55 protein-coding genes, 1 tRNA gene and 1 pseudogene (2 of these 57 only partly in view) are annotated in these 56,013 nt (G+C 71.3%); 21 read left to right on the top strand and 36 right to left on the bottom strand.

What is annotated here, in order from left to right:
• From IF04_RS0124690 to IF04_RS0124705, 4 genes are all read right to left on the bottom strand, one after another.
• A protein-coding gene (locus IF04_RS0124690) for an S-methyl-5'-thioadenosine phosphorylase (protein WP_030261903.1) crosses the window boundary here: on the bottom strand, positions 1-571 show its 5' portion. Its footprint begins 263 nt before the window's first position; only the first 571 of its 834 coding nucleotides appear in the window; it begins with the start codon at positions 569-571; the stop codon falls past the left edge of the window.
• Positions 572-668: 97 nt separating this feature from the next.
• Positions 669-998, bottom strand: coding sequence for an FmdB family zinc ribbon protein (locus IF04_RS37740; protein WP_078600746.1), 330 nt, complete (start codon positions 996-998; stop codon positions 669-671).
• A 69-nt stretch (positions 999-1,067) separates the two neighbouring features.
• On the bottom strand, positions 1,068-2,288 hold the full coding sequence (locus IF04_RS0124700; RefSeq protein ID WP_051831557.1) for an MFS transporter: 1,221 nt from the start codon (positions 2,286-2,288) through the stop codon (positions 1,068-1,070).
• Between the two features lie 436 nt (positions 2,289-2,724).
• Entirely contained in the window at positions 2,725-4,230 is a 1,506-nt protein-coding gene (locus IF04_RS0124705; RefSeq protein WP_037960580.1) for a potassium/proton antiporter, read from the bottom strand.
• Positions 4,231-4,423: 193 nt separating this feature from the next.
• Here IF04_RS0124705 and IF04_RS0124710 point away from each other — a divergent pair, with 193 nt between their 5' ends.
• Positions 4,424-7,138, top strand: coding sequence for a penicillin acylase family protein (locus IF04_RS0124710; protein ID WP_030261916.1), 2,715 nt, complete (start codon positions 4,424-4,426; stop codon positions 7,136-7,138).
• A 68-nt stretch (positions 7,139-7,206) separates the two neighbouring features.
• Here IF04_RS0124710 and IF04_RS0124715 read toward each other — a convergent pair whose 3' ends face one another.
• A complete protein-coding gene (locus IF04_RS0124715) occupies positions 7,207-7,839 on the bottom strand; it encodes a 5-formyltetrahydrofolate cyclo-ligase (RefSeq protein ID WP_051831536.1) in 633 nt (210 codons plus the stop codon).
• A 56-nt stretch (positions 7,840-7,895) separates the two neighbouring features.
• Between IF04_RS0124715 and galU the strand changes: the two genes are divergently transcribed.
• The 7 genes from galU (at position 7,896) to IF04_RS0124750 (ending at position 13,370) form a co-directional block, all read left to right on the top strand.
• Positions 7,896-8,798, top strand: a complete 903-nt coding sequence (gene galU / locus IF04_RS0124720) for a UTP--glucose-1-phosphate uridylyltransferase GalU (protein ID WP_030261921.1) — start codon at positions 7,896-7,898, stop codon at positions 8,796-8,798.
• 4 nt (positions 8,799-8,802) lie between these two features.
• Positions 8,803-10,119 carry a molybdotransferase-like divisome protein Glp gene (glp, locus tag IF04_RS0124725; RefSeq protein WP_030261924.1) on the top strand — a complete coding sequence of 439 codons (1,317 nt, stop codon included), beginning with the start codon at positions 8,803-8,805 and terminating at the stop codon, positions 10,117-10,119.
• A gap of 152 nt (positions 10,120-10,271) precedes the next feature.
• Complete coding sequence (gene moaC / locus IF04_RS0124730) at positions 10,272-10,775, top strand: cyclic pyranopterin monophosphate synthase MoaC (protein ID WP_030261927.1); 504 nt, start codon at positions 10,272-10,274, stop codon at positions 10,773-10,775.
• A complete protein-coding gene (locus IF04_RS0124735; protein WP_030261930.1) occupies positions 10,772-11,293 on the top strand; it encodes a MogA/MoaB family molybdenum cofactor biosynthesis protein in 522 nt (173 codons plus the stop codon). Before moaC ends, IF04_RS0124735 begins: the two co-directional genes overlap by 4 nt.
• 14 nt (positions 11,294-11,307) lie before the next feature.
• Positions 11,308-11,922 (top strand): GNAT family N-acetyltransferase, encoded by a 615-nt coding sequence (locus IF04_RS0124740; RefSeq protein WP_037960591.1) that lies wholly within the window; start codon positions 11,308-11,310, stop codon positions 11,920-11,922.
• Positions 11,923-12,073: 151 nt separating this feature from the next.
• On the top strand, positions 12,074-13,222 hold the full coding sequence (gene sepX, locus IF04_RS0124745) for a divisome protein SepX/GlpR (RefSeq protein WP_030261938.1): 1,149 nt from the start codon (positions 12,074-12,076) through the stop codon (positions 13,220-13,222).
• Between the two features lie 75 nt (positions 13,223-13,297).
• Positions 13,298-13,370, top strand: a tRNA-Ala gene (locus IF04_RS0124750).
• Between the two features lie 87 nt (positions 13,371-13,457).
• Here the strand turns inward: IF04_RS0124750 and IF04_RS36750 are convergent.
• From IF04_RS36750 to IF04_RS0124765, 3 genes are all read right to left on the bottom strand, one after another.
• On the bottom strand, positions 13,458-14,186 hold the full coding sequence (locus IF04_RS36750) for a DUF2637 domain-containing protein (RefSeq protein ID WP_078600780.1): 729 nt from the start codon (positions 14,184-14,186) through the stop codon (positions 13,458-13,460).
• Positions 14,187-14,395: 209 nt separating this feature from the next.
• A complete protein-coding gene (locus IF04_RS0124760) occupies positions 14,396-14,596 on the bottom strand; it encodes a hypothetical protein (RefSeq protein WP_030261947.1) in 201 nt (66 codons plus the stop codon).
• A 478-nt stretch (positions 14,597-15,074) separates the two neighbouring features.
• Positions 15,075-15,650, bottom strand: coding sequence for a M23 family metallopeptidase (locus IF04_RS0124765; protein WP_078600750.1), 576 nt, complete (start codon positions 15,648-15,650; stop codon positions 15,075-15,077).
• Positions 15,651-15,848: 198 nt separating this feature from the next.
• Here IF04_RS0124765 and IF04_RS0124770 point away from each other — a divergent pair, with 198 nt between their 5' ends.
• On the top strand, positions 15,849-18,899 hold the full coding sequence (locus IF04_RS0124770) for an alpha-mannosidase (protein WP_030261953.1): 3,051 nt from the start codon (positions 15,849-15,851) through the stop codon (positions 18,897-18,899).
• On the opposite strand, the gene IF04_RS0124775 is transcribed toward IF04_RS0124770, so the two are convergent.
• On the bottom strand, positions 18,896-19,369 hold the full coding sequence (locus IF04_RS0124775; RefSeq protein ID WP_030261956.1) for a hypothetical protein: 474 nt from the start codon (positions 19,367-19,369) through the stop codon (positions 18,896-18,898). The genes IF04_RS0124770 and IF04_RS0124775 overlap by 4 nt on opposite strands.
• A gap of 85 nt (positions 19,370-19,454) precedes the next feature.
• Here IF04_RS0124775 and IF04_RS0124780 point away from each other — a divergent pair, with 85 nt between their 5' ends.
• The gene (locus IF04_RS0124780; protein ID WP_245654500.1) at positions 19,455-20,381 is read left to right on the top strand and encodes a helix-turn-helix transcriptional regulator; all 927 of its coding nucleotides are present in this window, start codon (positions 19,455-19,457) and stop codon (positions 20,379-20,381) included.
• A 19-nt stretch (positions 20,382-20,400) separates the two neighbouring features.
• On the opposite strand, the gene IF04_RS36025 is transcribed toward IF04_RS0124780, so the two are convergent.
• The 8 genes and pseudogenes from IF04_RS36025 to IF04_RS0124815 form a co-directional block, all read right to left on the bottom strand.
• Positions 20,401-20,877 (bottom strand): maleylpyruvate isomerase family mycothiol-dependent enzyme, encoded by a 477-nt coding sequence (locus IF04_RS36025; protein ID WP_245654501.1) that lies wholly within the window; start codon positions 20,875-20,877, stop codon positions 20,401-20,403.
• A pseudogene (locus tag IF04_RS39915) lies at positions 20,844-21,104 on the bottom strand (maleylpyruvate isomerase N-terminal domain-containing protein); the annotation flags it as partial. The gene IF04_RS36025 and the pseudogene IF04_RS39915, both read right to left, overlap by 34 nt.
• Before the next feature lie 11 nt (positions 21,105-21,115).
• Positions 21,116-22,426 carry a glycosyltransferase gene (locus IF04_RS0124790; protein ID WP_030261963.1) on the bottom strand — a complete coding sequence of 437 codons (1,311 nt, stop codon included), beginning with the start codon at positions 22,424-22,426 and terminating at the stop codon, positions 21,116-21,118.
• Complete coding sequence (locus IF04_RS0124795) at positions 22,414-23,214, bottom strand: MerR family transcriptional regulator (RefSeq protein ID WP_030261968.1); 801 nt, start codon at positions 23,212-23,214, stop codon at positions 22,414-22,416. The genes IF04_RS0124790 and IF04_RS0124795 overlap by 13 nt, the downstream gene beginning before the upstream one ends.
• Before the next feature lie 121 nt (positions 23,215-23,335).
• Positions 23,336-23,722 (bottom strand): GntR family transcriptional regulator, encoded by a 387-nt coding sequence (locus IF04_RS0124800; RefSeq protein ID WP_030261971.1) that lies wholly within the window; start codon positions 23,720-23,722, stop codon positions 23,336-23,338.
• Between the two features lie 61 nt (positions 23,723-23,783).
• Positions 23,784-24,749, bottom strand: coding sequence for an ABC transporter permease (locus tag IF04_RS0124805; RefSeq protein WP_037960594.1), 966 nt, complete (start codon positions 24,747-24,749; stop codon positions 23,784-23,786).
• Positions 24,746-25,675, bottom strand: a complete 930-nt coding sequence (locus IF04_RS0124810) for an ABC transporter ATP-binding protein (protein ID WP_030261978.1) — start codon at positions 25,673-25,675, stop codon at positions 24,746-24,748. Before IF04_RS0124810 ends, IF04_RS0124805 begins: the two co-directional genes overlap by 4 nt.
• Positions 25,676-25,818: 143 nt before the next feature.
• Positions 25,819-26,301, bottom strand: coding sequence for a GNAT family N-acetyltransferase (locus IF04_RS0124815; protein ID WP_030261982.1), 483 nt, complete (start codon positions 26,299-26,301; stop codon positions 25,819-25,821).
• A gap of 67 nt (positions 26,302-26,368) precedes the next feature.
• On the opposite strand from IF04_RS0124815, the gene IF04_RS0124820 reads away from it, so the two are divergent.
• On the top strand, positions 26,369-27,166 hold the full coding sequence (locus IF04_RS0124820; protein ID WP_030261986.1) for an exodeoxyribonuclease III: 798 nt from the start codon (positions 26,369-26,371) through the stop codon (positions 27,164-27,166).
• 95 nt (positions 27,167-27,261) lie between these two features.
• Here IF04_RS0124820 and IF04_RS36755 read toward each other — a convergent pair whose 3' ends face one another.
• From IF04_RS36755 to IF04_RS0124835, 3 genes are read right to left on the bottom strand one after another with little or no spacing between them, the layout of a single operon-like run.
• Positions 27,262-27,948 carry a hypothetical protein gene (locus IF04_RS36755; protein ID WP_051831538.1) on the bottom strand — a complete coding sequence of 229 codons (687 nt, stop codon included), beginning with the start codon at positions 27,946-27,948 and terminating at the stop codon, positions 27,262-27,264.
• A complete protein-coding gene (locus tag IF04_RS0124830; RefSeq protein WP_030261993.1) occupies positions 27,908-30,193 on the bottom strand; it encodes a DUF6571 family protein in 2,286 nt (761 codons plus the stop codon). Before IF04_RS0124830 ends, IF04_RS36755 begins: the two co-directional genes overlap by 41 nt.
• Positions 30,193-30,633 (bottom strand): hypothetical protein, encoded by a 441-nt coding sequence (locus IF04_RS0124835; RefSeq protein WP_030261996.1) that lies wholly within the window; start codon positions 30,631-30,633, stop codon positions 30,193-30,195. The genes IF04_RS0124830 and IF04_RS0124835 overlap by 1 nt, the downstream gene beginning before the upstream one ends.
• Before the next feature lie 264 nt (positions 30,634-30,897).
• Between IF04_RS0124835 and IF04_RS0124840 the strand changes: the two genes are divergently transcribed.
• On the top strand, positions 30,898-31,797 hold the full coding sequence (locus tag IF04_RS0124840; RefSeq protein ID WP_030261999.1) for a hypothetical protein: 900 nt from the start codon (positions 30,898-30,900) through the stop codon (positions 31,795-31,797).
• Between the two features lie 55 nt (positions 31,798-31,852).
• Here the strand turns inward: IF04_RS0124840 and IF04_RS0124845 are convergent, their stop codons facing one another.
• On the bottom strand, positions 31,853-32,629 hold the full coding sequence (locus IF04_RS0124845) for a MerR family transcriptional regulator (protein ID WP_051831559.1): 777 nt from the start codon (positions 32,627-32,629) through the stop codon (positions 31,853-31,855).
• A gap of 212 nt (positions 32,630-32,841) precedes the next feature.
• Between IF04_RS0124845 and IF04_RS0124850 the strand changes: the two genes are divergently transcribed.
• The 4 genes from IF04_RS0124850 to IF04_RS38840 all read left to right on the top strand — a co-directional run bounded on the left by IF04_RS0124850 (position 32,842) and on the right by IF04_RS38840 (position 36,480).
• Entirely contained in the window at positions 32,842-34,377 is a 1,536-nt protein-coding gene (locus IF04_RS0124850; RefSeq protein WP_030262006.1) for a flavin-containing monooxygenase, read from the top strand.
• Entirely contained in the window at positions 34,374-35,366 is a 993-nt protein-coding gene (locus tag IF04_RS0124855) for an alpha/beta fold hydrolase (RefSeq protein WP_030262009.1), read from the top strand. The genes IF04_RS0124850 and IF04_RS0124855 overlap by 4 nt, the downstream gene beginning before the upstream one ends.
• Complete coding sequence (locus tag IF04_RS0124860; protein ID WP_030262012.1) at positions 35,363-36,244, top strand: SDR family oxidoreductase; 882 nt, start codon at positions 35,363-35,365, stop codon at positions 36,242-36,244. Before IF04_RS0124855 ends, IF04_RS0124860 begins: the two co-directional genes overlap by 4 nt.
• Before the next feature lie 89 nt (positions 36,245-36,333).
• Positions 36,334-36,480, top strand: coding sequence for a hypothetical protein (locus tag IF04_RS38840; RefSeq protein ID WP_157847700.1), 147 nt, complete (start codon positions 36,334-36,336; stop codon positions 36,478-36,480).
• A gap of 82 nt (positions 36,481-36,562) precedes the next feature.
• Here IF04_RS38840 and IF04_RS0124870 read toward each other — a convergent pair whose 3' ends face one another.
• Positions 36,563-39,832: a S41 family peptidase gene (locus tag IF04_RS0124870; RefSeq protein WP_030262015.1), complete on the bottom strand. Its 3,270-nt coding sequence runs from the start codon at positions 39,830-39,832 to the stop codon at positions 36,563-36,565.
• Positions 39,833-40,155: 323 nt separating this feature from the next.
• Between IF04_RS0124870 and IF04_RS0124875 the strand changes: the two genes are divergently transcribed.
• The 4 genes from IF04_RS0124875 (at position 40,156) to IF04_RS0124890 (ending at position 44,127) form a co-directional block, all read left to right on the top strand.
• Positions 40,156-41,298: an energy-coupling factor ABC transporter permease gene (locus tag IF04_RS0124875; RefSeq protein ID WP_030262017.1), complete on the top strand. Its 1,143-nt coding sequence runs from the start codon at positions 40,156-40,158 to the stop codon at positions 41,296-41,298.
• Between the two features lies 1 nt (position 41,299).
• A complete protein-coding gene (gene cbiQ, locus IF04_RS0124880; RefSeq protein WP_030262020.1) occupies positions 41,300-42,061 on the top strand; it encodes a cobalt ECF transporter T component CbiQ in 762 nt (253 codons plus the stop codon).
• Complete coding sequence (locus tag IF04_RS0124885) at positions 42,049-42,816, top strand: energy-coupling factor ABC transporter ATP-binding protein (RefSeq protein ID WP_030262022.1); 768 nt, start codon at positions 42,049-42,051, stop codon at positions 42,814-42,816. The genes cbiQ and IF04_RS0124885 overlap by 13 nt, the downstream gene beginning before the upstream one ends.
• Before the next feature lie 102 nt (positions 42,817-42,918).
• Positions 42,919-44,127, top strand: a complete 1,209-nt coding sequence (locus tag IF04_RS0124890) for a serine hydrolase domain-containing protein (protein ID WP_030262026.1) — start codon at positions 42,919-42,921, stop codon at positions 44,125-44,127.
• Between the two features lie 24 nt (positions 44,128-44,151).
• On the opposite strand, the gene IF04_RS0124895 is transcribed toward IF04_RS0124890, so the two are convergent.
• The 14 genes from IF04_RS0124895 to IF04_RS0124960 all read right to left on the bottom strand — a co-directional run bounded on the left by IF04_RS0124895 (position 44,152) and on the right by IF04_RS0124960 (position 55,356).
• Entirely contained in the window at positions 44,152-45,003 is an 852-nt protein-coding gene (locus tag IF04_RS0124895; protein WP_030262031.1) for an EamA family transporter, read from the bottom strand.
• Complete coding sequence (locus IF04_RS0124900) at positions 45,000-45,485, bottom strand: YbaK/EbsC family protein (RefSeq protein WP_030262036.1); 486 nt, start codon at positions 45,483-45,485, stop codon at positions 45,000-45,002. Before IF04_RS0124900 ends, IF04_RS0124895 begins: the two co-directional genes overlap by 4 nt.
• Positions 45,486-45,582: 97 nt before the next feature.
• Positions 45,583-47,241, bottom strand: coding sequence for a penicillin-binding transpeptidase domain-containing protein (locus tag IF04_RS0124905; RefSeq protein ID WP_030262040.1), 1,659 nt, complete (start codon positions 47,239-47,241; stop codon positions 45,583-45,585).
• A 343-nt stretch (positions 47,242-47,584) separates the two neighbouring features.
• Entirely contained in the window at positions 47,585-48,850 is a 1,266-nt protein-coding gene (locus tag IF04_RS0124910; protein ID WP_030262043.1) for a tyrosine-type recombinase/integrase, read from the bottom strand.
• A 98-nt stretch (positions 48,851-48,948) separates the two neighbouring features.
• Positions 48,949-49,176, bottom strand: coding sequence for a helix-turn-helix domain-containing protein (locus tag IF04_RS0124915; RefSeq protein WP_030262047.1), 228 nt, complete (start codon positions 49,174-49,176; stop codon positions 48,949-48,951).
• A gap of 220 nt (positions 49,177-49,396) precedes the next feature.
• Positions 49,397-51,193, bottom strand: a complete 1,797-nt coding sequence (locus tag IF04_RS36760; RefSeq protein ID WP_425428447.1) for a DnaB-like helicase N-terminal domain-containing protein — start codon at positions 51,191-51,193, stop codon at positions 49,397-49,399.
• 298 nt (positions 51,194-51,491) lie between these two features.
• Positions 51,492-51,647, bottom strand: coding sequence for a hypothetical protein (locus IF04_RS38845; RefSeq protein WP_157847701.1), 156 nt, complete (start codon positions 51,645-51,647; stop codon positions 51,492-51,494).
• 149 nt (positions 51,648-51,796) lie between these two features.
• Positions 51,797-52,060, bottom strand: a complete 264-nt coding sequence (locus tag IF04_RS36030; RefSeq protein WP_037960597.1) for a hypothetical protein — start codon at positions 52,058-52,060, stop codon at positions 51,797-51,799.
• 161 nt (positions 52,061-52,221) lie between these two features.
• Entirely contained in the window at positions 52,222-52,932 is a 711-nt protein-coding gene (locus IF04_RS0124935; RefSeq protein WP_030262055.1) for a hypothetical protein, read from the bottom strand.
• Complete coding sequence (locus IF04_RS0124940; RefSeq protein ID WP_030262058.1) at positions 52,932-53,375, bottom strand: hypothetical protein; 444 nt, start codon at positions 53,373-53,375, stop codon at positions 52,932-52,934. Before IF04_RS0124940 ends, IF04_RS0124935 begins: the two co-directional genes overlap by 1 nt.
• Before the next feature lie 9 nt (positions 53,376-53,384).
• Complete coding sequence (locus IF04_RS38850) at positions 53,385-54,008, bottom strand: hypothetical protein (protein ID WP_030262061.1); 624 nt, start codon at positions 54,006-54,008, stop codon at positions 53,385-53,387.
• Positions 54,009-54,074: 66 nt separating this feature from the next.
• On the bottom strand, positions 54,075-54,230 hold the full coding sequence (locus IF04_RS38855) for a hypothetical protein (protein WP_157847702.1): 156 nt from the start codon (positions 54,228-54,230) through the stop codon (positions 54,075-54,077).
• On the bottom strand, positions 54,227-55,105 hold the full coding sequence (locus tag IF04_RS36765) for a hypothetical protein (RefSeq protein WP_157847703.1): 879 nt from the start codon (positions 55,103-55,105) through the stop codon (positions 54,227-54,229). Before IF04_RS36765 ends, IF04_RS38855 begins: the two co-directional genes overlap by 4 nt.
• Positions 55,105-55,356: a DUF6284 family protein gene (locus IF04_RS0124960; RefSeq protein ID WP_030262066.1), complete on the bottom strand. Its 252-nt coding sequence runs from the start codon at positions 55,354-55,356 to the stop codon at positions 55,105-55,107. The genes IF04_RS36765 and IF04_RS0124960 overlap by 1 nt, the downstream gene beginning before the upstream one ends.
• Positions 55,357-55,923: 567 nt before the next feature.
• Between IF04_RS0124960 and IF04_RS0124965 the strand changes: the two genes are divergently transcribed.
• Positions 55,924-56,013 carry the 5' end (the start) of a helix-turn-helix domain-containing protein gene (locus tag IF04_RS0124965; protein ID WP_030262068.1) on the top strand. The gene runs 1,050 nt beyond the window's last position, so 90 of the gene's 1,140 nt are visible here — the first part of the coding sequence; the start codon lies at positions 55,924-55,926; its stop codon lies beyond the right edge, outside the window.

The raw sequence follows: 56,013 nt of genomic DNA on the forward strand, positions 1-56,013 counted from the left end.
TGCCGACCACCGACCAGCCCTGCGCGGCATGCCACCGCGACTCGGCGCGCGTGGAGAAGCGCGGGCCCTCGACGACCACGAGCGTGCCGCCGTCGACCGGCTCCCAGCCCCGCCCGCGGGCGGCGTCGACGGCGGTCCGGCGGCCGGCCGGGCAGTACGGGTCGGCGAAGGCCACGTGCACGACGTCCGGGACGCTGCCGTCCGGCAGCGGCACCCCGTCGAAGTACGTCTGGACGCGGGTCTTCGTACGGTCCACGATCTGGTCCGGTACGAGGAGCGTGCCGGGGCCGTACTCCGGGCGCAGGCCGCCGACCGCGCACGGCCCGAGGACCTGGCGGACGCCGGCCGAGCGCAGTGCCCAGAGATTGGCGCGGTAGTTGATGCGGTGCGGCGGGAGGTGGTGGCCGCGGCCGTGCCGGGGCAGGAACGCGACCTGCCGGCCGGCGACCTCCCCGAGGAAGAGCGAGTCGCTGGGCGGCCCGTACGGCGTCTCGACGGTGACCTCGGTCACCTCGTCGAGGAAGGAGTAGAAGCCCGAGCCGCCGATTACGCCGATCTCCGCGTCCGCCATGCGGGTCACCCTATCCACGGCGGCCCGCCCGCGGCGGTGTGCGGCACAACGCCGTGGACCCCGCCGTCGGTGACGGCGGGGTCCACGGGAAGGGCTGTCAGGCGGCGGAGCTGCTGCTCGACGTGGTCGCGGAGGAGCTGCTCCCGGACGTGGTCGAGGAGGAGCTCGACGACTTGCTGTCGGAGCTGCTCGACGTCGAGGAGGACGTGCTCGACGAGGAGGACGACGCGGGGCTGCTGCTCGACGAGGAGCCGCGGCTGTCGTTCCGGTAGAAGCCGGAGCCCTTGAAGACGATGCCGACCGCCGAGAAGACCTTCTTCAGGCGTCCACGGCAGCTCGGGCACTCGGTGAGCGCGTCGTCGGTGAACTTCTGCACGGCCTCAAGGCCCTCGCCGCACTCGGTGCACTGGTACTGGTAGGTCGGCACGTTGTCTTCCTCCTGGCACTCTCACTCAATGAGTGCTAACGACGATCCATAGTGCAGTATTCCGGCGCTTCAGTCCACTGTGACCGGCGTACGGTGACCGACCCCACGTGCCGCGATCCGCCCGGTACCGGGCGGAATCAGGCGTCCCCGCAGCGCCGCGAGCACCAGGAAGGCCAGCGCCGTACCGGCCAGCGGCACGAAGAATCCGGCGCTGGGACCGAAGCGGTCGGTGAGCTGCCCCGCGGTCGTGGCGGCCGCGGCCTGGCCCAGTGCCACGGCACCGGTCAGCCAGGTGAACGCCTCCGTACGGGCCGAGGCCGGCACCAGGGACTCGACCAGGGTGTAGCCGGTGATCAGGGCCGGTGCGATGCACAGGCCGACCACCAGGCCGGTCAGGCCCAGCAGCGGTACCGCGGTGAGGGCCCACAGCGGGGTGGTGGCCAGCGCCAGCAGCCCGTAGGCGACCAGCAGCCGGCGGCGCGGGCCGACCTTCCAGGCGATCGCGCCGCACACGATGCCCGCGGTCATGTTGCCGCCCGCGAAGATCCCGTACAGCACGCCGTTGATGCCCGGCTGCCCGATGGACTCCGTGAACGCCGTCAGCGAGACCTGCATGCCGCCGAAGACCGAACCGATGCCGAGGAAGACCGCGATGAGGACCCGCACGCCGGGGATCGAGAGGGCCGAGGTGCGCGCCTCGCCGCCCTCCTTCGTACGGTGCGCGGCCGGCTGGCTACGGTGCTGCGCCGCGAAGAGCAGGCCGCCGGCCAGCGTCAGGACGGCCTCGGCGATCAGACCGGCCGCCGGGTGGACACTCGTGCACAGCGCGGTCGCCAGCACCGGGCCCACCACGAAGGTGAACTCGTCGGTCACGGACTCGAAGGCGGCCGCGGTCGACATCAGAGGGCTGTCGCTCAGCCGTGCCGCCCACCGTGCGCGCACCATCGGGCCGACCTGCGGCGTCGAGGCTCCCGTAGGGACGGCGACGACCAGCAGCGCCCACAGAGGCGCGTCCAGCAGCGCAAGGGTGAGCAGCGCCGCCACAGAGACGGCGTGCACAGCGACACCGGGGAGCAGCACGGCACGCTGCCCGAAGCGGTCGGCGAGCTTGCCGCTCTGGGGGGCGAACAGCGCCATGGAGATGCCGGTCGCCGCGGAGACCGCGCCCGCGATCCCGAACGAGCCGGTGGTGTGCTGGACGAGCAGGACGATGCCGATGGTGAGCATCGCGAAGGGCTGCCGGGCCAGGAAGCCGGGCAGGACGAAGGTCCACGCTCCGGGGGTGCGCAGGAGCTGTCCGTATCCGGGGCGCTTGCCGGAGGGGCCGCCCGCGGGAGCGCTTTCGGGGTGCTGCGACTCGTCGTGGGCCGTCGAAGCGTTCTGGACCGTGGATGCCACGGCCGGGCCTTTCCGCCGCCTGGTGACGCGCCCGTGAGGTGATCACGGAGAGCGCGCCGAGAGCTGTCCTCTCGCGCTGGACCGAGTGATACCGGGTCCGCACCTGAGAGGTGGCTGCGTACGCAGGGGACCGCGGCCGCCGAGCGGTCGCGCCAGCTCTGCATCAGGCAGAGTGGGTGTCGTGCATTGCTTCTTCAATGCTACAGGCGAGTGGGGGTCGCAGCCTGCGATCGGCGTGGTGAGATCTGTCCCACACCTGGGATCGAACGGAGGCTTGCGCAGTGCGCCGAGGTGCTGACCGCCGCCTCCGGAGGAGGCGCGGCCGCCCTCATCTCCGGGGCGCCGACGCCCCGCCCGTGCCCAGCCAGCCCGCCAGCTTGCCGCCCTGGGAGACCGCCTGGAGGCGCCGCTCGGCCGCGTCCCGCACCGGGTCGGTCGCCACGACCAGAAGCTCGTCGCCGCGCCGCAGAACGGTCGTGGGTGACGGTACGAAGCTCGTGCCGTCCCGGACGACCAGCGTGACCGCGGCACCGGCCGGCAGTCGCAGCTCGGCGATCTCCACGCCGTGCATCCGCGACTTCGGGCCGATCGCCGTCGACAGGAGGTGGCCGCGCAGGCGCTCCAGAGGCGCGGACTCGATACCGAGGTCGGCCGCCTCCTCGCTGTCGCCGATCCGCAGCCGCCGGGCGAGCCAGGGCAGCGTCGGGCCCTGCACGAGGGTGTAGACGACCACGAGCACGAACACGATGTTGAAGACGCGCTCGCTCCCGGGGACCTCGCCGACCATCGGGATCGTCGCCAGCACGATGGGTACGGCGCCGCGCAGTCCCGCCCACGAGAGCAGCGTCTGCTCGCGCCACGGCATACGGAACGGCCGCAGGGTGAGCAGTACGGACAGCGGGCGGGCGATCAGCGTCAGTATCAGACCGATGACGATCGCGGGCAGGATGTCGTCGCCGAGGTTGTGCGGCGTGACGAGCAGGCCGAGCAGGATGAACATGCCGATCTGGCCGAGCCAGCCGAGCCCCTCGGCGAAGCCGCGAGTGGCCGCGGAGTGCGGCAGCTTGGAGTTCCCGAGGACCATCGACGCCAGGTAGACCGCGAGGAAGCCGGAGCCGTGCGCGAGAGCGCCCGCGGCGTACGCGGAGACCGCGATGGCCATGACGGCGATCGGGTACAGGCCGGAGGCCGGCAGAGCCACGTGCCGCATGCCGTACGCGCCGAGCCAGCCGATCGCGACGCCGATCGCGGCGCCGATGGCCAGCTCCAGGGCGATCTCGCCGATCAGGACGTACCAGTGCTCGACCGGGCCCGCCGTGGAGAACGCGACGACCAGGATGACCACGGGGGCGTCGTTGAAGCCCGATTCGGCCTCCAGGACGCCCGTGAGGCGGGACGGCAGCGGGACGCTGCGCAGCACCGAGAAGACCGCCGCGGCGTCGGTGGAGGAGACCACCGCGCCGATGAGGAGCGCCTGCCGCCACTCCAGCCCGACCAGATAGTGCGCGCCGGCCGCGGTGACCCCCACGCTCACCGCGACACCGAGGGTGGAGAGCAACGCGGCCTGGGGGAGCGCCGGTCTGACTTCTTTCCACTTCGTACCGAGACCGCCCTCGGCGAGGATCACCACGAGCGCGGCATAGCCCAGGATCTGGGTCAGTTCGGCGTTGTCGAAGACGACTCCGATGCCGTCGGCCCCTATGGCGACGCCGATCCCCAAGTAAACGAGCAGGCTGGGAAGCCCGCTGCGCGAGGAGATCCGTACGGCCGCCACGGCGATGAGCAGTACGAAAGAGCAGACCAGCAGGAGTTCGTTGAGGCGGTCGACAGTCAGGGGCCGGGTCCTTCCAGGTGACTCTCCGGGCGAACGCTCCCCGGATTTTTACTTACCGTATCTAGTTACTGACCCTAACAATTTACCATTACTTGAATGTCGGAGCCCTTGGTGGTGACTCCGCGTAGGGGTCGCCGAACCGGTGCGCCTATGGTTGCTCCAGCACTCCCACCCTGCCCCTCGAAGGACAGAGATGCCCGCCAACAAGTCCGGCCCCGCTCCGAAGAAAAAGGGGCGGCGCGCCCGCCTCGTCGTCATCTTGGTCGTGCTTCTGCTCGTGGCGGGCGTCGGCTACGGGACGTTCTGGGGCGTCAGCACGGTCCGCGCCTCCTACCCGGAGACCACCGGGTCCCTGAAGATGCCCGGCCTGTCCAGCCCCGTGGACGTCATGCGGGACGGCAACGGCATCCCGCAGATCTACGCCGACTCCGATGAGGACCTCTTCCGCGCCCAGGGCTACGTCCAGGCACAGGACCGCTTCTGGGAGATGGACGTCCGCCGCCACATGACGGCCGGGCGGCTCTCGGAGATGTTCGGCAAGAGCCAGGTGAAGACCGACTCCTTCCTGCGCACCCTCGGGTGGCACGACACCGCGCAGAAGGAGTACGACACCAAGCTGTCGGACAGCACGAAGAAGTACCTCGACGCCTACTCGGCCGGCGTCAACGCCTACCTCAAGGACCACGAAGGCTCGGCGCTGTCCCTGGAGTACGCGGCGCTCGGCCTTGAGAACGACTACAAGCCGGGCAAGTGGACGCCGGCCGACTCCGTGGCCTGGCTCAAGGCCATGGCCTGGGACCTGCGCGGCAACATGCAGGACGAGATCGACCGGTCCCTGATGACCAGCCGCTTCTCCCAGAAGCAGATCGCCGAGCTCTACCCGTCCTACCCGTACGACCGCAACAAGCCGATCGTGCAGGGCGGCGCCGTCGACCCGGGGGCCAAGGAGTTCGACCCCGAGGCCACCGCGAGCAGCACGCAGTCCGGAAGCGCGGCCGGCGCGGCGCAGTCCCTTCAGAGCCAGCTCTCGGCGTTCTCCAACACCCTGGACGAAGTGCCCGCGCTGCTCGGTCCGAACGGCAACGGCATCGGCTCCAACTCCTGGGTCGTCTCCGGCAAGCACACCACCACCGGTAAGCCGCTGCTGGCCAACGACCCGCACCTGGCGCCGCAGATGCCCTCGCTCTGGTACCAGATGGGCCTGCACTGCCGTACGAAGAGCCCGCAGTGCAACTACGACGTCTCCGGTTTCACCTTCTCCGGGATGCCGGGCGTGATAATCGGCCACAACCAGGACATCTCCTGGGGCATGACCAACCTCGGGGCCGACGTCTCCGACCTGTACCTGGAGAAGGTCGGCGAGAACGGCTACCTGTACGACGGCCGTGAGGTGCCCTTCACGACCCGCAGGGAGACCATCAAGGTCGCCGGCGGCGCCAGCCGCACCATCACCGTACGGTCCACCAACAACGGGCCCGTGGTCTCCGACCGCGACGACGAGCTGGCCAAGGTCGGCAAGGACGCCCCCGTGGGCAACGCCGCGCCCGACCGCGGCGACGGCTACGCCATCTCCCTGAAGTGGACCGCGCTCTCCCCGGGCCGCTCCATGGATGCCGTGTTCGAAATGAACCGGGCCTCCGGCTGGGACGAGTTCCGTAAGGCGGCGCACCACTTCGAGGTGCCGTCGCAGAACCTCATCTACGCCGACACCAAGGGCAACATCGGCTACCAGGCGCCCGGCCGCATCCCCGTACGCGGCAAGGGCGACGGCTCGCTGCCCGCGCCGGGCTGGGACCCGGAGTACCGGTGGACCGGCTACATCCCGCAGTCCGCGCTGCCCTGGGAGCTCAACCCCAAGAGCGGCTACATCGTCACCGCCAACCAGGCCGTGATCGATCAGGACAAGTACCCGTACCTGATCACCCGGGACTGGGGCTACGGAGCGCGCAGCCAGCGGATCAACGACCTGATCCAGTCCAAGATCAAGGACGGCGGCAAGATCTCCACGCATGACATGCAGACCATGCAGCTGGACAACAGCAGCGAGATCGCCGAACTGCTCACGCCGTACCTGCTGAAGCTCGACATCAAGGACCCGTACGTCCGCGAGGCCCAGCAGCTCCTGGAGGGCTGGAACTACACCCAGGAGTCCGACTCGGCGGCCGCCGCCTACTTCAACGCGGTCTGGCGCAACACCCTGAAGCTGGCCTTCGGCGACAAGATGCCCAAGGAGCTGCGCGTCGACGGCCAGTGCCTGACGGTCCACCCGGCCGACGAGACCGGGCCGGCCGACGACCTGCAGAAGTGGGTCCGCGAATGCGGTGAGCGTGCCAAGGACTCCGCGCAGCCCGACGGCGGCGACCGCTGGTACGAGGTCGTGCGGAAGATCCTCGACGACCCCGGCAACGACTGGTGGAAGACCGAGGACAAGCCGGGCCGCCCCGGTGACAAGAACCGCGACCAGCTCCTCGCGCACGCCATGCAGGACGCGCGCTACGAGCTGACCGCCAAGCTCGGCAAGAACATCAACACCTGGAGCTGGGGCCGTCTGCACCAGCTCACGCTGAAGAACCAGACGCTCGGCACGGACGGACCCGGCATGCTGCAGGGCCTGTTCAACCGCGGCCCCTGGAACCTCGGCGGCGGCGAGGCGGCCGTGAACGCCACCGGCTGGAACGCCGCCGGCGGCTACCAGGTCGTCTGGGTGCCCTCGATGCGGATGGTCGTCAACCTCGCGGACCTCGACAAGTCGCGCTGGATCAACCTCACCGGCGCCTCGGGGCACGCGTACAACGCGCACTACGACGACCAGACCGGCAAGTGGGTCAAGGGCGAACTGCTGCCGTGGGCCTTCTCGGAGAAGGCCGTCAAGGCCGCGACGAAGGACACGCTGACGCTGTCGCCGTGACGCGGTAGCCGGTGCGCAACGATCGCCGGGCGGTCCCCGAAGACGGGACCGCCCGGCGATCGGCGTTCTCAGGCGCCCGCGGGGCGCTCCGTGAACCGGTGCACGCCCGACGGCGTCACCGCCGCCTGCACCGGCCGGTCGTGCGGATCGACCGGTACCTCCTCCAGGACCTCGCCGTCGTACAGCAGCACCACCAGCGCGGGCGTGGCACCGGCGCGTTCCAGCCGCGCCAGCACCCGGTCGTAACTGCCGCCCCCGCGCCCGAGCCGCAGGCCCCGCCGGTCCACCGCCAGACCCGGCAGGAACACCGCTCCCGCGTCCGTGACGGCCTCGGGACCGAGCCGGGGCCCCGCGGGCTCCAGCAGCCCCCGTCCGGCCTTCATGAGCCGCTCAGGGCCCTCGTACGCCGCCCAGTCCAGGTCGTTGTCCGGCAGCAGGACCGGCAGCAGTACGCGCACGCCCGCCGCCCGCAGCCGCTCCAGCAGCGCACGGGTGGACGGCTCGCGGCCGATCGACACGTACGCGGCGACCGTCCGGGCCTCGGCCAACTCCCTGAGCTGCAGCGCTCGCTCGGACAGAACCGATCCGGCCGCCGATACGTCACTCAGGGGCAACGAGTTCCTCACCTCGATGAGGTCTCGCCGCAACCCGCGTTTCCTAGCGTCGTTCGTGGTCACTGTGCGCCCTTGCTCCACTCTCATGCGCTTTTCACCGGACAATCATGATCCGCCACAAAGCTCCGGTTATCGTGTGGCGCATGACTGAATCGCGTACTCGGATCCGTAAGGCTGTCATCCCGGCGGCCGGTCTCGGCACCCGCTTCCTGCCCGCCACCAAGGCGACCCCGAAGGAAATGCTGCCGGTCGTCGACAAGCCGGCCATCCAGTACGTGGTGGAGGAAGCCGTCACGGCCGGGCTCTCCGACGTCCTGATGGTCACCGGACGCAACAAGCGCCCCCTGGAAGACCACTTCGACCGCAACTACGAGCTCGAAGAGGCGCTCAGCCGCAAGGGCGACCAGTCCCGGCTCGCCCGGGTGCAGGAGTCCAGCGACCTCGCGACGATGCACTACGTACGGCAGGGCGACCCGCGCGGTCTGGGCCATGCGGTCCTGTGCGCCGAGCCCCACGTGGGCGACCAGCCCTTCGCCGTCCTCCTGGGCGACGACCTGATCGACCCCCGGGACCCGCTGCTGCAGCGCATGGTGCAGGTCCAGGAGGAGTACGGCGGTTCCGTCATCGCCCTCATGGAGGTCGACCCCGCGCAGATCGGCCTCTACGGATGCGCCGCCGCCACCCCCACGGGCGACGACGACGTGGTGACCGTCTCCGACCTGGTCGAGAAGCCCGACCCGGCCGACGCACCCAGCAACCTCGCCATCATCGGCCGGTACGTGCTGGATCCGGCCGTCTTCGAGGTGCTGCGCAAGACCGAACCGGGGCGCGGCAACGAGATCCAGCTGACCGACGCCCTTCAGGCGCTGGCCTCCGACTCCTCGCTCGGCGGCCCGGTGCACGGCGTCGTCTTCAAGGGCCGCCGCTATGACACCGGTGACCGTGGCGACTACCTGCGTGCCATTGTCAGACTGGCATGCGAACGTGAGGACCTGGGCCCCGACTTCAGGACCTGGCTGCGCAGTTACGTCACCGAGGAGATGTAGGGATTTGAGCGCCACCACCGACCGGACCAGCCAACCCGACCGCGTCTGGTCGGTGGCCGACCACATCGAAGACGTCCTGTCCAAGATCCGTCCACTGGAGCCCATCGAGCTGCAGCTGCTGGACGCCCAGGGTTGCGTCCTGGTCGAGGACGTCACGGTGCCGGTCGCGCTGCCCCCCTTCGACAACAGCTCCATGGACGGCTATGCCGTCCGCGTCGCCGACGTGGCGGGGGCCACCGAGGCGTACCCCGCCACGCTCACCGTGATCGGCGATGTCGCGGCCGGCAGCGGCGACCTGCCCCCTGTCGGGCCCGGCGAGGCCGCCCGCATCATGACGGGCGCCCCGCTGCCCCCGGGTGCCGAGGCCGTCGTCCCCGTGGAGTGGACCGACGGCGGCACCGGAGGCGGCCCCGCCACCACGATGCGCGCCCGCAGCACCGACCCGGCCGGCGCCAGCGGCGAGGTCCGGGTGCACCGCCCCGTGGAGGCGCACGCCCATGTACGCGCCCGGGGCAGCGACGTCTCCGCGGGCGAGCCCGCGCTGGCCGCCGGCACGGTCCTCGGGCCGCCGCAGATCGCCCTGCTCGCCGCCATCGGACGCGCCACCGTCAAGGTACGGCCGCGCCCCCGTGTCGTGGTCATGGGCACCGGCAGCGAACTGGTCCAGCCAGGCGAGCCGCTGGGTCCCGGCCAGATCCACGATTCGAACAGCTACGCGCTGACCGCCGCCGCCCGGGACGCCGGCGCGCTCGCTTACCGGGTCGCTGCGGTCGCCGACGACGCCGACACGCTGCGCGCCGCCATCGAGGACCAGCTCATTCGCGCCGACATCGTCGTCACCAGCGGCGGCGTCAGCGTCGGCGCGTACGACGTGGTCAAGGAGACGCTGGCGGACTTCTCCGGCGAGGAGGGCAGCGTGGAGTTCCGGCGCCTCGCCATGCAGCCGGGCAAGCCGCAGGGCTTCGGGCTCATCGGCCCGGACCGCACCCCGCTGCTGGCGCTGCCCGGTAATCCGGTGAGCTCCTACGTGTCCTTCGAGCTGTTCGTCCGCCCGGCCATCCGCGCCCTGATGGGCCTGCAGGACGTGCACCGGTACACCGAGCGGGCCCGCTGCACCCAGGACATCACCTCCTCGCCCCGGGGCAAGCGGCAGTTCCTGCGCGGCCGCCACGACCCGGTGTCCGGCACGGTCACCCCCGTGGGCGGCGCGGGCTCGCACCTGGTCAAGGCGCTCGCGCACGCCAACTGCCTGATCGCGGTGCCCGAGGACGTCACGGAGGTCGCCGCGGGGGACGAGGTGGACGTGGTTCTTCTCGGATAGCCGCTCCTCCGGCGGGGCGGCCGGCCCGGGTGGCGCGCTGCCGCCCCCGGGTGGCCCGCTTCTCCCGTAGCGCCCGGCTGCCCGGGTGACGGTCCTCCGCTGCGGGTACGGTGTCGTCGCACAGGCGCGGCACGGTCCGGACCAGGAGAACGATGAGCAGCGGCCAGCAACACCTCACCCACATCGACGCGGCGGGCGCGGCCCGCATGGTCGACGTATCCGAGAAGGACGTCACCGCGCGCACGGCCCGCGCCAGCGGCCGGGTCCTGGTAGCGCCGCGGGTGATCGAACTGCTGCGTGGCGAGGGCGTCCCCAAGGGCGACGCCCTGGCCACCGCCCGTATCGCCGGCATCATGGGCGCCAAGCGCACCCCCGACCTCATCCCGCTGTGCCACCCGCTGGCCGTCTCCGGCGTGAAGGTCGAGCTGTCGGTGGCCGACGACGCCGTGGAGATCCTGGCGACGGTGAAGACCACCGACCGTACGGGCGTGGAGATGGAGGCGCTCACCGCGGTCACCGTCGCCGCGCTGACCGTGATCGACATGGTCAAGGCCGTCGACAAGGGCGCGGTCATCACCGACGTACGGGTGGAGGAGAAGAGCGGCGGCAAGTCGGGCGACTGGGTGCGCGAGAGCGGCACGGAGGCGGGCGCATGAGCGCACACTCGGACGCGCCGCGCCCCTACCGGGCAATGGTCGTGACGGCCTCCAACCGCGCCGCCGCCGGGGTCTACGCCGACAAGGGCGGCCCGCTCATCGCCGAGGCGCTCGCCGCGCTCGGCTTCGAGGTCGAGGGCCCGCGGGTGGTCCCGGACGGCGACCCCGTGGAGGCCGCGCTGCGCGACGCGGTGGCCGGCGGCTTCGACGCGGTGGTCACCACCGGCGGTACGGGCATCTCGCCCACCGACGCCACCCCGGAGGCGACCCGCCGGGTGCTGGACTACGAAGTGCCCGGCATCCCCGAGGCGATCCGGGCCGAGGGGCTGGCCAAGGTGCCCACGGCGGCGCTCTCGCGGGGCCTGGCGGGCGTCGCGGGCCGCACCCTCGTCGTGAACCTGCCCGGCTCCACAGGGGGCGTCCGCGACGGCCTCGCCGTACTGGAGCGGCTGCTCGTGCACGCCGTCGACCAGCTCCGCGGCGGCGACCACCCCAGACCGGCCGGGAGTACGCACTGAACGCCCCCTGGCCGGTGGAGCTGGCGGACGGCGACACGGCCCTCCGCCCGATAAGGCTGCGCGACCAGCGGGCCTGGCGCGAGGTCAACCGGCGCAACCGCGACTGGCTGCGCCCGTGGGAGGCCACCATCCCGCCCGCACCGCCCGGTGCGCCGCCGGTCCAGCGGCCGACCTACCGTCAGATGGTGCGGCACCTGCGGGCGGAGGCGCACGCGGGCCGGATGCTGCCGTTCGTCGTGGAGTACCAGGGACGACTGGCCGGGCAGCTGACGGTCGCCGGGATCACCTGGGGATCGATGTGTTCGGGCCATATCGGCTATTGGGTCGACCAGGCCGTCGCGGGGCGCGGTGTCATGCCCACCGCGGTCGCGCTCGCCGTCGACCACTGCTTCCGTACGGTCGGACTGCACCGCATCGAGGTGTGCATTCGCCCGGAGAACGTGCCCAGCCGCCGGGTGGTGGAAAAGCTCGGTTTCCGCGAGGAGGGGCTGCGGCCGCGCTATCTGCACATCGACGGCGCCTGGCGTGACCACCTGGTTTACGCGCTGACGGCGGAGGAGGTGCCGGGCGGGCTGCTCGCCCGGTGGCACCGCGAGAAGCCGGGCACCCCGGGGACATCCCACAAATAAAAAATCTGTTCGAATTAATCCATCAATTCGACACATTCGCAGTGCGTTGATCGCAACAATCACAAAAAAAGTTCGAGATATCAGCCAGATCGTGCGACACACCGGCTCAATTGGCGGATGGCCCCGCTCAAACCCCTCTACCGTGTGAGGCGTGAGCAGCAGCGGCCTCATCTACGCAGTCATCGTCGGGGCCTGGGCCGCCTACTTGGTGCCGATGTGGCTCCGTAGGCAGGACGAACTCAATGAGGCCCGTCCTACGGAGCGTTTCAGTACCGCCATCCGGCTCCTGTCCGGGCGGGCGGCGATGGAACGCCGTTACGCCAAGGGGCAGGAAGGGCGCTCGGCCGACGATGCGAGCGGGGAACGGGACCCGGACGCACAGGCCGACGCGGCCGGCGTCCGGTCGGCAAGCACGCCCGCGGACGAGGACCGCCCGCCCGCGGCGGAAGCCCGCGCCCCCGAGGAGCGCGAGGCCGCACCCACGGCCGTCCAGCCGCACGGCCCGGTTCCTCCGCACGCCCCCGCGCCCCGCCCCTCGTCCGCCGAGCGCACGAAGCGGGCCCGGGTCCTCGCGCGGCGCCGCCGCACGATCACGGTCCTCTTCCTGGTCTTCACCGTCGGCGCGGTCGTCGCCGGGGTCGGCGGCATCACGTTCCTGTGGGCCCCCGGCGTTCCCGCCGTCCTGCTGAGCGCGTACATCGTGTACCTCCGCCTCCAGGAGCGCCGCCGGTTCGCCTTCACGATGGACCAGCGGGGGGCCGAGGCCGCGGCCCAGCGGCTGCGGGAGGGCCGTGCCCGCCCTCCTCAGGCGGGCCACCAGCCGCCCGCCGAGGAGATCCCCGCCGAACCGGCCGGCCCCGCGCCTGAGCCGGTGCGCCCCGAGCCCGCCCCGAGTGCGGGCCGCCACCCTCTTGTCGAGCAGGGCGGGCACACGGAGTGGGCCGATCCGCAGCGCCCCCGGGGCCGCCGCGACGGGGGCGGTTGGGACCCGGTCCCGGTACCGCTGCCGACGTACGTCACCGCCCCTGTGGCGCCGCGCGCCAGCGGTCATGTCGACCTGTCCGCCGACGATGCCTGGAGCTCCGCGCGGTCCGGTACGGCGGGCGGTACGGGCGCGCCCGTGGACGGCGCCGCCGCGGCCCCGCCGGCCGGCGCCGGTCAGGTCGCGGACGCGGACCCCCGCCCGGCGCCGGGCCGGGACCGCCCCGCCGGCGGCCGCCGCGGCCGTACCCCGCTCTTCGACCAGTTCGCCGCTCCGGCCGACGAGGGGCTGGACCGCCCCCGGGCCGCGAACGAGTGACCCGCCACTCCTGACCAGCGCCGGAAGCGATTTCCGAGCACGGCCGCAAGGATGCTAGAGTTTCACTCGTCGCAAGGGCCTGTGGCGCAGCTGGTAGCGCACCTCGTTCGCAACGAGGGGGTCAGGGGTTCGAATCCCCTCAGGTCCACAGACATCAGAACCCCTGCCGGGAACTCCGGCAGGGGTTCTTTCGTATCCGTATCGGGTGGGGCGCCCGCGGCCGGGCGGGTGGTGCTCAGGACCCCACGCGCTGGCGGTGGCTGCCGCCCTTGGTGTTCTGGGCGTGGCGGGTGGTGGCCTGGGGCGCGGGGGAGAGGTCCAGCTGGCGGACGAGCTGGTGGAAGCAGAGGAGGACGGTCACGGGCGGCAGTCCGGCCACGGTGATGCCGGCCGGCGTCGCCGGGGTGTGGGCGATGCACAGCAGCATGGCGACGGCTGCGAAGAAGATGACGACGAGCCAGGACTGCGCGGTGCGGCGGCGGTAGGCGCGCGCCCGCAGGATCGACAGCGTGGCGGCGATCCAGGGGCCGTAGATCAGCAGCGGCCAGAGGTCGGCGATGTGGCGCGGGGCGACGCCGCCGGCCAGGGCGCGGAGCGAGGGGTAGGACGCGAGGGCGCCCAGGATGCTCACCGCGATGACGATCAGGGCCGTCAGCGTCACCGACACCAGGCTCAGCACGCGCTGCCAGGTCCAGGTGGCGATGTGGGCGCGGAGGAACGAGGTCTTGCGGTGCCGGGTGGGCGGCACGGCCGGGGTGGGCTGCGGCGTCACCACGGGCTGCTCGGCCGTCTCCAGGAGCTGCGCCAGCTCCCCTTCCAGCTCCTCCACCACGGCGGCGTCCCAGCCGTCGGACGTGTGGCCGAGTGCGATGTCGTCGGGGCCGAGCATCATGTCGTCGCGGAAGAGCGGCATGCCGGTGAGGCCGGTGGGGGAGTCGAGTCCATCGGTGGTCTGGCGCGGCATCCGGTGCCGCCCGGAGCCGTCGGGGTAACCGTTACTGCCGCCCGGGTATCCGGGACCGTCCGGATACCCGGTGCCTCCCGGGTGCGCGGGACCGGACGGATAAGGGGCCTGGGGAGTGTCGTACACGTCGGCTCTCGTGGGATCGATGGGACCGGGACCGGGGCGGGAGGCCGGTGCGGGCCGCGTGGCGGCCGGACCGGTGACGGCTCCTACCGTCTGATGCGCGGCGGGCGCTCCGCGCGGTCCCGCGGTCCCAGGCCGGCCTCGATCCCGTCGAGGGCCGAGAGCAGCACCTGCAGCAGGTCGCCGGTGTGCTCCAGCCGTACGCGCTGCCCGGCGCGCTCCAGGTGTACGTCCGGGCGGCCGGCGGCGCCTGCGGAACTCAGGTGCCAGCCACCGAGTTGCCGCATTCGCGGAATGGTTGTCTCAGGCATACTCCGTCAACGAAGAAAAAGCCGTAAAGAAACGTGGCATCCAGGTAATTCGAGTTTGATTTTCCGGCCGTCGGGAATGCCGACCGGTTCATGTTTTTCTGCAATAGAAGGCCCTTGGGTAAATATGCTGAGCGGATGCGTCCGTCGCTGGTGGGCCGCCGGACACGGGCGCGGAGGGTGGGTCGGCCCGGCCCGTCGGCCGCGCTGGTGCGGCTGACGGACCGGGCCCAGGGCCGGAGGGCCTCCTTGTGCCGGGTTCGGTGACGGCAATTGCCAAGGAAATACCGCGTCTCGTGCTCGGGCCCCGGTGTAATAGTCGGAGGTGTATATCTCCGCCCGATGGCCTTCGGGGGTGCGTAAATGCCTGGGCGCAGATCGGCCACCCCGGAAGCACCGCCCGGACCGCGCACACCACCCGTTTCTCCGCGGGGTCCTGTCCGCGCCCTCGGCCGCGTCAGCGCATGTGTACGCCGCGACGGGCCAGGTACCGCATCGGGTTGACGTCATTGCCGTAGCCGCGGGCGTCACGTACCTCGAAGTGCAGGTGCGGGCCGCTGGAACGGCCGGTCGAGCCGCTGGAGCCCAGCCGGGTGCCGGGGCGCACGTGGCGGCCCTTCCTGACGGCGATCCGGGAGAGGTGGCCGTACACGACGTAGTGACCGTCGCGCATGCGAACGGTCACCGCCTTCCCGTAGTCGCCGGAGCGGCGGGCCAGTACCACCGTGCCGTAGCCGACCGAACGGACGCGCGTGCCGGTCGGTACGGCGAAGTCCACGCCTGGATGGTGCCCGGCGGCCCAGTCGCCGGGCACGCCGTACCGCGCCGACACGTAGTAGGGCGCGGTGATCGGCCGGGCGTAGCTGCCCGCAGCCTGGACGGCGGCGGCTTCCTGAGGCGCCGTCAGGGTCAGGGCCAGGGCCGAAGCGGCGACGGCGGTCGGGACTGTGCGACGCAGCGTCAGGTCCTTGAACGGACGACGCGCTGTCAGGCCCTTGAACGGACGCGGTGCCAGATCCTTGAAGGCTGTCATAGAGGAGACCCCACCGGTTCTGACGACCCGTTGCAATGCGCAATCCCGCCGCACGGGTTAATGGCGTGGACCACTCGGTACGGAGGGCGCGGCGCGCATACTGCGGGCGCGCCGTGCATGGCTCCGCGCCTTCGCCGGGCAGGCTGAAGGCAGGGCCGTACTCGCCGGGTCTCCCCACGCACCCACCGGAGCAGCCGCATGCACGACGACCGCAGCATCGTGGAACACCGCCTCCGCCGCGTACTCGAAGAACGCGTCAGGCCCGCCCTGTACAGCGCGTCCGTGCCGCTGGCCGTGGGCCGCTGGGACGCGCCGGGCGAGCCGGTGCCGGTGGCGGAGGGGCTGGCCGCCCCGTACGCACCGGCGGCGGCCGGCGACGCCTGGGGCCCGGCCTGGGGCACCAGCTGGTTCCGGCTGACCGGGCGGGTGCCGGAGGAGTGGGCGGGCCGCACCGTGGAGGCCGTACTGGACCTGGGGTTCGAGCGGATGAGCCCCGGCTTCCAGAGCGAGGGGCTGGTGTACCGGGCGGACGGCGAGGCGGTGAAGGGGCTCCATCCGCGCAACGACTGGGTGCGGATCGGCGACCGGGTGGCGGGGGGCGAGGAGGTCGAACTGTACGTCGAGGCCGCCGCCAATCCGGTACTCAACGTCCAGCGGCCCACCTACGAGGGCGACCGGCTCACCTCCGGTGACGCGCCGCTCTACCGCCTGAACCGCCTGGATCTGGCGGTCTTCGAGCCCGCCGTGTGGGAGCTGATCCAGGACCTGGAGGTACTGGGCGGGCTGGTGGAGCAGCTTTCGGCGGACGACGCGCGCCGTCATGAGATTCTGCGCGCTCTCGAACGTGCCCTGGACGCCCTGGACATCGACGATGTACCGGGTACGACGGAGGGCGCACGCGCCGAGCTGGTCGCTGTACTCGCCGCGCCGGCCCACGCTTCCGCGCACCGCCTCAGCGCGGTCGGCCATGCCCACATCGACTCCGCCTGGCTGTGGCCGCTGCGCGAAACCGTCCGGAAGGTCGCCCGTACCTGCGCCAACATGACGGCCCTCATGGACGAGCACCCGGAGTTCGTCTTCGCCATGTCCCAGGCACAGCAGCTCGCCTGGATCAAGGAGCACCGGCCCGAGGTCTTCGCACGGGTGAAGGAGAAGATCGCGGCCGGGCAGTTCGTGCCGGTCGGCGGGATGTGGGTGGAGTCGGACACCAACATGGTCGGCGGGGAGGCCATGGCCCGGCAGTTCCTGTACGGGAAACGGTTCTTCCTGGAGGAGTTCGGGATCGAGAGCGAGGAGGTCTGGCTGCCGGACTCCTTCGGGTACACCGCTGCCATGCCCCAGCTCGTGAAGCTCGCGGGCGCGCGGTGGTTCCTCACCCAGAAGATCTCCTGGAGCCAGACCAACGCCTTCCCGCACCACACCTTCTGGTGGGAGGGCATCGACGGCACCCGGGTCTTCACCCACTTCCCGCCCGTGGACACGTACAACTCCGAGCTGAGCGGCCGCGAGCTGGCGCACGCGGCGCGCAATTACCGCGAGAAGGGCCGCGGGAGCCGGTCCCTCGTCCCCTTCGGGCACGGCGACGGCGGGGGCGGCGCGACGCGCGAGATGCTGGCGCGCGCGGAACGGTGCCGTGACCTGGAGGGTTCGCCGCGCGTCGCGATCGAGCGGCCCGCCGCCTTCTTCGAGCAGGCGCACGAGGAGTACGCGGACGCCGCACCCGTGTGGGTCGGCGAGCTGTACCTGGAGCTGCACCGCGGCACGTACACCTCGCAGGCGAAGACCAAGCAGGGCAACCGCTTCAGCGAGTCGCTGCTGCGCGAGGCGGAGCTGTGGGCGGCGACCGCCGCGGTGCGCGTACCGGAGTACGCGTATCCGTACGAAGAACTGGAGCGGCTGTGGAAAACAGTGCTGCTGCACCAGTTCCACGACATCCTGCCCGGTTCGTCGATCGCCTGGGTGCACCGGGAGGCCCGGGAGACCTATGCGCGGGTCCACGCCGAGCTGCGGGAGATCACCGACGGCGCGCAGCGGGCGCTTGCCGGGCCCGGCAGCGACGAGATCGTGTTCAACGCGGCGCCGCACGCCCGGCGCGGCGTACCGGCGGGCGGCGCGGCTCGCGCGGTCACCGGGCGTTCCATGGAGGTCGGCGCGGTCGAGCGTCCCGGTGGCGGGTGGATCCTCGCCAATGGGGTGCTGCGCGCCGAGATCGACGGCCGCGGGCTGCTGGTCTCCGCGTACGACCTGCGGGCCCGGCGCGAGGCGCTGGCGCCGGGGCGGGCCGCGAACCTCCTCCAGGTCCATCCCGACCTGCCCAACTTCTGGGACGCCTGGGACATCGACGCCTTCTACCGGCACCGCGTCACCGACCTGACCGAGGTGGCGGAGCTGCGGCTGATCGCCGACGGGCCCGACGCGGCCACGGTCGAGGTCCGTCGCGCCTTCGGGAACTCCACGGTCACCCAGGCCGTTACTCTCCGTGAGGGTTCCGCCGCCCTGGAAATCACCGCCGATATCGACTGGCACGAAAAGGAGAAGATCCTCAAGGCCGCCTTCCCGCTGGACGTGAAGGCCGACCGGTCCGCCGCCGAGACCCAGTTCGGGCATGTCCACCGGCCCACTCACACCAACACCTCCTGGGAGGCAGCCAAGTTCGAGATCTGCGCGCACCGCTGGATTCAGGTCGAGGAGCCCGGCTGGGGCACCGCGCTGGTCAACGACTCCACGTACGGGCACGACGTCACGCGCGACGTACGCGCCGACGGCGGTCAGACCACGACCGTCCGGCTGTCCCTGCTGCGTGCTCCGCGTTACCCGGACCCGGAGACCGACCAGGGCCGGCACCGGCTGCGGTACGGGCTCGCGCCCGGCGCGGGGACGCTGGACGCGGTGCGCGAGGGGCACTGGATCAACCTCCCCGAGCGGACGGTGCCCGGCTCCCGGGAGGTCGAGCCGCTGGTCGGCGTGGACAACGACGCGGTGGTCGTCGAGGCGGTCAAGCTCGCCGAGGACCGCGGCGGCGACGTGATCGTGCGGCTGTACGAAGCGGTCGGCGGGCGGGCCTCTGCCACGCTCACGGCCGGTTTCTCCGTGAGCGCCGCGTACGCCACCGACCTGCTGGAACGGCCGCTCGCCGATGCGCCTCCGTATGCCGTGGCGGACGGCGGGCGGGTGGCTGTCGCGCTGCGTCCGTTCCAGATCCTCACGCTGCGGCTGTCGCGGGACGCCCGGGGGACGCGGCGCGCCTAGGCGGTACGGGCCCGGTCATCGGGGGAGCCGGCCTGCGCTGCCCGGCGGATGCGGCGCAGGCCCACGTACTCCAGGTCGGCGAAGACCGCGACGATCACGGCCCCAGCGCCGAGGAACACCCGCCCGAAGCCGGTCAGCGGTACGAGGTCGGTGCAGGCCAGGACGGCGAACGCGGCGCCGCACACGGCGTTGAGCGCGATCGCGCCGGCCACGAGGCGGCGCGGCAGTACCGGCTGCCGGGCGAGCAGCCAGAACGCGGCCGCGCCGCACACCATCCCGCACCCGGACATCACCGCGAGCCCGCGCGGCAGCCCCAGCGGGGTGGTGGTCAGGGCCGCGGCGGCCAGCATCAGCACGGCGAACGCGGCCGTGCTCGCGCTGTCGGTCCGCAGCACCGTCCGCAGCAGCCAGGACGCGTCGCGGACGGGGCGGCGCCCCGGGGCGGCGAGGGAAGAGGTCGAGGTGGTCATGCGGGCCTCCTTGGGCTACGGCGGTGCGTCCGTACGGAGTGGTCCGTACGCATCGAACGGTGGCAAGGGGCGGGTGGTGCGGGCAATGACCTCCGAGGTCATGGACGCCGCGACCGGCGCAGTTAGGCTCAAGGCCATGAGCGCCGAACTCGCCGAGGCAGCAGTACCGTTCGCCCGCGACGCCCCGCCCGCCGACCGGCCGCGCGTCGGCACGCTGCTGCGTGACTGGCGGCGCCGCCGCCGGCTCAGCCAGCTCGAACTGGCCCTGCGCGCCGACAGCTCGGCCCGTCACTTGTCCTGCGTGGAGACCGGCCGGGCCCGCCCCAGCCGCGCGATGGTGCTGCGCCTGGCCGACCATCTCGACGTACCGCTGCGCGAGCGCAACAGCCTGCTACTGGCTGCCGGTTACGCGCCCGCCTATCGGGAGAGCGGGCTGGAGGACGACGGGCTGCGGTCCGTACGCGGCGCGCTGGACATGATGCTGACCAGCCATCTGCCCTACCCGGCGGTGGTCGTCGACCGCGGCTGGAACGTCGTCACCGGCAACCGCGCCATGGGCGTCCTCCTGGACGGCGTACCCCCGGAGCTGCTCGCGCCCCCGGCCAACGTGGCCCGCATGGCGCTGCACCCCGAAGGGCTCGCCGCCCGTTGCACCAACCTTCACGAAGTACGCGGCCACTTCATGGAGCGGCTGCAACGCGAGGCCGAGGCCACCGGCGACCCGGAACTGCGCGCGCTCTACGAAGAGGTACGCGCCTACGCACCTCCGGAGGCGGCGACCACGCCCACCAACGAGGGGCGCACTCCAGAGGCCGTCCTCCCCCTCCGCTTCCGCACCCCGCACGGCGAACTGGCCCTCTTCAGCACCATGGCCGTCATCGGCGCCCCCAACGACGTCACCCTCTCCGAACTGGCCATCGAACTCTTCTTCCCGCTCGACGACCGGACGGCGGAGGTGCTGCGCACACTGGACGCGGCCGCGGCCGCGGCTGCTGCTGACGCCGAGCAGTAGCGCGCACCCGCCCGCAGGCTCAGGGCACCAGCGCCGTCCCCAGCATCCGCATCCCTGCCTCCCGGTCGCCCTCCCATGCGCAGCCGTTCGCGGGGAGCCGTCCCCACAGCGTCAGCAGCAGGCGCTCGGCCGGGGCGGCGAGCGTGGCGACCGGCGCACCCGGCCCGTACGTCCACGAAACCCCCGTGTCCGTGGCGTACAGGCGGAGCGCGTACGTGGGCGCGGCGGCGCGACCGCGCACTATCTGACGGGGCGCGAGGGTGTCGAACACCTCGGCCACTCCGTCACCTGCCAGCTCGGTATCGAGCGGGCCGGGAGTACCGAGCGCCAGTTCGGCGTCCCAGCGGTGGACGAGCGTCTCCAAGGCCCGGCGTCGCCGCCAGAAGGCGACGGTGTGCGGCGGGTGTGCGGCGGGTGTTCCGCGAACGTCCAGGCAGGCGTGGCCGGGTCGCTCTCCATCGCGGCGAGCAGCCGCGCCGACCGCTCGTCGAACCACGGCAACAGTGCCGCTGGTTCCCGGGGCGCCGCGGGCTCCTGGTGGTCACCGTGCCGCTCGGTCACGGCCGCCGCCGCCCAGGCGTTCGAACGGCCCAGATGTTCTGCGAGGTCGTGCAGCGTCCAGTCGCCGCAAGTGGTGATCGGTGCGGTGAGAGTGCCGTCGAGGCAGGCCCGGAACGTGTTGAGTTCGCGGCGGAGATGGTGGAGGTGAGCCGTGGGATCCATGGGTCGGGAACCTAGCCGAGTGCGGCGCTGAGTGCCGGGCCGCCGTCGGCGATCCGCTCCACGGCCCGCAGTACCTCCCCGGCGCCGTCCTCCACGGCCAGCCGGGCCCCCGCCTCCCGGGCCCGTTCGCGTATCCCTGTGTCGTGCACTGCCGTGCTGATGGCGGCCGCCAGGCGGTCCACGGCGTCGGTACCGGTCAGAGTTTTGAAGGGTATGGGCGCCGTCGCCGTGCCCAGGGCCGTCAGGCGGGTGGACCAGAAGGGCTGGTCGGCGGTTACCGGGACCGGGACGGTGGGGACTCCCGCGCGTAGGGCGGCCGCAGTGGTGCCGGCGCCGCAGTGGTGGACGACTGCGGCCACCCGGGGGAAGAGCAGTGCGTGCGGCAGGTCCCCGACCGAGAGGATGCCGTCCGCTGCGTCGTCGGCCGCCAGTCCCGCCCAGCCCGCTTGGAGGATGCCGCGTGCTCCCGCGCGGCGCAGGGCCCGTACCGCCAGTTCACCGAGGCGTTCGCCCTCCCCGGCGGCCATGCTGCCGAAGCCGATGAAGACCGGTGGGGGGCCGGCCGCGAGGAAGTCCTCGAGGGTGGGTGAGAGGCGGTCGTTCGGCGCCGCGTACGGCCACCACGTGCCGGTCACTTCGAGGCCCGGGCGCCAGTCGGCGGGGCGGGGGACCAGCAGCGGGCTGAAGCCGTGCAGTACCGGCCAGCGGGCCGCCTCCCTGCGGGCCCGCACCGCGGAGAGGGGTGCGGGAGGGAGGCCGAGCCGGGTGCGCAGGGCGCGTACGGGGGCGGCGTAGAGGCGGTCGACGATCTTCAGGGCCGCGGTGCCCGCGAGGCGGTTGCCCCAGCGGCCCAGCGGGCGGCCGCCGCCCATGGCGGGCGGGAAGTCCTCGGTGGGATGGGTGGGTTGGAGGTACACGCCCAGGCTCGGGGTGCCGGTGGCTTCGGCGAGCTGCCAGCCGAGTGGGGCCGTGGTGGTGGACAGCAGTAACAGGTCGGCGCCGGGTGCCGCCGCGTCGGCGAGTCCGTCGCCGAGCTCCGCCAGGAAGGCGGCGGCCCGGGCCATCAAGGCTCGCCTGCCACTGGCGACTCCGGAGGCGGGCCCAGTGGCGTCCCCAGAGGCGGGCCCGGCTGTGCGCGGCCCGCCTGTGCGCGGATCCGCGGGCAGCGGACGGAACTCCAGGCCGGCGGCCCGTACCGCCACCGCGTACGCCTCATGCGTAGCCAGCGCCACCTCGTGTCCCGCCGCCCGCAACCGCGCGCCGAGCCCGGTGTACGGGACCACGTCCCCGCGCGAACCGGCCGCCGTGATCAGGATCCGCATCGCGTGCCGTCCTCCGTCGAGCCCCGGTGCACCGCGTTGGCCCGTACCGCCGTCAGCAGGTACGCGGCGAGGCCCGGCCGCTGTTCGGACGGTGGGACGGTGAGCGCGAAGGCTCGTGGATCGGCGGTGAAGTCCTCCGCGATGCGGCAGTGCATGTCGGGTGGGCAGGGGGTGAACCAGCGGGTGATGTGCCGGCGGTGTTCCTCGGCGAGTTCCATGGCCCGCTCGCCCCCGGGCGGTGCGCCCGCGTCGAAGGCGGTGGTCAGCCGGTGCCGCCAGGCCGCCGCCTCGGACATGAGGCGCGCCCAGTCCTCCTTGCTGTGTGCGGCGGCGCGCGCCATCGAGCGCTGGTGGCCCTCGCTGTGCTGCCACTTCAGGTGGGCTTCGGTGGCGTAGGTGAGGTCGAACGTGACCTCACCGAAGACCGCGAATCGCTCGTCCGGGGTCAGCGGGACGCCGGTCTGCTGGACCTCCATGGCCCGTTCGGCGACCTCGACCAGGCGCTGCAGCTTCTCCAACTGCTCGGTGAGCAGCCGGTGGCGGGCGCGGAGCTGTTCCAGCGCGTTTGCCTGTGGGTCGGCGAGGATCGCTTCGATCTCCTCCAGGGAGAAGCCCAGTTCGCGGTAGAAGAGGATCTGCTGGAGGCGGGCCAGGTCGGCGTCGCTGTAGAGCCGGTAACCGGCCGGGCTGCGCTCGCTGGGCGAGAGCAGCCCGGTCCGGTCGTAGTGGTGCAGGGCGCGCACCGTCACGCCCGCGAAGCCGGATACCTGCCCGACCGAATAGCTCATGGAAACGCCTTCCCCGTCCGTGTCCGTACGCCGTCAGCCCGTCATCCGGCGTCCGTCCCGCTCAGCCTGCGGCCTGACGTGACGTGAGGGTCAAGCCAGGAGGCTGCGGACAGGGGGAACTTCAGGCCCTCGGGAAGCGTTCCTCCAACACCGCGGCGAACAGCGCCTCCACGTCCTCGCGGTCCAGGCCCTCCGTGCGGGCCCGGTCCAGCCAGGCCGCCAGTTCGGCCCGGAGAGCCGCGTCTCCCTCGGACTCCGGGCGGGCGAGGGTGCGGCTCACGAAGGTGCCCAGGCCCGGGCGCGGCTCCACCAGGCCCTCGCGCTCCAGCTCGCGGTATGCCTTGAGCGTGGTGTTCGGATTGACCTTCGTGGTGGCGGCGACCTGCGCGGCGGTCGGCAGCCGGTCGCCCTCCACCAGCGTGCCCAGCCGCAGCGCCTGCCGGACCTGCTGGACGATCTGCTGGTACGTGGCGACGCCGCTGCGCCGGTCGATGCGGAATTCGACCATGGTCAGCGCCTCTCCGCTCGGTGCACGCGTCGGTGTACGCGTCGGTGTGCGCAGTGGGTGTTCAGAGCGGCCGCCGGCGGGTCCACTGCACGATGAACGCCACGATCAGGGCGGTCAGTACAAGGAGGATGCCGGCACCGCGCCACTGCATCCCCGCCATCTGGTCGAGGCTGAAGTACTCGACGATCTTGTGCACGATGCCCAGGTCGGACTGGCACGCCGCCTCGTTCTTGGCGTCGACGCAGGTGCCCCAGCCCAGGAGGCGGCCGTCGGCGGTGCCCAGCCACTGGTCGTAGTTGATCGCGGAGTCCGGGATGGCCGGGAAGTCGTGGGAAGCGGGGCCGGTCACCGTGTGCGGGGTGGTAAGGGCGGTCCGCAGCCGGTCCATGGCGATCGAGGTGCCGGTGGCGGCGATGAGCGTGAGCACCATGGCGGGGACCACGCGGCGTACGAGCATGCCCACGGCGATACCGCAGCTGGTGAGGAACAGCGCCAGCGCGACCGGCACCGGGCCTGTGATGTCGAAGATCGTCCCGCCGAGCCAGTCGCCGTAGTTCACGAGCTGGTTCGCCGGCGACCACAGGGTGGTGAAGGCGACAGAGATGAGGGTGGTGGAGACGAGGGCGGCCAGCAGGGGCAGTCCCACGGTCGCGGCGATCCAGCGGGTCCGCGATACGGACTGGGTGGTGGCCAGCCGTACGGTGCCGTGCTCCTGCTCGCCCGCGATCAGCGGGGCGCCGAGGAAGATGCCGAGCAGGGCGGGCAGGTTGGACAGGACGTAGATGCGGTCGAACACCTCCTTGTACGCCTTGTCGAACTTTTCGCTGTAGCGGATGTCGTTGCCGTACTGGGCGACAAAGTCCAGCACGCCGGCGCGGTAGTAGAGGCAGTATCCGCAGACCACCACCGTGACGGCGGCCAGCAGCAGGAACGCCGTGCGGTTGCGGCGCCACACCAGCCAGGTCAGGCCGTGCAGCGGGCCGCCGCTCCGGGCGGTGGCGGGACGGGGGTCGGTCAGCGTGCTCACGCCGCCTCCAGGTGGGTCGAGGGCCGGGCAGCGGCGGTGATCAGGGACGGGGCTTCGGGGGAGCGGAGGTAGCCGAGCAGGACCTCTTCCAGGCCGGGCACGGCGGTCTCCCACGGGCCGTCGGGCAGCTCGGCGCGGGGCCCCTCGCTCCGTACGAGCGCGGTGAACTGCCGGCCCGTGACGCGGTGCTCCACGACCGTGTGGCCGTCGGTCACCTCCCGGGGCAGGGCGCCGTCCTCCGCCGCGCCGGTGAGCAGTGCGTGCGCGGGCAGCAGCGCGTCGGTGTCGCCCGCCATGCGCAGCCGGCCCCCGGCCAGTACGAGGAGGAAGTCGCACATCTCCTCCAGGTCGGCGAGTACATGGGACGACATGAGCACCGTCGTGCCGTGCTCGGCGGCCTCGGCCAGCAGCAGGCCGGACAGCTCGTGCCGGGCGAGCGGGTCGAGGTCGGCCATCGGCTCGTCGAGCAGCAGGAGCTGCGGGCGCTTCCCGAAGGCCAGCGCGAACGCGACCCGGGTGCGCTGCCCTCCGGACAGCGTCCCGACCTTGGCGTCCAGCGGGATGTCCCCGGCCCGCACGATCCGCTCCGCCGCCGCCTGGTCCCAGCGGGGGTTGAGCTCGCGGCCCATGCGCAGCGTTTCGGCGACCGTGAACCGCTTGTACAGCGGCTTGTCCTGCGCCAGGAAGGCGAACCGGGACAGCACGGCGGGGTCGGTGACGGGCACGCCGAACAGCTCCAGCGTTCCGGTGGTCGGCCGGACGAGCCGGGTGGCGGCCCCGAGGAACGTGCTCTTGCCCGCGCCGTTCGGTCCGACGAGCGCGCAGACCCGGCCGGCGGGCAGCCGGAAGGACAGGTCCCGCAGGGCCCAGTCGCGCCGGTACTTCTTGCCCAGCTCCCGGGCTTCCATCGCGATGGCTTCACTCATCCCGGTCCCCCCTTTCACTAGTTAATTAGTGGAATGAGTATGGAAGGGTGCCCGGGAGGATGTCAACAAAGATCACGAACGCGGGGGAGAGGGGGCTCGGCGGCCCTCAGTGAACCGGCGTCACAGCAGCTTGGCCGCCCGCGTCACAGCGCCTTGCCGAAGCAGCGGCTCTCCTCGTACTCCCGGTAGTGCCCGAACTTCGGCACCGGCCGGTAGCCGCTGGACGCGTACAGCTCCAGCGCCTCCGGCTGCTTGATCCCGGTCTCCAGCACCATCCGCGTCCGCCCGGCGGCGCGCGCGTCGTCCTCCAGCGCGGCCAGGATCCGGCGCGCGAGCCCCCGTCCGCGCGCCTCGGCCGTCACGAACATCCGCTTGATCTCGGCGTCGCCGTCCGAGTACCCCTCGTCGTTGGCGTCCTGCCGGCGCCAGCCGCCGGTCGCCAGCGGGCGGCCGTCCTCGTACGCGAGGAGATAGATCCCGTTCGGCGGCGCGAACATCTCCGGATCCAGCGGGGTGACGTCGGGATCGCCGTACCGCAGCACGTACTCCTGCTGCACCAGCTCATCGAGCTTCACGGCGTCGGGGTGGTCGTACCGCACGGCGCGGACAACGGGCGAAATCTCCATTCATGGAATCGTACGGGCGTCCGACCGCGTGGGGCGAGCGCGTTCCGTGAGTCGGTATCGTGCCCGGATGCTCACCGTGACCTCAGTAAACGTCAATGGCCTGCGGGCCGCCTCGAAGAAGGGCTTCGTACCGTGGCTGGCGGAGACCACCGCGGACGTGATCTGCCTGCAGGAAGTGCGTGCCGAGCTCGACCAGCTCCCGGCGGGGGTACGGGCGCCCGAGGGCTGGTTCGCCACGTACGCGCCGGCCGCGGCCAAGGGGCGGGCCGGTGTGGGGCTGCTCACGCGCCGGGAGCCGGACGAGGTACGGGTGGGCTTCGGGGCGGCGGAGTTCGACACCAGCGGCCGCTACGTCGAGGCCGACCTCCCGGGCGTCACGGTCGCCAGCCTCTACCTGCCCTCCGGTGAGGTCGGCACGGACCGGCAGGACGAGAAGGAACGCTTCATGGCGGAGTTCCTGCCGTACCTGGTGGAGCTGAAGGGCAAGGCAGCGGCGGACGGCCGCGAGGTCGTGGTCTGCGGTGACTGGAACATCGCCCACCAGGAAGCGGACCTCAAGAACTGGAAGGCCAACCAGAAGAAGGCCGGCTTCCTCCCCGAGGAGCGCGCCTGGCTCACCCGCGTCCTGGCCGAGGCGGGCTACCGGGACGTCGTCCGCGCCCTCCACCCGAACGTCGCGGGCCCGTACTCCTGGTGGTCCTACCGCGGCAAGGCCTTCGACAACGACGCCGGCTGGCGCATCGACTACCAAATGGCCACCCCGGCCCTCGCGGACCGCGCCCTGAAGGCGTACGTGGAACGCGCCGCGTCTTATGACCTGCGGTGGTCCGATCATGCGCCGGTGACGGCGGTCTACGACCTCTGAGCCGGCTCGGGGCCGGCGGTCCACGGCCTCCGAGGAGCCGGGGCGCTGAGGAACTCCCGCAGCTCCCGCGTCCCGATCCTCCTCGACCGCCGTCGCTACGAGTCGCCGGGCAGCTTCGAGGGCAGGTCGCACTTGGCCCGCGAATGCGCGTGCCGCGCCGCGTCGAGCAACAAGGCCTTCAGGCTGCGCTCGGCCACTTCGGGCTCGGCAGAGGGCTGAGCCATGGCTCGCGCCACCACGCTGAGATTGCGGACACCGCCCGGAATCTTGCCGTCCGGCACGCACGGTACGTAAACCGCTGCGAAGCGCTCTCCGGACAGGGCGCTCTCGCCAGCGCCGAATGCCTTGGCCTCTCGCGCCCCCACGTACTCGTTGTTGGCCACGACGTGCTTGGCCCACACGTCGGCCGAGGCGGCTCGGATCATCTCCGTCCGAATGCTGAGGGAAATCTTGTCATCAGCGGAGACGAAACAAGAGGACGTGAAGGTGCTTTGGCTCGGATCGGAACGCGCCGGATCGCTATCATCGAAGGTGTACTTCGCCGCCGAGGGTAGAGCGTTTTTTACGTCCCTTACTTTCCCGTCACCGCCTCCAAGAGAGTCGCAGACGGAGGCGGAGTCGACGGTCCCCTCCTTCTCGAAGGGTGGAAAGTCCGCCACGGCAGCAGTAATCGCCACCGCGACCAGCAAGCCGGCCGTCAGTATCGCTGCAACGATTTTCGTACGCGTCAGGCTCATTTCATCACTTTCCGGCAGCAGGTGGCCCGTGCTGGCCTTGAACATAGTTGCGCACATTGTCTGCAGCGGCGCCGTAGCCGATTTCTACCTGACCACCGGAAGTGGCAACAATGTTTTGCGATTCATTGCCGGAACGTTGTCCAGCTTTCTCGGCGCCTTGTTGAATGAGCAGCGAGGTTGACTTTTGTACGTCATCCCAGTCCTTCCCATTGCGATAGAGAATCTCGGTAGAACCGTCCCTCTTCAGGCCATCGACGATCGAGCCCAGGATCTGGTCCGTAGCCGTCCCTGCCAACCCGCCGGCAACGGCTGCCCCCGGCCCTGTGTAGGGGGCTGCGACCAGGCCGACGCCGATCCCCGCTGCGCTGCCTACCCAGGTCTTGGTGGATTCCAGGGCGTTGTTGAACTCCTCGTCCCTCTCCGCGCCGGACTGTTCCACCTCGAAAGCTCTGCCCGAGGCGATCGTGCCTTGAACTTCACCGGCTTGCCTTGCGATGGCGTGTACGGCTTCCTTGAGATTTCCCATCTCGGGGAATTTCCGGTCGGAGATGTATGCGCCGGGGTTCTCGTAGTGGTACTCCAGCAACGCGTTCGTATAAGCGTGCTGTCCAGCTGTCACATATTTGAACCCATCCGGGTTCTGCCCCAGCGTGTGAAGGAAGCGCGTGGTGTCCGACTGCTCCATCTGTGCCACTGAGCCGGATACCGGATACAACTTGGCAACACCCAGCTCATCTGCGCAGAGTGACCGGTTGATGTCCGGCATGTACTCGCCCGACATTCGTCCGAAGCTGTCCGACATGAAGCCGTGTTTCGTCAGGCGTTCGGGATTCTCCGAGACGGATTCGACGATTCCCTTGTACAGGTCGGCCTGTTCCTTGCTGTGGGCGTAGTCCTCCGGTGACGGCTGGGTGCCCACGGGGTGCCCAGTGGTGGCCGCCTCCAGGGCCAGGGCCAGGGAGTCCCGGCCGGTGACGCTGTCCTTGCCCTCGCTGTTCTCGTCCTGTGGCCAGTCCCGCTCCTCGAAGAGGTACTGGAAGTTGCTGAGGCCGACTTTGCCCTTCTTTTCGTCGCCGTCGGTGTCGCGCTCGAAGTCGTGGTCCTCGTCCTTCGTGACGAAGGGGTCGTGGAAAAACTCGGTCGCGGCGTCGGGGCTCTTGGAAAGGGCCTTCATGAAGCCGGTCATGGGATCCGAGCCCGAGTCCGTACCGGTACGGTTGAGGAACGGATCGATGGCCTTGTGCTGCCAGGGCAACGGTTCGTGGCGCCCATTGTCGGTGAGCTTTTTCTCGGTTGCGATGAGCTTGTTGCCGTAGTCGTTGAGGAACTTGTCGTCGAAGTCGCCCCAGCGCATGAGGTTGCTCATCACCTGGAAGCCCATTGGGCCCCCCGACCTGCCCACTGGCTCGGGACCCAGTTGAACCATGTCCCGTTTCCAGCTCGTCATCGCCGGACTGTCGCTCTGGGTGGCGCTGGCCAGGGTGAGGCTCAAGTTCTTCTGCAGGTCGTCGTACTTGTCGACGCGGGAGTGCCCCAGCTCGTAGTTGGTGTGCGGGTCGTTGATCCCAGCCCACAGCTCCAAGGTTCCCTTGGCCTTGAGCTTTCCGGCGAAGGTGGCGGCGAAGAGTGGATCGTCCGCATACTTCTTGAGGCCGGAATTCAGCTTGTCGAAATCCTTGGCGGTCAGGTCCTTGGGATCCTTGGCGCCGATCCGGGCCAGGTCCTCGGCCGCCTTGATGGCCTCCGAGGCGGAGTCCCGGTCCTTGTAAGAAGCGTCGGAGAAGCCATATTTGGCCTGGTCAGCGATGGCACGGAGAGCCTGCGCGGCGGTGCTGTCGCTCTCGGTCGCCTTGTTGAGGATGCCCTGGAGCTCGTCGCGCAGGGCTGTCATGTCCTTCTCGGCGTCTTTGGGCTCGGGATGGACGTTGACGTAGATCTTGAAGCCGCCGCCTTGCGTACCGACGACACTGAGGTGCTTGTCCCAGCCGCGGTCGATGGCGGCGTTGAGGGCGTCGCGGTGTTTGATGAGCTCACTGCGGGTGTCCCGGAGAATGTCGCGAATGGTGGTGGCCTGGGTCACCGCATCCGAGAATTCACCGGCGGTCTTCGTGATGAATTCACGAGTGACGCTGGCGTTGAGGCCGGCCCAGTTGGCTTTGTCGGACTTTTTCTTGAGGTCGTCCTTCGCGCGTTCTTCGAGGTCCTTGAGGTGGCCGATCATGTCGGTCCAGTCGTTGATGGCGTCCCCGAGCAGGGAGAAGTTGCCGTGCCGCAGTGCTTCGAGGTCCATCAGCGCTGAGTCCGCTCGTCGAATCCGCTGTCCAGCCGGGAGATGCTGCTGATGGTCGAGGCGACGTGGTACTCATCGCCCTGGTGCGCCTTCTTGGTGTAATCCAGATGATTGGAGATGTGGGCGCAGGCATCCAGGAGTGACTGGAGCTGCTTCTCCCACCGTGCCTGCACGTGGTGCAGCGCACCGCCGATCTCGTACTCCTGGCTCTTGAGGTCCTTGGCCGCGGTCTGGCTGCTGGACCAGGCGTCACGCCCGTACCGCCCCAGATCCTCGAACAGCGAGAAGGCGCTGTTCCCCACGGCGGCCAGGTCCTTCTGGCTGGCCCGCAGGTCCCCTTGTCCCCCTCCTCCGCCACTTCCGGTGCCGGCGAGTTGCATCCCGGGTGACGCCTGGCCGGCCGTGTCGGCCTTCAGCTGTTCCCACTCGTCCCAAGCCAACTGCTGACTCCCCCATATGCGTCCCTCGAATGGCCGATGGCTCAATCTAGCAACGCTGTCCGCGCGGGCGGTTGCCATGCTTGCGGGGAGCAGAGCCGGCGTTCACTCGCGTGTCCGAGTGGGGCACTCCAGCGCGCCGTTTCTTTCACCCACTCATGCGTGTTAGTCGGCATCTCTCCTGTTTTCATGCTTTGTTGCGTTTTGTCGACATTGATGTCGCGGGGCCGTTCCGGTCGTGCGGCAAGGCAGGAGAGGAAACGCAACATGCGGTACAGGATCAAGGCTGTGTCCGGCGCGGTGGCCGGAGCGGCGCTGCTGCTCGCCCAGGCGGGGACCGCCATGGGTGACCCCGGCGGCCGGCCCGCCGCTCCGGGGAAGGGGGAATTCCGCATCGCCAGCGCGGCCGACGGCCGGTGCCTGGCGCCCCGTGCGGCCAAGGGGATGCTGGATCTGTCGCTCATCACCTGCGGCAGCCAGGGGGCGACCGATGTGTTCGCTCTGAAGCCGCACGCCGAGCGGTTCCAGCTGCGCAGCGACGCGAAGAAGGGCTGCCTCGGCATCAACCCCGCACGGAAGCTGATGTTCCCGTCCTGCTCCGTGAAGCAGATGACGGACTGGACGTTCACGAAGCACGGCGCCGGTTACCAGATCCGCAGACCCGGCACGGACCCCAGTCGGGGGCAGCTGCGCGGTGCGCCCCGGCAGGACTGCGTCACCGAGATCCTCGACCGGAAGAAGGGCGACCGCGTCTCCCTGAAGCCGTGCTCCCTCAAAGACCCGCGGCAGATCTGGAAGCTGACCGAGGTCCGGCAGGCGGCGGCCGCGCAGCAGCAGGACCCGGTGCAGCAGCCGCAGAACGGTAAGCAGGAGCCGGCGAAGCCGGAGCCGGGCCACCACGATGCGGCCAAGCCGGACCCGGCGAAGCAGGACGCGGCGAAGCCGGATGCGACGAAGCAGGACGCGGCGAAGCAGGACGCGACGAAGCCCGCGTCCGGTCACCACGAGTCGGGGCACCACGAGGCTGCGAAGCCGGACCACGAGAAGCCGGACCACGAGAAGCCGGAGGCCGCCAAGCCGGAGTCCGGTCACCATGACGCGGCCAAGCCCGAGGAGATGAAGCCCGCGGGTACTCAGCCGCACGTGGCGAAGCCGGCGGGCGCGTAGCCGGCAGTAGTGCGAGGAGCCCGTTCCCGGCGCGCGCAGGCCGCCGGGGGCGGGCTCAGTCCGTTTCCGGGGCGCCCGGCGCCGTATCGCCCGCAGCCGTATCGCCCGTCCCCGTACCGCCCGCCCACGAGGACAGTTCCGTGCCGATGCGGCGGTCCATGGCCATGGACAGTTCGGCGTCGACGATGCTCTTGGAGAGCGGGCGGAGCTTGTCGATGGTCCCCGCGAGCTTCGTCAGCTCCTCCGGGCCGAGCGTGCCGCCGGCCTCCGCGCGTGCCAGTACGTCCTGCAGGACGTGGGTGCGGATGACCGTGATGAACAGCTCGGCCAGCGCGTCGGCGTGCGCGCGCACCTGGCGCCCGGCGTCCAGTACGGCGGCGAGCGGCACGCCCTCGGCGACCAGGTCCGTCGAGGCGTCCAGCAGCCGGCGGCTGATGTGGACGAACTCGTCGCCGTCCACGGCGAGATAGCCGATGTCCAGGGACTTGGCGAGGTTGTCGACCGTCACATGGTCCTTGAAGTGGTCGGCCAGCTCCTCGGGGGTGAGCCGGACCGGAGTCTCCTCCGAGAAGGGGGCCACCAGTGAACCGCTGTCCAGGCCCAGCAGCTCGCCGACGTCGCGGCCGCTCTCGAAGGCGGTGAGGAGCTGTGCGATGCCGCCGAGGTTGTGGCCGCGCTCCAGCAGGCCCGCGATCGTCCGGAGCCGGGCCAGGTGATGCTCGTTGTACCAGGCGATGCGGCCTTCGCGGCGGGGTGGCGGGATGAGCTTGCGCTCGCGGTAGAAGCGCAGCGTACGCACCGTGATGCCGGCCTCCTTGGCCAGCTCGGTCATGCGGAACTCGCGTTCCTTCGGGCCGTCCTTGGTGCCTGTCTTCGCTTCCACGGCTTCAGCCTATGCCGCGGGCCCGGACGCACTGCGAGGTGCAACCGCCGGTAACTTCCTCCCGCCCAACCCCTACCGCTCAGTACGTACCTGCCCTACTCTCCGACTGTGCCAGTGATTACTGGCGCGGTTCGGAGTCAGGGACGGACAGGAGGCGCGGCATGGCCGAGCGCGAGCACGAACACGTACGGGTGGCGGTGATCGGATCGGGATTCGGCGGCCTGGGGGCCGCCGTCCGGCTGCGCCGCCAGGGAATCACCGACTTCGTCGTCCTGGAACGGGCCGACTCGGTGGGCGGCACCTGGCGCGACAACAGCTACCCGGGATGCGCCTGCGACGTCCCCTCGCACCTGTACTCCTTCTCCTTCGCGCCCAACCCCGAGTGGCCGCGGAACTTCTCCGGGCAGCCGCACATCCGGGCGTACCTGGAGAAGGTCACCGACACCTTCGGGCTGCGCCCGCACATCCGCTTCAACGCGGAGGTGCGCAGCGCCCGCTGGAACGCCGACGAGCTGTACTGGGAGATCGAGACGGCGCAGGGAGCGCTCACCGCCGACATGGTCGTCTCGGCGACCGGGCCGCTCTCCGACCCGCAGATACCGGACGTCCCCGGCCTCGACGGCTTCCAGGGCAAGGTCTTCCACTCGGCCCGCTGGGACCACGACTACGACCTGCGCGGCAAGCGCGTCGCGATGATCGGTACCGGCGCCTCGGCGATCCAGATCGTGCCCGCGATCCAACCGACCGTGGACAAGCTGACCGTCTTCCAGCGGACGCCCCCGTGGGTCATGCCGCGCGCGGACCGGAAGATCACCCGCGCCGAGCACTGGCTGCACACCAAGGTGCCCGCCACCCGGGCGCTCCGCCGCCAGCTGCTGTGGGGCATCCGCGAGCTCCAGGTCTCCGCGTTCACCAAGCGGCCCAAGGAGCTGGGCATGGTCCAGGCGCTGGCCAAGGCCCATATGCACCGGGCGGTCAAGGACCCCGCGCTGCGCGCCAGACTCACCCCCGACTACCGCATCGGCTGCAAGCGCATCCTGCTGTCCAACAGCTACTACCCGGCGCTCGCCAAGCCCAATGTGGACGTCGTCGCCTCCGGTCTGAAGGAGGTGCGCGGCAACACCCTGGTCGCCACGGACGGCACCGAGACCGAGGTCGACGCGATCATCTTCGGTACCGGCTTCCACGTCACCGACATGCCCATCGCGGAGCGGGTGACCGGCGCGCACGGCACCACCCTCGCCGAGGAGTGGAAGGACGGCATGGAGGCGCTGCGCGGCAGCAGCGCGGCCGGCTTCCCCAACTTCCTCACGATCATCGGCCCCAACACCGGGCTCGGGAACAGTTCGATGATCCTCATCATCGAGGCCCAGCTGAACTACATGATCGACTACCTGCGCCAGCTCGACCTCCTCGGCGACCGGATCGCCCTGGACGCCCGCCCCTCCGCGGTGCACGCCTGGTCGGCCGACATCCAGAAGCGGATGGAGCGGACGGTGTGGAGCACCGGCGGCTGCGACAGCTGGTACCTGGACGCCAACGGCCGCAACACCACCGTCTGGCCCGGCACCACCGCAGAGTTCCGCAAGGTCACCCGGCAGGTCGACCTCGCCGAGTACGAGGTGCTGCGCCCCCGGCCGGGCAAGGTGACCGCGGACACCGGCAAGGCAGACCGGACCGTGGAGGCCGTCGCATGAGCCGCCCGCCGCACGCCACCAGCGGGCGCTACGCCCCGCCCGCCGCCCGCCGCGAGCTGACCGTCACCTCCGCCGACGGCTCCCGGCTGCACACCGAGATCCACGGCCCCGAGGGCGCGCCCGCCGTCGTCCTCGCGCACGGCTGGACCTGCTCCACCGCCTTCTGGGCCCCCGTCGTACGGGAGCTGGCCACCGATCACAAGGTCGTCGTCTACGACCAGCGCGGTCACGGCCGCAGCCCGGCGGCCGGCCCCGGCGGCTACAGCACCGAGGCGCTCGCCGACGACCTCGAAGCCGTGCTCGGCACGGCCCTGGAGCCCGGCGAACGCACCGTACTGGCCGGGCACTCCATGGGCGGCATGACCGCGATGGCCGCGGCCCGCCGCCCCGGCCTGGGCGCACGCGCCGCCGCGATACTGCTCTGCAGCACCGGCGCCGCCGACCTCGCGGCAGAGTCCCGGGTGATACCGCTGCGCTCACCCGGCGCGCGCCGCTTCGCGCACCGCGCCGTCCTCGGCTCGCGCGCCCCGCTGGGCCCCGTCACACCGCCCGCGAAGCGCGTCCTGAAGTACGCCACGATGGGCCCCCACGCGACGCCCGAACAGGTCGAGGCGTGCGCCCGCATCGTGCATTCCTGCCCGGTCGGGGTACGTGCCCAGTGGGGCAAGGTCCTCGCGAGCCTGGAGCTGACCGGCGAGGTGGCCCGCCTGACCGTGCCCACCGCGATACTGCAGGGCACCGCCGACCGGCTCACCCCGGTCGTGCTCGCCCGCCGGCTGGCCTCCGTACTGCCGGACTGCCTCGGCCTCACCGAACTGCCGGGGCTGGGCCACATGACGCCCATCGAGGCGCCGGACGTGGTGACCGGCAAAATCCGCGAGCTCGTACGGGACCACCTGACCGCGGCCGCCCCCGAGCCGGCCGTGCTCGCCCCGCAGCAGAAGACGAAGGCGCGGCGCGCCGGGGAAGCGAAGGAGAAGACGGCATGAGCGGACGCAGGACCCTGGAGGGCCAGGTCGTCGTCGTCACCGGTGCGGCCCGGGGCGTCGGCGAGCTGCTGGCCCGCAAGCTGTCGGCCCGCGGGGCCACGCTCGCGCTGGTCGGCCTGGAGCCGGACGAGCTGAAGAAGGTCGCCGCCTCCCTGCACGGCGAGGCGGCCCACTGGCACGCCGATGTCACCGACCACGAGGCGCTCGCCCAGGTCGCGCAGGAGGTGAAGGCCCGCTTCGGCAAGGTGGACGTGGTGGTCGCCAACGCGGGCGTCGCCACCGGCGGCCCGTTCGTCGACTCCGACCCGGTCGCCTGGAAGCGCGTCATCGAGGTCAACCTCATCGGCGGCGCGGTCACCGGCCGCGCCTTCCTGCCCGTACTGATGGAGTCCCGCGGGTACTTCCTGCAGATCGCCTCGCTCGCCGCGATCACCCCGGCGCCGATGATGACCGCGTACTGCGCGTCCAAGTCGGGCGTCGAGGCGTTCGCGCACAGCCTGCGCGCCGAGGTCGGCTACAAGGGCGTGAAGGTCGGCGTGGGCTACCTGAGCTGGACGGACACCGACATGGTGCGCGGCGCCGACCAGGACGACGTGATGCGCGAGCTGCGCCAGCGGCTGCCCTGGCCGTCGAACAAGACATATCCGCTGAGCCCCGCCGTCGACCGGATCGTGGCCGGCATCGAGCGCCGCTCCGCGCATGTGTACGGGCAGTGGTGGCTGCGCGGCATGCAGTCCATCCGCGGCTATCTGCCCGCGGTCATCGGGTCGGTCGGGCAGCGCGAGATGAAGCGCTTCGGCAGCCGGCTGGACGGCATGAAGGTCGGCCTGGTGGGCGCCGGCGGCGCGGCGGACGAGAGCGCGCGGTCGCAGCGGTAACCAGCGATTCACATGTCCGAAATGATGCTTCTGTGGGTTTATGTCACACTGGTGTACGTTCTGTCGTCACCCCCACGGGAGTACACGTCATGGGCCTCATAGACCAGTTCCGGGCGAAGCAGCGGGAGCTCGACGAGCGGGCGCGGCAATTGACCGGTGACGAGGACGTGCCGGAGCGCACCCAAGAGGCGGCGTCCGGCCCGCGCAAGACCTCCGAGGAGGGCCTGGACGCCTGAGAGGCGGGCCTTGGCGGGCATCGAGGGGCGCACCCGAAGCGGGTGCGCCCCTCGATGCCTGTCCTTCAGACGGTCCGCGTCCTCAGCCCCGCGGCGGCAGCGCCGGCCGGCTGTTGTCGGGGACGTTGGCGAGCCCGGGCGGGTCCGTCGCCGGGTGCCGCTCCAGCAGCTCCAGCGCCGTACGGACGGCGACGCCGAGCTGTGGGTTGCGGCCCTCCGCCCACTGGAGCGGCGAACGCAGCGCCTCGATGTCGGCCTCCACGCCGCGGTTCTCCACGTCCCAGCCGTACGCGTCGAACCATGCGGCGTTCATCGGGACGGTGATCGAGGTGCCGTCGCCGAGGCGGTGCCGGCCGGTCATCCCGACCACCCCGCCCCAGGTGCGCAGGCCCACCACCGGGCCGATGCCCTGCAGTTTGAAGGCCGCGATGATCATGTCGCCGTCGGAGGACGTCATCTCGTCGGCGACCGCGACGACCGGACCGCGCGGCGCGTTCGACACATACGTCACCGGCTGCGCGTCCCGGGTCAGGTCCCAGCCCACGATCGTGCGGGTCAGCTTCTCGATGACCAGCTCGGAGATATTGCCGCCGGCGTTGCCCCGTACATCCACGATCAGCGCCGGATGCGAGACCTCCATCCGCAGGTCGCGGTTGAACTGCGCCCAGCCGGAGCCGCCCATGTCGGGGATGTGTAGATAGCCGCACTTGCCGCCGCTCAGCTCGCGCACCACCTCGCGGCGCTTGGCCACCCAGTCCTGGTACCGCAGCGGACGCTCGTCGATCAGCGGCACGATGGCCACGCGGCGGGAGCGGCCGTCACCTTCGGGGGACTCGAAGGTCAGCTCCACTGTGGTGCCGCCCGCCGCTGCCAGCAGGGGAAACGGGCCCGTCACCGGGTCGACCGCGCGGCCGTCGATGTGCGTGAGCACCGCGCCCTCGCGGATGCCCGTACCGGCCAGCGGGGAGCGGGCCTTGGAGTCGGAGGAGTCGCCGGGCAGGATGCGCTTGAGGATCCAGCGGTCGTTGCGGCACACGAAGTTGGCGCCCAGCAGGCCGATCGCGCGCTGGTAGTGCGGCGGGCCTTCGTTGCGCCGCGCGCCGGTCACGTACGCGTGCGAGGTCCCCAGCTCGCCCATCACCTCGCGCAGCAGGTCGGCGAACTCGTCCGGGGAGGCGACCCGTTCGACCAGCGGGCGGTACTGGTCCAGCACGGCGCCCCAGTCGATGCCGCACATGCCCGGATCCCAGAAGTAGGAGCGCACGATGCGGCCCGCCTCGTCGAACGCCTGCCGCCACTCCGCCGCCGGGTCCACGTCGTGCAGGATGCGCCGCAGGTCCAGGAAGACCGTGGAGTCGGCGTCCGGGGTCTCGATCGAGGGCACCGACCGCAGATCACCCTCGTCGTTGATCACGAGACGGGTGCCGTCGCCGCTGAGCGCGTAGGAGTCGATCGAGCCGGTCAGCTCCGTGCGCTTGGCCTTGACCAGGTCGAAGTGTTCCAGCGTCGGCTGGCCCGAGGTGTTGTCCGGGTTGGCGAAGGTCTCGCCCAGCGCCCCGGAGATCGGCCAGCGCAGCCACACCAGCCCGCCGCCGGCCACCGGCGAGAGCGCGGAGTACTTCGAGGCCGCGACCGGGAACGGCGTCACCCGGCTCGGCAGCCCCTCCACCTCCACCAGCACCATGCCCTCGGCCGCCGTGTCCACCGGGTCCAGGCCGCCGGCCGCGGGCCGGCCCTCCGGGGACAGCGCGAAGGGCGAGGGGGTGGCCGAGGAGAGCGGGACCAGATACGGGCGGCAGCCCAGTGGGAAGGACAGGTCGCCGGTGTGCACGTCGTAGACCGGGTCGAAGCCGCGCCAGGACAGGAACGCCAGGTAGCGGCCGTCGCGGGTGAAGACCGGCTGCTCGTCCTCGAAGCGCCCGTTGGTGACGTCCACGACCAGGCCGTTGCCCAGCTTGGCGATCCTGATTTTCCGCAGCGACCGGCCGATGCCCGGATGCGACCAGGTCAGCCACTTGGAATCGGGCGAGAATGCCAGGTCGCGCACCGGGCCGTTGTCCGAGCGCACCAGCTCGGTGACCTCGCCCGTGCCCTCCTCGGAGGCGTCCACCAGCAGCAGCCGCCCGTCGTTCGCGGCCACCGCCAGCCGCTCGCCGTCCGGCGCCGACACCAGCTCGTGCACCCGGCCGAGCTGCCCGGCGGCGAGCCGGCGCGGCTCCCCGGGCCCGGACGCCTTCGGCAGGTCCGAGATCTCGATGGCGTCCTCGCCCACCACATCGGTGACGTACGCGATCCGGCCCGTGTCGCCCAGCATCTCCGGCAGCCGGACCCGCACCCCCGGGACATCGTGGATCGTGCGCGCCGGGCCGTCGCGGTGCGTGAGCCAGTACAGGCTGCCGCGCACCCCGACCGCGCTGGCCCGGCCGGTGGTGTCCACCGCGAGGGAGGTGACGTTGGCGGCGGCGGGCACCTGATGCGTGCGGCGGCCCGTGCGCGGCCCGCCGAGCCGGACCGGCAGCTTGCGCGGCCTGCCCGCCGGGCTCAGATCGTCCACCAGCCACAGCTCGCCCGCGCACTGGTACACGATGCGCTCGCCGTCGCTGGCGGCGTGCCGGGCGTAGAAGTCCGCGTGGTCGGTGTGGCGGCGCAGGTCCGTGCCGTCGGGGAGGCACGAATAGACATTCCCGACGCCTTCGTGGTCGGAGAGGAAGGCGATGCGGCCGTCGACGAACATCGGGGTGTCCAGATGGCCGTTGATCTCCGGCACGAGCTGGGTGCCGTGCAGCCACAGCCGCCCCGTCGCGCCGCCGCGGTACCGCTTCCACGCCGCGGGCTCATGGGGCGGGGTGCCGCTGAGCAGCAGTGTCTGGTGCTCGCCGGCGATGTCGGCCACCGCGATGTTCGACACCGGCCCCCACGGCAGCCGCCCGCCGGGGCTGCCGTCCGTCGGCAGCTTGTACGCCCAGGAGTAGTACGAGAACGGCTGGCCGTGCGAGGACACCGCCAGGATCTCGCCGTCCGGGGTCCAGCCGCACACCCGGGCGTCCACGCTGCCCCAGTACGTCAGCCGGCGGGCCGGGCCGCCCTCGGCGGGGACCAGGTGGACTTCCGGGTCCAGGCTGCGCCATGTGGTGAACGCGATCTCGCTGCCGTCGGGGGAGAAGCGTGGATGGCTCACCCGCGTGCGGTCCACGGTCAGCCGCCAGGCGCGGGGTGGCTCGGCGTCCTCCGGGACGACCGGTGCCACCCACAGGTCGTCCTCGGCGGCGAAACACAGCGTGTCCCCGTGGATATGGGGGAAGCGGAGGTAGGACCCGCCGCTGGTGCCTCCGTCCGGCTTGACCGGCCGCAGGCGGCCGCGGGCTCTGGCGGGGGCGGACTGCGTCTCCGAGGGCGGCTCGACGGCCTCCTGTGCGTCGCTCACCCGTCCATCGTTTCGGCCTGGGCAGGCCGCGGCAACTCGACTCCCATAAGTCACCCCAAGGGGTGACGCTGCGTGGAGCCGTGCCCCACGCTTCCCTCCGGGCGTGCGCCGGTGCCGCACGCGGGCGCCCGCGGCGGACACAGGAGTAGTGACCTACCCGAACGGGCAGTTCCGCAGTGCGGACGCTCTTGCACATGATTTGCAGTACGACCACCATGAGTGGGTTACGACCACGAGCGGAGAGCCCAGCCATGCATGTCCCCGACGGATTCATCAATGCCCCGGTCTCGGTGGCGACCGGTGCGGTCGCCGCGGCCGCCGTCGCGGTCAGCCTGCGCGGCGCCCGCCGCGAGCTGGGCGGCGACGGCCTGGGCGGGGAGCGCACCGCGCCGCTCGCCGGCCTCGTCGCCGCGTTCATCTTCGCCGTACAGATGCTGAACTTCCCCGTCGCCGCCGGCACCAGCGGCCACCTCCTCGGCGGCGCGCTCGCGGCGATACTCGTCGGCCCCTGTACGGGGGTCCTCTGCGTCTCCGTCGTCCTCCTCATGCAGGGCGTCCTCTTCGCCGACGGCGGCCTCACCGCGCTCGGCGTCAACATCACCGACATGGCGGTGACCACGACCGTCGTCGCCTATCTGCTCTTCCGCGGCCTGGTGAAGGTACTGCCGCGCAAGCGCCGCTCGATCACGGTCGCGAGCTTCGTCTCCGCCCTGGTCTCCGTCCCCGCGGCCGCCCTCGTCTTCACCTTCCTCTACGCGCTCGGCGGCACCGCCGACGTCTCCACCGGCAAGGTGCTGACCGCGATGGTCGGCGTGCACGTCCTCATCGGCATCGGCGAGGCCGTCATCACCGCCCTCACGGTCGGCGCGGTGATCGCCGTACGGCCCGACCTCGTGTACGGCGCCCGCGGCCTCAGCCAGCCGCTCGAATTGAAGGTCACCCCCGTCGCCGCGCCCGCGGCACCGGGCGCACCCCGCCCCGAGCCCGTCGCCGCCCCGGTGGCCGCGTCCGAGGCAGCGCCGGCGACCGAGGCCGAGCCGAAGGCCCCCGCCCCCCGCTCCACCAAGCGCGTCTGGCTCGCCGGCGTCGCCGCCGCCCTGGTCTGCGCCGGTGGCATCAGCTACTACGCCTCCGCCAGCCCCGACGGCCTGGAGAAGGTCGCCCAGGACCAGGGCCTCGACAAGCAGGAGAAGGACCACGCCGCCAAGGACTCCCCGCTCGCCGACTACAGCGTCAAGGACATCACCGACGCCCGGCTCTCCGGCGGCCTGGCCGGCGTGATCGGCGTCGGCGCGACGCTGGCCGTCGGCACCGGCGTCTTCGTGGTCGTCCGCCGCCGCCGGGACGCCGCGGACGCGGCCCGTGCCGACGACCGCACCCCGGAGCAGGTCTGACATGGGTGCAGGCCACGCGCACAAGCTCTACCGTCATGGACACTCGCCCGTGCACGCGCTCCCCGCGCACTGCAAGATCGCGGCCGTCTTCGGCTTCGTACTGATCGTCGTCTCCACGCCCCGCGAGGCGGTCTGGGCCTTCGCCCTGTACGCACTCCTCCTCGCGGCGGTCGCGGCGGCGGCCCGCATCCCCGCCGGCTTCCTCCTCAAGCGCCTCCTCATCGAGGTGCCGTTCGTCGCCTTCGCGCTGCTCATGCCGTTCGTCGCCGAGGGGCCGCGGGTGCACGCGCTCGGCATGTCGCTCAGCGAGTCCGGCCTGTGGGGCGCCTGGAACATCCTCGCCAAGGGCACCCTCGGCGTCGCGGCGTCGGTCCTCCTCGCCTCCACCACCGAACTCCGCGCGCTCCTCCTCGGCCTGCAGCGCCTGAAGATGCCCCCGATGCTCGTCCAGATCGCGTCCTTCATGATCCGCTACGGCGACGTGATCACCGACGAGATGCGGCGGATGCGCATCGCCCGCGTCTCGCGCGGCTTCGAAGCGCGCGGCGTCCGCCACTGGGGCGTCCTCGCCAAGTCCGCCGGCGCGCTCTTCATCCGCTCCTACGAGCGCGGCGAACGCGTCCACCTCGCCATGGTCAGCCGTGGCTACACCGGCACCATGCCGGTCACCGACGAGGTGACCGCCGGCCGCGCCCAGTGGACCTCCGCCGCACTGCTCCCCCTCGCCGCCCTCGCCGTCTGCCTCCTCGGATGGACCCTGTGAACACCACCGCCCCCTCCCTCGAGGTCACCGGCCTCGCCTACGCCTACCCCGACGGCCACCAGGCCCTCTTCGGCGTCGACCTGACCGTCGCGCGCGGCGAGCGGGTGGCCCTGCTCGGCCCGAACGGCGCCGGCAAGACCACCCTCGTACTCCACCTCAACGGCATCCTCGAAGCGGGCGCCGGCACTGTCGCCGTCGCCGGCCTCCCCGTGGCCAAGCGCAATCTCGCGGAGATCCGCCGCCGCGTCGGCATCGTCTTCCAGGACCCCGATGACCAGCTCTTCATGCCGACCGTGCGCGAGGACGTCGCGTTCGGCCCGGCCGCCGCGGGCCTCCGGGGCGCGGAGCTGGAAGAGCGCGTCATCGAGGCCCTCGACCGCGTCGGCATGGCCGGCTTCGCCGACCGGCCCCCGCACCACCTCTCCTTCGGCCAGCGCCGCCGGGTCGCGGTGGCCACCGTCCTCGCCATGCGCCCCGAGATCCTCGTCCTGGACGAGCCCTCCTCCAACCTCGACCCGGCCTCCCGCCGCGAACTCGCCGACGTACTGCGGTCCCTGGACGTCACGGTCCTGATGGTCACCCACGACCTCCCGTACGCGCTGGAGCTCTGCCCCCGCTCCGTCGTCCTCTCCGGCGGGGTCATCGCCGCCGACGGCCGTACCCAGGACCTGCTCTGCGACGCGGAGCTGATGGCGGCCCACCGCCTCGAACTGCCTTTCGGCTTCGATCCCCGCTCGGTGACCGCCCCGGTGTGACATGCCCGCGGCGGTTCCTGTGACCCTCCCCACGGCCGACGGGTTCCTGGTCATCAGCACTGATCGGCGCGTTGCACCATGGATGGGTCACAAACGCGACGGATGAGTGGGAAGCGGGAACCAGTGGTGGACGTCCACGGCACGGTCGAGGCCGGCTATGAGCCGGTCCGCGATGCCTTCGCGGCGAACTTCGCGCGGCGCGGCGAGCGTGGGGCGGCGGTCGCCGCCTATCGGCACGGGCGCAAGGTCGTCGATCTGTGGGCGGGTGACCGCGACGGCGACGCGACTGCCACCGGTACCGAAGCCCCCTGGGAAGAGGGCACCGCGCAGCTCGTCCGCTCCGCCACCAAGGGCGTCGCCGCCGTCGTGCCGCTTCTGCTCCACCAGCGCGGCCAGCTCGATCTGGACGCGCCGGTCGGCACGTACTGGCCCGAGTACAAGGCCGCCGGCAAGGAACGCACGCTGGTCCGCCACCTGCTCTCGCACCGCGCGGGAGTACCGGTACTGGACACCCCGCTCACGCCCGCCGAGGCCGTCGACGGCGTCAGCGGCCCGGCCGCGGTGGCCGCGCAGGCCCCGGCCTGGACCCCCGGCACGGACCACGGCTACCACGCCCAGACGTACAGCTGGCTCCTCTCGGAACTGGTCCTGCGGGTCACCGGCCGGACGATCGGCGCGTTCGTCGCCGAGGAGATAGCCGGGCCGCTCGGCCTGGACCTGTGGATCGGCCTCCCCGAGGAGGAGGCCGCCCGCGGCCGGGCCGGACGGCTCGCCGAGATCACCCCGCCGCCGGCCCCCGAGGGCTCGGGCCTGCGCGTACGGCCCAAGCGGGCCGTGGCCGAGGCGTACGACGACCCCACCTCCCTCACCCGCCGGGCCTTCGCGGCGATCTCCCCGCACGCCGACGAGAACGCCCCCGAGTTCCGCGCCGCGCAGCTCCCCGGCTCCAACGGCATCGCCACGGCGCGTTCCCTGGCCCGTCTGTACGCGGCGCTCATCGGCCCCGTGGACGGCCACCCCCGCCTCTTCGCGCCCGCGACCCTGACGCTGGCCCGTACGGAGGAGTCCGCGGGCCCGGACCGTACGCTCATCGCCTCCTCGCGCTTCGGCCTGGGCTACATGCTGCACGGCCCCGCGGCCCCGCTGCTCGCCCCCGGCTCGTTCGGCCACCCGGGCCGCGGCGGCGCCCTCGCCTTCGCCGACCCCGAGTCGGGCCTCTCCTTCGGCTACATCACCAACGGCATGCAGAAGAACGTCACGGCGGACCCGCGCGCCCAGGCGCTCGTGCGCGCGCTGCGGACGACGGTCTGAGGGGGCCACGCCCAGCTGGTGTGCCTAGCTGGTGTGCAGCATCAGCCCGATGCCGACGACCATCAGCCCCGCCGCCGCGATCCGCGGTGCCCCGAAGCGCTCCTTCAGGAAGATCGCGCCGATCGCGGCGCCGACGATGATCGAGGACTCGCGGAGCGCCGCGATCGGCGCGAGCGGCGCGCGGGTCTGGGCCCACAGGACCAGCCCGTACGCGAAGACCGAGAGCACGCCGCCGAGCAGCCCGCGGGCGGCGAACGGGCGCAGTTCGGCGAAGAGCGCGCGGCGCCGCGTGGCCACCGCGTACGCGGGGATCGCGAGGCCCTCCAGGAGCATCAGCCAGCCGATGTAGCCCAGCGGCGTGCCGGAGGCGCGGACGCCCACGCCGTCGACCGTGGTGTACGAGGCGATCGCCAGGCCCGTGGCGACCGCGGCGATGACCGCGGGCCAGTGCGGGCGGGTACCGGAGCCGCGGATGCCCCACAGGGCGACGCCGAGGAGGCCGGCGGAGGCCAGCGCGACGCCGGTCAGGGCCCAGGCGTCGGGGAGTTCGCCGACGAAGACCGCGGCGAGGACGGTGACCACGAGCGGCGCGGTGCCGCGCGCGATCGGGTACATCTGCCCGAAGTCGCCGAGCCGGAAGGACCGCATGAGCAGCGCCTGGTAGACGACGTGCAGGAGCGCCGAGGCGATGAGCAGCGGCCAGGCGCCGGCGGCGGGGAGCGGCGATATCGCGGCGAGTACCGCGCCGCAGACGGCGCCGCCGGAGCCGACGAGGGTGAAGGCGAGCAGTTGGTCCTTGATGCCGTGGGCGATCGCGTTCCAGGCGGCGTGGGTGACGGCGGCGGTCAGTACCGCGGCGACGACGAGCGGGGTCACGGGGCGTGCTCGCGGACGTCCACGACGCGGCCGCCGGCGTGCTCGACGATCGACTTGGGGTCGAGCGGGAAGACGGTGTGCGGGGTGCCGGCGGCGGCCCAGACCGTGCCGTGGGCCAGCAGCCCCCGGTCGGCCAGGACGGTGGTACGGGTGCGGTGCCCGAAGGGCGGTACACCGCCGATCGCGTAGCCGGTGGTCTCGCGGACGAGGTCGGCATTGGCGCGGCCGACGTGCTGCGCGCCCAGCTCGGCGCGGACCTTGTCGAGGTCGACCCGGGACGCCCCGTCCATGAGGACGAGGACCGGCACCCCGTCCGCCTCGAAGATCAGCGACTTGACGATCTCGGCGGGCTCGCAGCCGACAGCGGCGGCGGCCTGCGCCGCGGTGCGGGTGGCGTCGGGGAAGCGGCGTACCTCGACTTCGAGGCCCAGCTCGCGCAGGGCGGCGGCGAACAGGGGATGAGCGTCGGCTGAAGTACTCATGGCCCGCACGCTAGCGAAGGCTGTACGGGCCATGCGACCGGGAAAAGGGGGCCGTCCGAGATGTGGACGGCCCCCTTCCGGAGGACTGGGTGTGGCGTCAGCCCTGGTTGAGGATGGCGCGGACCACCGGGCCCGCGTTGTCGCCGCCGTGGCCACTGGCCGGGACGACGGCCGAGGCCGCGAGGTCGCCGTTGTAGGCGGTGAACCAGGCGTTCGGCTTCTTCTGGTTGTCGACCTCGGCGGAGCCGGTCTTGGCGCCGATGTCACCGCTGAGGCCGGACATCGCCTTGGCGCCCGTACCGGACGTGGCGGTCAGCTTCATCAGCGACTTCATCGCGGACGCGGTGGCCGGCTTCATGTTCCGGGAGGCCTTGGCCAGCGTCCGGTCGTCGACGTCCGGGGAGACGAGGTACGGCTGGTGGAAGCTGCCGGACTGGACGGTCGCCGCGATGGAGGCGACGTTCAGCGGGTTCATCCGGACCCCGCCCTGGCCGATGAGCGAGGCGGCCATCTGGGCGTCGCTCTGCACCGGGACGTTGCCGTCGAAGCTGGGGATGCCGGTGTTCCAGGTCAGGCCGAGGCCGAAGACGTCCCGGGCCTGCTTGGTCAGGTCGTCGTCGTGCAGCTTCTCGGCCTGCGAGATGAAGGCGTTGTTGCAGGAGGCCGCGAAGCTCTGCGCGAAGGTGCCGTCCTTGATCTCGGTCTTGTTGAGGTTCTGGAACTTCCAGCCGCCGTACGTCACGTACTTCGCGCACGGGTGCTTCTTGTTCGGCGAGGTCAGGCCCTTGTCGATGAGCATCGACGCGGTGACGACCTTCATCGTGGAGCCGGGGGCCAGCGAGCCCTGCGTGGCGACGTTGAAGCCCTTCTCGGGCGCGCTGGCGATGGCCAGGATCTCGCCGGTGCTGGGCTTGATGGCGACCGCCGACGCCTTCTTCTTCGCGGCGACCGCCTTCTGCGCGGCGGCCTGGATCTTGGCGTCCAGGGTGGTCTTCAGCGTGCCGGGGGTGCCCTTGGAGAGGACCTTCAGCGTCTGGTCCGGCTTCTGGGCGGCCTTGTTGTCGCTCTTGGCGCGCTCGATGAAGAACTCCACGCCCGGGGTGCCGCCGGCCTTCTCGCCGTACTTGTCGCGCAGGCTGGCGAGGATGCCGGCCAGCTCGGGGTTGCTGTCCTTGGTGATCTCGGTGCCGGTGCGGTCCACCGCCTTGATGGGCGGCGCCTCGCCCTCGCCCGTGCGCAGCGTGTCGCCCTCGCCGAGCCCGGGGTGCACGATCGTGGGCCGCCAGTCGACGACCGGCTCGCCGGTGGCCTTGTCCCGCTCGACGGTGAGGGAGGTGGCGTACGAGACGGGCGCGCTCTTGCCCTGGTACGAGATCTGCCCGGACACCTGGTACGGCACCACGTCGCCCTTGCGGGTCCCGGGGGTGAGCTTCAGCTGACTGATGTGGGCCTGCTTGGTGACGCCGGTCAGCGCGGTGGAGGCCGCCTCGGTGTCGTCGGTCAGCTTCGCGGCCTTGGCGACCTCGCCCGACTGCCAGGCGGTCAGGAAGCCGGTGGCGGCGGTCTTCACTTCCTTCGCGGAGAGCGGCCCGGTCTTCACCGTCGCGCCGCCGTCGGCGGACTTGCCGTCCGCCGACGTGACCTCCTGCTGCGGGGCCTCATCACCGGAACTGCCCATCAGGGTGTACCCGCCGACGCCTCCCGCGACCAGGGCGATCGCCCCGCCGATCAGCCCGTATCTCACCTCGCGGCGCATGACTTACCGTTCCCCTCCTGAAGCAGCGTGATCGTCCCTGAAACCCGACACAAGAACGTGCAGCGCACTCTATGGGACACGGGGTATTGGAGTGACCGTCGCGCGTCTCGTTCCGGCATCGGTACGGTGACACTCAGTCGATGCGGCCGTCACGGAACGGTCACATACGGGACCGGCCATTCCCCGCCGCACCCGTCATACCCAGGTGTCCAGCCACATCCGTGCCTGCCATGCGCTCTTGGGGATCGGTAGCCCTGTGTACACGGGATAGAAATAAATGAACTCCCTCACACATGGCTGGACACCCGCCTGACCTGTTACTTTGCCCCCGGCCGGGGCCGCCTCACGCCGCCTGGGCCGTCTCTGGGCCGTCCGACCGCTCAGCGGACCCCCGATAGAGCCCGTCCACGGCCTTCCGTGTACGCCCCTCACTGCTCGGCATCAGGTGCGTGTACGTACGCAGTGTGAAGCCCGGATCACTATGACCGAGGTACGAACTCAACGCCCGGATGTTCTCGCCGGCATCCAGCAGAACCGAAGCGTAGAAGTGCCTGAGGGCGTGCATCCCGTCCTCGCGAGCCGACTGGTACCGCTGCCCCTTCTCAGCCCTCGGAATGACGCCGGCGGCCGCCAGGGCGGGCTTCCATACGTGGTCGTCGAAGTGGCTCACCCGTACGTGCGCCCCCTTCGGCCCGACGAACAGCAGAGCCTTCGTCACGGGCCCTCCGTCCGGCGTGGTCCACGGCAGCGTCACGTCTACCGGCGGAAACGCCTCGACGTGCGCCCGCAGGACGGCAGCCACGGTTTCCGGGAGCGGGACATCACGCACTTTGCCCCGCTTCGGCGGTGCGAAGACGAACTTCCCACGAATGCGCTTGAGCTGGTGCCGTATCGCCAGCCAACCGCCCTCGTAGTCCACCTCGTCCACCGACAACGCGAAGATCTCGCCCTGCCGCAGACCGCAGCCGGCACCGATGTCCACGGTCGCCTGGAAGCGCTTGGGGAGAGCGGCCCGCACAGCGAAGACGCGTTCAGCCGTCCACGGAGTGACGCGTCCCGGAGTCGGACTCGGAGCTTTCACCGATCGCGCCTTGCACGGGTTCCGGGCGAGCAGCCCGTCATCCACCGCGGCTGTGAAGGCCGCGGAGACCGTCCCGTAGATGATCCGGCGGTGGGACTCGGACGGGACGCTGACTGTCAGTTCGCCCAGCCATGTGCGGATGTGGCCCGGTTGGAAGGAAGCGACCGGCCGCGTCCCGATGTACGGATAGGCGTGCAGCCGCAGCCGACGCTCCGCTGCTTCACGGCTGGTGATCTGCCCCGAGTGCGAGGCCACCCACTTCGCGGCGAACTGCTGGAAGGTGATGCGGGCCGCGCGCGGGTCGATGTACTGGCCGCGCGACATGTCGGCGGCTGTGTGCGTCAACCAGTCCTCGGCAAGACGCTTCTGCCGGTCGGGAAAGGACTTGCTCTTCTCGGTCCCGTCGGGCCCGATGTAGCGGGCGCGGTAGCGCATGCCGGTGCCGTACCGGCTGCTCCTGACGCGCCTCTCCTTGCCGTTGGCGTCCTTCTCGGTCTTGTACCAGCGGTCTTGGATGTGGCCGGCCATGAAGGCGGTGGTCCCTTCTCAACGCGATGGCGGGGAGGGCCAGGTCGGCCCTCCCCGCCATCGCGAGGCGTGTGCGGTTGTGGTGATGTGCTGCCGTGTCAGGCGGCGTCGGCGGCCATGCGCTCAGCGGCCCACGCGCGAACGGCCGCGGGGTCGTAACGCAGGTGCTTGCCGACGCGGAAGCCGGGCGGACCGGTGCGCTTCTTGCGCCACTGGTAGACGGTCTCCAGGGGGACGTCGAAGAGCTCGGCGATGTCGGTAGGGGTGAAGTAGCGGTCGGGGAGGCCAGCGCGCAGGGCGGTGCGGGAGTCGGTGTAAGTGCTCAAGTCGCCTCCGGGCGAGAAGCGCGGGCGGGGCGATAAGGGCGGTAAGGGTGATAAGCCAGCTGACCTGGGCTTTCATGGGGGCGATAAGGGGTGCGGAAAGGGGTGCGATAAGTCCCGGTCCTGCGAAGCGGCTGACTTACCGCCCCGCTTATCGCACCCCTTATCGCCCCGTCGTTTCCGCAGGTCAGCAGGCTTATCGACCTTTTCGCCCTTACCGCCCTCAGCCCGCGTAGGTCAGGACGGTGGTCGGGCGGCCGCCAGTGGCCTTCTGGCGACGGGCGTAGCCGGGCAGGTCGAGCAGTTCAGCCGCGAGCCGGTCCCGCTCCGCACGCGTGCTGTTCTTGAACAGGCGGCGGACCTGGTCGGCGGTCAGCCCGTCGGGGCCGGCGGCGCGGACGGCCTCGGCGAGCTTGTTCACCTTCGGATCGCCGGTGGCGTCGCCGAGCAGGTGCACGGCGGAGGCGCGGGCGTAGTTGAGCAGCTGCCAGGCGGCCCGCATGTGGGCTTCGGAGATGGTGTCGGTGTGGTCGCACAGGGCGTAGACCATCGCCACCCGCTGCACGTACGGAGCTGCCCGCGCGGTGAACTGGGCGATGACGCCGCCGGCCGAGTCATCGCTCAGCGCTGGGTAGACCTGGTCGCAGTACAGCTCCCAGGCGGCCGGGCTGAACTTCACCTGCTCCACGCGAGCCGCATCGTCCAGGACGGTGCGCCAGCCGGCGGCGAGGTTGGCCACCAGCTCCGGGCTGGCACCGCGCGAGCCGGGCAGGACAAGGTTGCGGTGGCAGAAGATCGGCAGGAACCGGTTGTACGTGCCGCCGGCCATCTCCGAGTCCTGCATCTTGGCCCGGAACTCCTCCGGAGTGATGTGCCCCAGAATCGCGATGTGCGGGTCCGTCGCCTTGAGCGAGTCGCGGACCATCGAGCCGAGCGAGTCCCCGTCCCATGCCTGCCGCAGCACGCCAGGGAGGCTGGAGCCCTCACGACGGCCGCGGCTCATGGTGACGGCGTACTCCGACTCCAGCACCCACAGCCGCTTGTCGAAGCTGGCGTGGGACGCGTCCTCGCTGTCGTCGTCCTTGACGTACTCGATCAGCCCCTCCCCGGAGTTCAGCCCGCGCGGGGTGTGCTCGGGGCCGAAGAAGTCCGGCAGCGCCTCGGCCAGCACCCGCCGCGCGGTTGACGTCGCCGACCCCTTGCGACCGGAGGAGGTCGGACCGATCGTCAGCGCCCAGATCAGCGTGGGATGCCGGTCGTTGCCGATCATCAGGTGCGGTCGCCGGCCGATGACCGCCCCGGCTGCGGAGAGCAGGTTGGCCAGCACGGCGACCGGGTCTGCCTCGGTGGTGGGGTCCAGTTCGCGCACTGTCTCGCCCAGCCAGCCGCAGAACACGTCCGGGTGCGGGGTGGGGCCGGGTCGGTGCGGCCGGTGCAGGCCCGGCTTCCGGTCGTAGAAGGGGTTCGGCGGCCCGGCCGGTGTCACCTCTGTGCTGCTGGCGTCGGCGGGCCGGGCGGTCAGTTCGCTGACCTGCTCGACCACCGTGGCACGGAGCTGGTCGGTGTCGGTGTCCGCCGAGGACGCGGCCTGCACCAGGCGCAGGCCGGCCTCGATCAGGCGGCGCCGTTCCGCCTTCTCCTGCACGATCTCGGCGTAGTGCTCGGCATGCGCCGTGGTGGGCACGGACTGCACCAGGGTGTGCAGGTAGGAGGCGCCGCCGACACGGTTGAGGTCACCACGTTTGCCGAGGTGGTGGGCGACGGTGATGGGATCGGCGGGCTGGCCCTGGTCGTGCAGCTCGCAGATCGCCCGGTGGATCGTCTCGTGGGCGGGCCGGTAGTAGTCGCCGGGGTCGATCGTCTCGACTACATCGGTGATGGCCTCGGCCGAGAGCAGCATGGCGCCGAGAATGGACTGCTCAGCTTCCAGGCTGTGCGGCGGCATTCGGTCGGTCCGCGGCTCCGGGACGCTGGGCAGGGTGCGGACGTTGTCGTAGCGGGGCGGGGGTGGGGCGCTCACTTGCTGGCGCCCCCTTCGCCGCGTGGGCGGCCGGAGGCTCGCCGGATGTCGGTGGGGTGAGTCATGCTGGAGGTCTCCAGTTCTCTGGGGAGTTCTGGCAGACGAGAGCGACCCGAACTTTGACGAGGCGCGGGTCGCTCTTGTCATGGGTGGACGTTGCACGTGGGGTGGGCGAAGGCCCGCCCCGAGCGGGGCCTTCGCTGGAGGCGGCGTTAGCCGTTCTTGCCGCCATTGCTGCCGGTGGACTGCCGGTTGGCTTCGGCGACCTTGCGTTCCAGCTCTGCGCGCTCTTCGTCCGTCATCGCCGGTCACCGTCCTTCGGGGTGCCGGGAACGGGGCGGGCGTTGGGGTCGCGGGTCCAACTGCCGGTGGTCTGGCTGTACTCGCGTACGTCCTCGGGCCGTTCGTCCTTACGACCGGGGTCGCTGATGGGGAGGTCGCGCGGTAATGCCACGATGGGGCTCCTGTCTCTGCGAGATGGGAGCCGGGGCGACCGCGTCTGCTTGGCGGTAGAGGGCGGTCGCCTCGGCGTTTTCGTTGGTGGGGCCGGATCTGCGGCTCCCCGCCTGCCCCGGCGGTGGCCGTGGGCGGACGGGCAACCGGTCAGCGGTGGCTGGCGATCCAGTTCCAGGCGGCCATCGCGGTACCGCCGATGCCGAGGCCGATGAGCATCCGGCGGGCTGGCCGGGAGAGGCCGGCTCCCTCGATGGGCCGGTCCTCCATGAGCCAGATGTCGTCCCCGTCGGGGACGGTGCCGCCGTGCGTGAGTGCGCGGTGGCGGGCGCGCTGCTGGTCGGCTTCCTCGCGGGTCGCGACGGGCGGCCAGGTCCTCTTGCAGCGGTCGCAGCGGTAGCGGTGGCGGGTCATCAAATGTCCGTTTCGTGGGTGGTAGGCGAGGTAGGTAGGCGACGGGTAGGAGGGTGGTAGGTAGGCGGCCTGACCTGCGGTTCCTACCTCCCTACCGGGGCCCCAGGAGAGGGGGCCGGGCGAGAGGGGAGGGGAGCGGTCGGCGGCGCCCCGGCGGCGGCTCACGCGGCGGCCGCGGGCGGGTGCTCGGCGGTGGCCGGAGCGGGTGCCGGCGGGGCCCCCTCCCCGGCCCCGGTGGGGGCCTCCCCGAGCGCGGCCGGGAGGTCGCGCACCCGCACCCCCATCCGCACGCGCTGGCGGCCGTTGAAGCGGAGCTTGAGTCCCTCCTCGACCGGCACTCCCCAGGCGAGGAGTGCGGCCTTGAGATCGGCCTTCTCCCAGTCGCCCAGAGCGCCGGTGGCGATCAGGTCATCGAGGTGGGCGCCCTGGTGCTCGGCCCCCGCCAGCTTCCGTACGAGAGCGGCGACCAGCTCCGGGGTGGGGGAGGCGTCCTCCTGGTCCTCGTCGAGCTCCAGCTCCTCCTGGTCGTCGTCCTCGTCGAAGGACGCCGGCCTTTCGGCCGGGGGAGGGGAGGGGGCGTGCATCCAGGCCGCTGCACACCAACCGACCACGGCGACCGGCATCCCGTAGGCGGGATGGGTCCAGGCGAGGTAGGCGGCGACGTACCCGCCCGCGCCGACGTAGCCGAGGCGGGCCAGAGCCTCTTTCCAGTCCTCCGCCGTGATCCAGGCCCAGCCCCGGCCGATCAGGGCGGCGGAGCCGGTGAACAGCGCGCCTACGACCTCGCGGTTGGGCAGGTAGGGCCGCAGGTCGACCCGTGCCCGGCCGGGAGCAGCCTCGGCGGGTCGCTCCCCCGTCCTCTGGTCCGTCATCAGGCCACCCCCAGGACCTGGTTCAGCCCGGAGGCCAGGAAGGTCGAGACGATCCCCCACAGCCCGCCTGCAGCCGCGAAGATCGAGGCGGCCGCGATGCCGAACAGAGCGGCAGTTCGCGGCTTGAGCTTCATCCCGTAGATCACCAGAACGATGACCAGGGCGATGGCGCCCATGCCGACGTTCCCGCCGATGCCGGACTGCACGGCGGCGGCCATGCCCTTGGCGATGCTGCCGGGTGTGCTCCACACCGAGGCGGCCGTGGCGTACAGGGTTCCGGCGATCAGGCCGACGATCGCGGCCTGGTCGGCGTCGAGCTTGATCTTGTGCTTCCCCTTCACGCCGAGGACGAGGAAGACGGTGGCGGCCAGGGCGGCGCCGGACGCGCCGAGGCTGCCGAGGACTTGCCCGGACTGGATGCCGGCAGCAGCGAGCGTGAACACGAGAGCTCCTTAGAACTGGGCGAGAAGCAGGGCGAGGGAGGCGGTGGCGAGCGGGATGCGGCACATCCAGGCCAGTGGCGGCCACCAGTGGCGGGTCTTGTGGTCGATCAGGACACCGATCGCGATGACGACCGCGGCACCAAGCACCAGGGCGCCGGTACGGCCGTACTCGCGGCCGCAGGTCGAGATCAGGTCTTCCAGCGGCTGGGCGGCGCCGAGGCCCCAGCCCAGGGCGGCGGCGGAGGCGTTGTAGAGGACCTTGCGGCCCCGGACGGGGTGCAGCAGCTGCATCCCGACTGAGCCCGCCGGCGCCCACCCCCGCCAGAACGATTCAGCGGCCGGAGCTTTTGGGTACGGGGCAGCGGAAACGTCTTCGTCGTCGTCCTCCTGGTCCTCCCCCTGTTCCTCCTCGTCGTCTGCCTCGTCCGGTTCGTCGTCCACCACGTCGGCGCCGGTGTCCTCCTCCGACTCCTCCTCGTTCACCTGCTCGCCGAGGTGGATGGGCTTGGCTGTCCACCAGTCCGGGAGGCGGTCGGAGGAGACGGCGATCCGGCGAGGTTCAGGGGGCTCGGCGGGTGCCTGGTCCTCGTCGGCGTACAGGCGGTCCCACCAGTCGTCAGCGGTGGTGTCCACTGCCTGAGGGAGGTGGACGGTTGGAGGTTCGGCGGGCATGGGTGGCGGTGTGGTCATCGGCCCTCCTCACAGGGCGGCGCAGGCCAGGGCGAGGCCCACAGCGACGGGTAGCAGTACGGCGGTGGTGCACAGGGCGGGGAGGATGCGGCGCGGGGAGACGGCGGCGAGGCCGGTTAGGGCCAGGGCGGTGACCGCCCACCAGGCCAGGACGAGGGGCGTCATCGGGCGGCCTCCAGCGCCAGCCGGTCAGCTGCCGGCCGGGTGTCGGCGGCTTCCTTCTCCTTGGTCAGGCGCTGGTAGACCTTGTGGACGTAGGAGGTGGACCGGGTGGATTTCCGGGCCGCTTCGGCGATGGTTTCGCCCATCACCCAGCACGTGCGGATGACGTTCAGGGCCTCGAAGGAGGACAGCTTTTCCGGCTCCGGGGTGGAGGCCGCGGGGACGGTGAGGGGATACACCTGTCGGTCACCGCAGATGACCAGCGACGGCCGCCGCACCGGCACCACCGCAGGCTCAGCGGCCACAGGCGCGAAGCTGATGGTGGACAGCGGGGTGGATGCCGGGTGGACGGCCGGGCCGTCCACCTTCTCCACCACCGCGTCCACCGCGGCCGGGCCGGTGTCCACCTGGGCGCGGAGTTCGGCGATTTTCGCCAGGATCGCGCGCCGGTAGTGGGTGATGGCCTCGGCCAGGATGATCAGCAGGGCCGGGGGGATGGAGTGGAGGACCAGCCCCGCCGGGTCCACCGCGTGGGGGACGCCGAACGGTGTCCCCTCCGGCCAGAGGGAGCCCCAGCAGTTCATGACCCAAGTCCCCAGACCGGCGAACCAGCGCAGCCCCGTGGCCCAGCCCGAGGGGTGGACGCCGTACTCCGACAGCCGCCCGTCGAAGATGAGCACGGCGCCCAGGGCGACGGCGACCATGGGGTCCAGCAGCCAGGCGATCCACGGCGAGACGTGGTGGTCGGTGGCGAAGGTGGTGACGTTGGTGGCGGTGAAGACCAGCGCGATCACGGCGACCACCACCAGGACGGCGGTCAGGCCGGCCTGCAGCCGGTTCAGCGCTCTGATCTGCGCGGCGACGGTAGGCGTGGGCATCAGGCGGCCTCCGGCCAACCAGTCCGGCGCCGCTCCTCCAGCGCCCGGCGGGCGGCCAGCATCTTCCGGCGGGTGCGGAGGAGGCGGCGGGTGTCCAGCTCGGAGGCCGGCCGGTAGAGGGTGACGATGTAGGCGTCCAGCAGCTCGACCTCCGCCTCGATGACGGGCATCTCGTGCTCGATCGCGTCCAGCTCCGCGGCGGTCGGCTCGCGGTCGGTAACAGGGGCCTGAACAGTGCCGATGTGCTTCATGGGTCGGGCTCCTCTCGTTGGAACGGCCCAAAGAAGCGGCCCCGGTGTGCCAGCACCGGGGCCGCGCTCGTGTGGAGTCGAAAGGTTCCGGCTCCCCTCAGCCCCGCCCGTACGGACCCCCGGGGGCCGGACGGGCGGAGGAGGCAACCGGCCGCAGCACGAAGCGCTGCGGAACAGGTCGGGTTGCGCTGTACCTCACGCGGAAGACCGCGTGGCCGCCTACTTGGCCGAGGAGAGGCGGCGTTATCCCCATTCAGTTCTCAAGCAACGAGTGCTTCCTTTCGCCCCTCGTCTCAGAGGCGTCCGGGCACGCAATGCACGGAGTCCGGAGGACCCCGGCGCCCATCTGGTGCGCACCAGAAGACTGCATCTGGTGCGCACCAGTCGTCAAGCGCTGTTGCTGGGAGTCGTCCTTTGAGGCGTGTCTCCCTGCGCAACTAAGGTGCTTGGAATGGGGGAGAGTTCGGTAGCCAACTCGGCTTAACCTGGTTGGTGTTAACCCCATCTGACCTGCGGCAATGCGTCGCGGGTGAGGGCGACTGGCGGGCAGGCTCAGGGGAGGAGCGCATGAGTGACGGGCTGAAGCGGGCGCGAACGGCGCGCGGTTGGTCACAAGAGCGTCTGATCCGAGAGATCGAGCGGCATGCGCGTCAACAC

Source organism: Streptomyces violens, from assembly GCF_000717745.1.
Lineage (GTDB): Bacteria > Actinomycetota > Actinomycetes > Streptomycetales > Streptomycetaceae > Streptomyces > Streptomyces violens.

Bases quoted from the DNA above. Each gene is read 5' to 3' on its own strand.
- IF04_RS0124875 (WP_030262017.1), top strand. From the start codon at position 40,156: ATGCATGTCCCCGACGGATTCATCAATGCCCCGGTCTCGGTGGCGACC.
- galU (WP_030261921.1), top strand. From the start codon at position 7,896: ATGACTGAATCGCGTACTCGGATCCGTAAGGCTGTCATCCCGGCGGCC.
- IF04_RS0124800 (WP_030261971.1), bottom strand. From the start codon at position 23,722: ATGGTCGAATTCCGCATCGACCGGCGCAGCGGCGTCGCCACGTACCAG.
- IF04_RS0124780 (WP_245654500.1), top strand. From the start codon at position 19,455: ATGACCTCCGAGGTCATGGACGCCGCGACCGGCGCAGTTAGGCTCAAG.
- IF04_RS0124710 (WP_030261916.1), top strand. From the start codon at position 4,424: ATGCCCGCCAACAAGTCCGGCCCCGCTCCGAAGAAAAAGGGGCGGCGC.
- IF04_RS36765 (WP_157847703.1), bottom strand. From the start codon at position 55,105: ATGCCCACGCCTACCGTCGCCGCGCAGATCAGAGCGCTGAACCGGCTG.
- IF04_RS0124850 (WP_030262006.1), top strand. From the start codon at position 32,842: ATGGCCGAGCGCGAGCACGAACACGTACGGGTGGCGGTGATCGGATCG.
- IF04_RS0124890 (WP_030262026.1), top strand. From the start codon at position 42,919: ATGAGTGGGAAGCGGGAACCAGTGGTGGACGTCCACGGCACGGTCGAG.
- IF04_RS0124790 (WP_030261963.1), bottom strand. From the start codon at position 22,426: ATGCGGATCCTGATCACGGCGGCCGGTTCGCGCGGGGACGTGGTCCCG.
- IF04_RS0124815 (WP_030261982.1), bottom strand. From the start codon at position 26,301: ATGGAGATTTCGCCCGTTGTCCGCGCCGTGCGGTACGACCACCCCGAC.
- IF04_RS0124885 (WP_030262022.1), top strand. From the start codon at position 42,049: ATGGACCCTGTGAACACCACCGCCCCCTCCCTCGAGGTCACCGGCCTC.
- IF04_RS0124855 (WP_030262009.1), top strand. From the start codon at position 34,374: ATGAGCCGCCCGCCGCACGCCACCAGCGGGCGCTACGCCCCGCCCGCC.
- IF04_RS0124795 (WP_030261968.1), bottom strand. From the start codon at position 23,214: ATGAGCTATTCGGTCGGGCAGGTATCCGGCTTCGCGGGCGTGACGGTG.
- IF04_RS0124905 (WP_030262040.1), bottom strand. From the start codon at position 47,241: ATGCGCCGCGAGGTGAGATACGGGCTGATCGGCGGGGCGATCGCCCTG.
- IF04_RS0124715 (WP_051831536.1), bottom strand. From the start codon at position 7,839: ATGAGAGTGGAGCAAGGGCGCACAGTGACCACGAACGACGCTAGGAAA.
- moaC (WP_030261927.1), top strand. From the start codon at position 10,272: ATGAGCAGCGGCCAGCAACACCTCACCCACATCGACGCGGCGGGCGCG.
- IF04_RS36755 (WP_051831538.1), bottom strand. From the start codon at position 27,948: ATGTTCAAGGCCAGCACGGGCCACCTGCTGCCGGAAAGTGATGAAATG.
- IF04_RS0124760 (WP_030261947.1), bottom strand. From the start codon at position 14,596: ATGCGGCAACTCGGTGGCTGGCACCTGAGTTCCGCAGGCGCCGCCGGC.
- IF04_RS36750 (WP_078600780.1), bottom strand. From the start codon at position 14,186: ATGCCGCGCCAGACCACCGATGGACTCGACTCCCCCACCGGCCTCACC.
- IF04_RS0124900 (WP_030262036.1), bottom strand. From the start codon at position 45,485: ATGAGTACTTCAGCCGACGCTCATCCCCTGTTCGCCGCCGCCCTGCGC.
- IF04_RS0124910 (WP_030262043.1), bottom strand. From the start codon at position 48,850: ATGGCCGGCCACATCCAAGACCGCTGGTACAAGACCGAGAAGGACGCC.
- IF04_RS0124860 (WP_030262012.1), top strand. From the start codon at position 35,363: ATGAGCGGACGCAGGACCCTGGAGGGCCAGGTCGTCGTCGTCACCGGT.
- IF04_RS36030 (WP_037960597.1), bottom strand. From the start codon at position 52,060: ATGACCCGCCACCGCTACCGCTGCGACCGCTGCAAGAGGACCTGGCCG.
- cbiQ (WP_030262020.1), top strand. From the start codon at position 41,300: ATGGGTGCAGGCCACGCGCACAAGCTCTACCGTCATGGACACTCGCCC.
- IF04_RS0124770 (WP_030261953.1), top strand. From the start codon at position 15,849: ATGCACGACGACCGCAGCATCGTGGAACACCGCCTCCGCCGCGTACTC.
- IF04_RS0124935 (WP_030262055.1), bottom strand. From the start codon at position 52,932: ATGACGGACCAGAGGACGGGGGAGCGACCCGCCGAGGCTGCTCCCGGC.
- IF04_RS0124820 (WP_030261986.1), top strand. From the start codon at position 26,369: ATGCTCACCGTGACCTCAGTAAACGTCAATGGCCTGCGGGCCGCCTCG.
- IF04_RS0124735 (WP_030261930.1), top strand. From the start codon at position 10,772: ATGAGCGCACACTCGGACGCGCCGCGCCCCTACCGGGCAATGGTCGTG.
- IF04_RS0124840 (WP_030261999.1), top strand. From the start codon at position 30,898: ATGCGGTACAGGATCAAGGCTGTGTCCGGCGCGGTGGCCGGAGCGGCG.
- IF04_RS0124830 (WP_030261993.1), bottom strand. From the start codon at position 30,193: ATGGACCTCGAAGCACTGCGGCACGGCAACTTCTCCCTGCTCGGGGAC.
- IF04_RS0124845 (WP_051831559.1), bottom strand. From the start codon at position 32,629: ATGACCGAGCTGGCCAAGGAGGCCGGCATCACGGTGCGTACGCTGCGC.
- IF04_RS0124810 (WP_030261978.1), bottom strand. From the start codon at position 25,675: ATGAGTGAAGCCATCGCGATGGAAGCCCGGGAGCTGGGCAAGAAGTAC.
- IF04_RS38855 (WP_157847702.1), bottom strand. From the start codon at position 54,230: ATGACGCCCCTCGTCCTGGCCTGGTGGGCGGTCACCGCCCTGGCCCTA.
- IF04_RS38840 (WP_157847700.1), top strand. From the start codon at position 36,334: ATGGGCCTCATAGACCAGTTCCGGGCGAAGCAGCGGGAGCTCGACGAG.
- IF04_RS0124775 (WP_030261956.1), bottom strand. From the start codon at position 19,369: ATGACCACCTCGACCTCTTCCCTCGCCGCCCCGGGGCGCCGCCCCGTC.
- IF04_RS0124960 (WP_030262066.1), bottom strand. From the start codon at position 55,356: ATGAAGCACATCGGCACTGTTCAGGCCCCTGTTACCGACCGCGAGCCG.
- IF04_RS0124765 (WP_078600750.1), bottom strand. From the start codon at position 15,650: ATGACAGCCTTCAAGGATCTGGCACCGCGTCCGTTCAAGGGCCTGACA.